The following is a 55,545-nucleotide window of genomic DNA, read 5'->3' as shown; positions in this document are numbered from 1 at the left end:
CACCACCAAGCAGATCCCGGCCGGCGAGGCCAAGGACGTGGCGGCCTGGCGGCAGACCCGCGACGCCGAGATCGCGCCGCTCATGGACAAGGTCAAGCAGAACCTCGCGGCCCTGCGCGCCGCGGAGAACGACGATGCCGCCGGCTCGGCGGAGGAGGCGAGCACCGACCACCGGGAGAACCGGCTGGAGACGATCGTGCTGCTGGTGCTGGGCTCGTCGGCCGCGATGCTGCTCGGGTACTACATCTCCCGGTCGATCGTGCGGTCGCTGCTGCGGGTCAAGGCGGTCTGCGACGGGCTCGCGGCCGGCGACCTCACCCGCACCAGCGGGCTGACCTCCTCGGACGAGCCGGGTCAGATGGGGCAGGCGCTCGACGCTGCGTTGCACCGGCTCCGCACGACGGTGGCGACGATCGACGGGTCGGCCACGTCGCTCGCGGGGGCGGCCGAGGAAATGAGCGGGGCGTCGCGGCAGATCGCCGAGTCGGCGTCGCGGACCTCCGAGCAGGCCGAGGCGGTGTCGGCGGCGGCCGAGGAGGTCTCACGCAGCGTCGACACCGTGTCGGCCGGCAGCGAGCAGATGGGCGCGTCGATCCGGGAGATCTCGCAGAACGCGAGCGAGGCGGCGCAGGTGGCGGCCGAGGCGGTGGGGCTGGCGAGCCGGACGTCGACGACGATGAACCAGCTCGGGGAGTCGTCGTCGCAGATCGGCAACGTGATCAAGACGATCACCTCGATTGCCGAACAGACGAACTTGCTGGCCCTGAACGCGACCATCGAGGCGGCGCGCGCGGGCGAGGCCGGCAAGGGCTTCGCGGTGGTGGCCTCGGAGGTGAAGGACCTCGCGCAGGAGACGGCCCGGGCCACCGAGGACATCTCGCGGCGGGTGTCGGCCATCCAGAGCGACACGGGCGGGGCGGTCATGGCGATCGAGGAGATCACCCGGGTGATCGCGCGGATCAGCGACTTCCAGACGACCATCGCGTCGGCGGTGGAGGAGCAGACGGCCACGACGGCCGAGATGAACCGGAGCGTCGGCGAGGCGGCGGCCGGGTCGGGGGAGATCGCGCAGAACATCACGGGGGTGGCCGAGGGCGCCCGGCTGACCACCGAAGGGGTGCAGCAGTCCCAGCAGGCCACGGCCGATCTCGCGCGGATGTCGACCGAGTTGAGCGGGCTGGTGTCGAGCTTCCGGTATTAGATGAACGGATGAGTGCTCCTCAGCTGCTTTCCGCGTACGCCGGGCACTGGACCGGCGACGGGACCGGGGTGACCGCGATCGTGCCGCCGGCCGGGACCGTGGGGTCGGGGGAGGTGCGCGGGGGAGCGCCGGCGACCCGGGAGTTCGAGCTGCTCGCTCCGACGCGGCTGGTCTCGTCGGTGTCGGCCGTCGTGCTCTCGGGCGGGTCGGCGTTCGGGCTGGCGGCCGGCGACGGGGTGATGCGCGGGCTGCGGGCGCGCGGGGCAGGGTTCGAGACGCCGCTCGGGCCGGTGCCGATCGTGGTGGGGATGTCCATCTTCGACGGGTCGGTCGGAGATCCGCCGCCCTTTGCCGATGCCGGCGTGGCCGCGCTCGACGCGGCCTTGCGGGGCGAGCCGTTCGTTTCCGGGGCGGTGGGGGCCGGGACGGGGGCGACCACGGGGAAGTGGCGGTCGCGGCTCGATCCGGGCGGGCTCGGGGTGGCGTTCGGGTCGGCGGGCTCCGCCTCGGTGGCCGCCGTGGTCGTGGTCAACGCCTGGGGAGACGTGCTCTCCCCGTCCGGCTCGCCGCTCTTCGGCGGTTCCTCCGGCCCGGCGGGCGTGTCGTCGCCGTTCCAGAACACGACCGTCGGGGTGCTGCTGACCGATGCCCGGCTCGGCAAATCGGACTGCTTCCTGCTGGCGCAGAGCGGGCATACCGGATATGCCCGTGCCATTCATCCTGCCCATTCACGCTATGACGGTGACGCGGTGGTCGCCCTGGCCACGGGCGCCGCCGACGCCGACCTCGACCTGCTGCGCGCCTGCGCCACCGAGACGATGGCGTCGGCGATCCGGAACGCCGTATCTCACGCGTGACTTATATAAGCCAAGCCTGATATCGTACGGGTCATGCACGCGTTCGACGTTCTCGGCGACCCGGTGCGCCGTCGCATCCTCGAGCTGCTCGCCGACGGCGAGCGGTCCTCGGGTGAGGTCACCGACGTCATCCGGGCCGAGTTCGGCATCTCCCAGCCGGCCGTCTCCCAGCACCTGAAGGTGTTGCGCGACAACGGCTTCGCCACCGTGCGCCCCGACGGCGCGCGCCGCCTCTACGCGGTCGACGACACCGCGCTGCGCGAGGCGGACGAGTGGCTGGGCCGCTTCCGGCGATTCTGGGCGCCGCGGCTGGCCGCCATGGCCACCGAGGTCGCGCGTGGCAAAAGACAACGCCGTCTGAACGACGAGGGGACTTCCTGATGAAGATCGACGTCAAACAGCAGATCAGCTCGGTGCGCCGCACGCTCGGACGCCGCACCCTCGAGGCGGGCGAGGTCCGCGTCTCGACGATCAGCCAGGTCTACGACACCGACATCGACGACCTGTGGGAGGTCGTCACCAGGCCCGAGCGCATCGAGCGCTGGTTCCTGCCGATCTCCGGCGAGCTCAAGGAGGGCGGCCACTACCAACTCGAGGGCAACGCCGGCGGCACCGTCACCGCCTGCGACAAGCCTCGCGGCTATGCCGCGACCTGGGAGTACGGCGGCGAGGTCAGCTGGATCGAGGTGCGCCTCTCGGCGGCCGGCTCAGGTACTCGTTTCGAGCTGGAGCACTGGGCCCACGTGAAGGACGAGTGGTGGGAGCAGTTCGGCCCGACCGCCACCGGCCTCGGCTGGGACGGGGGCCTGTGGGGGCTGGCGAACTACCTGGCCGACCGCTCGGCGCCGCGCCCGTCGATGGACGAGGTGATGGCGTGGATGACCTCCGACGAGGGCAAGCTCTTCCATCGGCTGGCCGCCGACTCGTGGGCCGAGGCCGCGGTCGCCGACGGCGAGGACGCGACGGTCGCTGCCGGGATGGCCGATCGGGGCTATGCCGCCTACACGGGCGGCTGACCGCCGTCGTCGCCGCCGGGGCGGTTCGCTGCCAATCGCCCCGGCGACTCGCCGACACCCCGTTAAAGTACGAAAAATCGGGTAAAGAGGAAAATAACCGCTAGCTTCTGCGGAACCGATCCAGGTGTCCGGAGGTATTTCTCATGCGATCGTTCGGGCGTTGCCTCATGACGTCGTTGGTGGTGGCATCCACGGTGGTGGGCTCGGCCACCGCGGGCTATGGCGAGCCGAACGCGGATCTCGTCCAGCTGGGGTTTCAGCTGGTCAATCTCAACAGTCGCAAGTGCCTCACCGTGACCGCCGGCGGCCTGGCCGACGACGCCATTCTCATCCAGAAGGAATGCGGCCGCGACGCCTCGTACCGCTGGCGGTTCGTGCGGGCCGAGGGCACCGATCTCTACCAGGTCATCAACGTCAACAGCGGAAAGTGCCTGGCCATCGCGGCCGGCAGCCTGGACGACAACGGGTTCGCGACGCAGTACGGCTGCGACGACGACCCGGCCCGGCAGTGGCGGCTGCGTGCCCCGACCGGGGCCGGCATCCTGCTGTCCGTCGTGCCGGTCGGGGACACGCTGATCGAGAACGGCCGCAGCAGGAAATGCCTCACCATCGCCGGTGGCGCGGGCGCCGAGAACGGCGTGGCCGTGCAGTACGGGTGCGACGCCGAGCAGTCCCGCCGCTGGTCCATGCGCCTGGTCGCGGGGCCCGCGCTGTAACGTGCGCTCGTCCATTCGCCTGGTCGCGGGGCCCGCGCTGTAACGTTCGCCGGCATGAGGATGCTGATCACCGGCGCGAGCGGTCACCTGGGCAGCGCCGCCGCCGCGCGGGCGGCCGCCGCCGGCTGGGACGTCACCGGCACGTACTTCAGCAACGCGATCGCGGGCGGCGAGCCGCTCGATGTGCGTGACCGCGACGCGGTCGACGCCCTGGTCCGCAAGGTCAGGCCGGACGTCGTGGTGCACACCGCCGCGGGCCGCCAGGACTGGCCGACCATCGCCGACGGCTCCGCCCACATCGCGCTCGCCGCGGCGCGGGCCGGCGCTCGCCTCGTACACGTCTCGACGGAGGCCGTGCTCTCCGGCCGCGACATCTACTACGACGAGACCGCCCTGCCCGACCCGGTCTACCGCTACGGCGCCGCGAAGGCGGCGGCCGAGACCGCCGTCAAGGCCATCGACCCGGCGGCGGCGATCGTGCGGACGTCGCTGATTCTCGGGTACGGCCGCGGCGTACACGAAAAGCTCACCCGCGACCTGATCGCGGGCCGGGCGAACGGCATGCTCTTCACCGACCAGGTCCGCAAGCCGATCCATGTCGACGACCTCGCCGGAGCGCTGATCGAGCTGGCCACCAACGGCTACCCGGGCGTGCTCAACGTGGCCGGCGCCGACCCGATCAGCCGCTACGACCTGGGTGTGCTGGTCGCCGAGCGTGACGGCCTCGACCCGTCGCTCATCCCGCACGGCCCGATCCCCGCCGGTGTCACCGCCCCGGTCGACCTCCAGCTGATCATCGACCGGGCCGGTGAGGTGCTGACGACGCGCCTGCGGGGCTGCCGCGAGTTCCTGCAGAGCGCGGCGGGCGGCGAGCGGTAGGCCGGCCACGCCGTCGCGGTGCCGTCTTTGCCGATAGTGGCGGGCTCACCGGTGCGGTAGGCATCGATGGTGGCAACCGGGTCCGCGTCACATCGGTGAACCTGCTTAGATCACCAGACGCCCGCGCCGTCTGGGCCCGCCCACCGGAGGAGACGCCATGCACGAGGGGCCCGATCTCTCGACCACGCCCCAGATCCCGCCCCAGCGCGTCCCCGAGCACGACACCGAGCCGACCCAGCCCGAATCCGTTCAACCTGAGCCCTCGGCCGTCGCAGTGGTGCTGCCGGGACGGTCGCGTCGCCGTACCCGCGCTCTTGTTGCGGTGGGTGGTGCTCTGGCCGTACTCGTCGCTGGCTTTGTGGTCTTGAAGCCCGGCGCCGACCCGGACGGCGCGGCAGTTGCCGCACCCAGCGCCGGGGCCGCGTCGCCAGCGCCGGCCGCGCCCTACGACCAGGCCGTTGCGGTGCTCGACGCGCAGGCTGCCGCCCTGACCCGCGGGGACGAGAACGCCTGGCTGGCCGCGGTCGACGCGAAGCTGCGCGGGAAGTACCGCTCGGTCTTCCGGAACCTGCGCGGGCTCGGCGTCAGTCATGCCGGCTATGAGCCGGGCGTCGCGCAGCCGGTCAAGGGGGATGCGACCGCGGTGTCCGTCCGCACCGATCTGGTCTATTGCTTCAGCGCGGACATGTGCCCGCAGAGCCCGTCGACGGAGTGGGAGAAGGCGCCGCGGATCTCGCAGAAGCTGACGCTCAAACCGGTCGGCGGCAAGTATGTGATCACCGGGATCGCGGCGGCGCCGCAGCCGGACCATCACCAGCCGACGCCGTGGGAGAGCGGCGATCTGGTGTTCGCGCAGGGCAAGCGGGTGACGCTGGCGGCGGACAAGGCGCAGGCGAAATACCTCACGACGGTGCTGCCGGTGGCGGAGAAGGCGGCGGGCGTCGCCGACCGGTACGCGGCGCTCAACGGCACCCCGCAGCAGCGGTACCGGATCTTCCTGGCCGGGGAGAAGCAGTGGAAGGCCTGGTACGGCGGGGAGAACGACCAGTGGGCGATCGGGCTGGCGGTGCCGCTGAACAAGCGGGGCATCGACGTCATCATCCGGATGTCCGAGATGGACGATGCCCTGACGCTCGCGACGACCGTGCAGCACGAACTCGGGCACGTGGTGACGCTGACCGGCGCGTACCAGATGGACGCGGTCGAGGACACGTGGCTGAGCGAGGGCATCGCCGAGTATATTGGGTGGCGGCCGAAGACGGCCGCGCAGAGCCTGCGCCGGTACAGCGTGCGATGGCAGCTCGACCGGGCCGCGCCGAAGTCGATGGTGCCGTCCCGGCCGGGACCGAAAGCCCCGGCGCGGGCCGGCGACGCGTTCTACGGGCTGAGCCACCTCGCGGTCGACTGCATGGCGCACAAGTACGGCGAGACCAAGCTGTTCACGTTCGTGCGGCTGGTGCTGACCGAGGACAACGACCTCGACCAGGCCTCCCACGACGCGTACGGGGCGCCGTTCGCGACCCTCGACAAGGCCTGCCTGCCGTGGGTCAGCAAGCAGGTGTCCTGAGCACCGGGCCGAGCCGCCGCATGCCCTCGGTGATCTCGCCGGGGGTGTGCGTGGTGAACGACAGTCGCAGCGTGGCGTGGTCGGGGCGGCCCGCGTAGAACGGCGCGCCGGGCACGAAAGCGACGTCGCCGGCGAGGGCGGCCGGCAGCAGCGACGCGGTGTCGACCGGGCCGGGCAGGCGCAGCCAGGTGAACATGCCGCCGTCGGGATCGGTCCAGGTGCTTCCCGCGGGCGCGGTCTCGGGCATGGCCGCCATCATGGCGTCGCGCCTTTGCGCGTACGCGTCTCGCAGGTTTGCCAGATGTGCGTCGAGATCGGTGTGGGCGAGCCACGCGGCCGCGGCCGCCTGATCGATCGTGGACGTGTGCAGGTCGGCCGCCTGCTTCGCGACCGTGAGCGCGGGACGCAGGGCGGGCGGCGTCCGCACCCAGCCCAGCCGCAGGCCCGGCGCCGCGATCTTCGAGAAGCTGCCGAGGTGCAGAACATGCTCCTCGGCGCCGGGCTGGGACGCGAGCGCGGGGACCGGCTCGCCGCGGTAGCGCAGCTCACCGTACGGGTCGTCCTCGACCACCCAGACACCGTGCGCGGCGGTCAGCGCCGCGATCCCGGCGCGCCGCCCGGCCGTCAGCGTGCGACCGGTCGGGTTGGCGAAGTTCGGCACCAGGTAGAGGAGCTTCGGCTGGTGTTCGCGCAACGCCCTCTCCAGTCCCGCGTCGTCGGAGGGCACGGTCACGATCCGGCAGCCGGCGAGCTGGAAGCACTGCAGGGCGGCCAGGTAGGTGGGCTCCTCGACGGCGACGACCGAGCCGGGGTCGAGCAGCGCGGCCGCGATCAGCGTGAGGCCCTGCTGCGAGCCGGTGGTGACCAGCAGGTCGGCGGCGGCGGTGGACAGGCCGCGAGCGGTCATCCGGGCCGCGACCAGCGCGCGCAGGGCGGGGTTGCCCTCGGTGGGCGCGTACTGCAGGTGGCGGCGGCCGTCGGCGCTGCCCAGGACGCGATCGAAAGCGGCGCGCAGGCCGTCGAGGTCGAACAGCTCGGGCGCGGGCAGGCCGCCGGCGAAGGAGATCACCTCGGGGCGGTCGACGAGGGCGAGCAGGTCGCGCACGGGCGAGCTGGCGACGCCGGCGAGGCGCTGGGCGGGCAGGGGCGTGCGGACGGCGGACTGAACCATGAGGGGCTCCACAGAAAGGCGCGAACAGGCGAGGGCGCGGGGCGCAGGGTCGGCGCGGGCGCGGAGAGGCTGCCTGATCGAGGAGCCGTGCCCACCTTAGCGCACGTTAAGGAAATAGGGTCCCGCGGGGCCACGGACCACCGATCCGGTGGCCCCGCCCCTCGATCAGCGGGTCAGCAGATCGCGGACCGCCTTCGTCACCTCGGCCGGAGCCTCCTCGGCCATGAAATGCCCGCACGTCACCGGGATGTGCCGCAGATCCGGCGCCCACGCCCGCCACAGCCCCGCCGCGTCGAAGCCCAGCGCCGCGCCCCAGTCCTGCTGCAGCACGGTCACCGGCATCGACAGGGTCCGCCCCGCCACCCGGTCGGCCCGGTCGTGCTCGACGTCGACGCCCGCCGACGCCCGGTAGTCGGCCACGATCGACGGCACCGCCGCCCGGCAGGCTCGGAGATACTCCGCGCGCACGGCCGGCGGGATCGCGGCCGGATCGTTCACCCACAGGTCGAGGAAGTAGCCGAAGAACGCGTCCGCGCTCGCCGCGATCATCTCCTCGGGCAGCCCCGGCGGCTGCGCCATCAGGTACAGATGGAAGCCGACCGCCGCGCTGGTCCCGTGCATCACGTCCCACATGTCGAGGGTCGGCAGCACATCCAGCGACGCCAGGTGCGTCACCACCGACGGGTGGTCCATCGCCGCGCGGAACGCCACCAGCGCGCCCCGGTCGTGCCCCACCAGCGCGAACCGTTCATGGCCCAGTTCGCGGGCGAGCGCCACGATGTCGGCCGCCATGGTCCGCTTCGAGTAGATGTCCGGCGACGACTCGGCCGGCTTGTCGCTCGCGCCGTACCCGCGCAGGTCCGGGCAGATCACCGTGTGGTCGGCCGCGAGATCGGCGGCCACGTGCCGCCACATCAGGTGGGTCTGCGGGAAGCCGTGCAGCAGCACAATGGGGCTGCCGTTGCCGCCCACGCTCGCGTGCAACTCGACACCGTCGGCGACGCGCACCCGGTGGCTGGAGAAGTTTGTCATGTCACCAGGCTGCGGCGCGCCAATGAGCATCCGATGAGCAAGCAGTACCGTGATCGGGTGCGGGTGTCGTTCGGCGTGCTGGGACCGGTCGCCGCCTGGGACGACGCGGGCTCGCCGGTGCCGCTCAAGGGCCCGCGGCATCGCGCCGTGCTGGCGCGGCTGATCGCCGCGAACGGGCGGGTGGTCCCGCTGGCCGATCTGGTCACCGACCTGTGGGTGGCGCCTCCGGCCGGGGCAAACGCCGCCGTACGCACATTCGTCGCGGCCCTGCGCCGAGCCATCGAACCCGGCAAGGCGGCCCGCGCGCCCGCCACCGTCCTGGTCACCGAAGGCCCCGGGTACGCCCTGCGGGCCGCCATCGACCAGGTGGACGCCTGGCGCTTCGAGGCCGTGCTGCGCGCCGTGTCGGCGCAGGGTCTCGGCGCTCCTCGGGCTGCTGGGGCCGCTGGGGCCGCTGGGGCTGCTGGGGCTGGTGGGGCCGCGGCGTTGTCCGAGGCGCTGTCGTGGTGGCGCGGCCCCGCCTACGCCGACTTCCCCGACGACCCGTGGGCTCGCGGCGCCCGCGCCCGGCTGGCCGAGCTTCGCCTGCAGGCCGTCGAGCGCCTGGCCGAGGCACGCCTGGACAGCGGCCGGCCCGCCGAGGCGATCCCCGACCTGGACGCCCACGTCACCGACCACCCCTGGCGCGAGAACGCCTGGCGGCTGCTCGCGCTGGCCCTCTACGGCACCGGCCGCCAGGCGGACGCCCTCGCCGTGGTGCGCCGCGCCCGCACCCAGCTGGCCGACCGCCTCGGCCTCGACCCGTCCCCGGCCCTGGCCCGCCTCGAGTCCGACATCCTCCGCCAGTCCGCGGCGCTGTATCCGGCCTCAGCTGCCCCGGCTCCGGCTGACTCGGCTCCGGCCGCGCAGGTCTGGGCCGAAGCAGCGGCCGACTACGACCGGATCGTCGCCGCGGGCGCCCGGGTACGCCTGGACTCGACCGTCGGCTTGTTGCGCAGCCTCGCCGTGACCGGAGGCGGCGGCCTTGTCGCGGCTCGCCGGCACCGCACCGCCGCGATCACCGCCGCCGAGGAACTGGGCGACCCCGAGCTCACCGCCCGGGTGATCGGCGCCTACGACGTCCCCGCCATCTGGACCCGCTCCGATGACCCCGCCCAGGCCTCCCAGGTCGTGGCGGCCGCCTTCCGCGCCCTCACCGCGACCGATAGCCGCGGCCCGCGCGCCCTCACCGCGAGCGAGAGCCCGGATTTCCGCGCCGGCACTGGCGCCGATCACCCGGCCGCCCGTGCCCGGCTTCTGGCGACCATCGCCGTGGAGTCGCGCGGACTGCGCCCCGGCCGGCTCGAGGAAGCCTGCGAAGCGGTCCGGCTTGCTCGCGCGCAGGACGACCCGGCGCTGCTGGCGTTCGCGCTCAACGGCCTCTTCATGCAGAGCACCCACCGGGTGGGCCTGGCGCGCGAGCGGGACGCGATCGGGGGCGAGCTGATCGAGCTGTCGGCCCGGCACGGACTGGTCACCTCGGAGGTGCTCGGACACCTGATCCGCATGCAGGCCCTCGGCGCCCTCGACGACTTCGCCACCGCCTCCGAACACGCGGAGGCCGCCGATGCCCTCGCGGCCCGCCACGAGCTGCCCCTGGTGGCGGTCTTCACCGAGTGGTTCCGCGCCCTGCGCCTGTCGCTGATCGACCCCGGGGCGGCCGAGCCCGCCTACCGCCGCGCCGCGACCCGCCTCGACGGCGCCGGCATGCCCGGCCTCGAGAACGGCCTGCTCGACCTGGCCCTGCTGACGGTCCGGCTGAGGCGCGGACTTCCGGCCGCCGACGGGGACTACGGCCCGTACGAGCCGTGGGTTCGCCCCATGGTTCTGCTGGGGAAAGGGCTGCCGGACGAGGCGCGTCGCGTCCTGAAGTCCACGGTGGACCCGCCGCCGGACCTGCTCACCGAGGCCATGTGGTGCCTGCTGGAACGGGCCGCCGGCGCCCTGGGTGACGACGACTGCCTGGCCCGCGCCCGGGAGGCGCTGCGCCCGGCCGCGGGTGAGCTGGCCGGCGCCGGGAGCGGGCTGCTCACCCTCGGACGGATCGCGCTCTGACCGGCAGTCTGCGTCGTGCTGTGCGCATCGAGGAGAGCCGGAATCTCATGGCCGATCATCCAGCGACGGTATCCGTCCTGGGTCGATGGACTTGACCTCGCAGCCCTGCCAGCCTGGATTCCAGGTCGGAATTGTCGCGATCATCCTCCTGGTCCGGAGAGGGATCGACGAGACCCTGGCCGACTCGGTAGACCTGGAGGCGTTCATTGTGGCGGCGGTGCAACAGGTACCACCTCCTCCTCCGGCCGGGGTCCGTGGGCCGGTCAGGGGCGGCTGGCAGGAGTCCACCCTGACGCGGGCCAAGGAGCTGGAATCGGTCTCGGCCTGGCTTCAGACTGACAACCCTCGTCCCGAGAGCGCGCCGCTGTTCGCCTCGGCCGCGGAGCACGTCACCGCCGCCCGGGAAGCTGCCACGGGCGCACAGCTGAACCCGAAGCGGCTACTGCGCAGGCCGCGGGGCGGCGGGCTGATCGAGCGCGCTCTGAGCAACCTGGACGCCGCGGAGACCTCGCTTCTCAACGCGGCGAACAACGTCTATCTGCTCGGCATGATGCCGAGCATCCTGAGCAACGTCCAACGTCACCTCGTCCCGTCGGACGCGCGGCGCACAGAATTCGAGCGGATCGCGCAGCAACTCGGCATCAAGGACCCGAACCATCCCAAGGCCCAGGCGCAGCCGCCGATGCCTGTCGACGCCAAAATGGCCCTCGTCGGCGAGGAACGCGGCGCCATTGTGGCCGCGATGCGTGCGGCCAGGTCCGCCGCGCTTCGCGAGCAGGTACGCATCCGGAATTTCCGGAACGTCGTGGCCTGGACGACCATCGCGATGGCGCTGCTGGCCGCTGCCATGGCCGTCACCGGGTTGTTCGCGAAGGCACGGATCCCGTTGTGCTTCACTCCCGAGGAATCCGGGCGGGCTGTAGTTGTCTGCCCGACAAAGCAATCCGCCCCGTTCCGTGCCGATCGGTTCTCCGAGAGCAGCGGTCCGGCGACGCAGCCCTCGGCGAGTTCGCCCGCGCCCGGTGCCACTGGAGCGGGCCCGTCGGCGCCCGCTGCCGCCGCGCCGGCGTCGACGCCCGCCACGACGCCGGATCCGTCGTCCTCCGCCGCCGGCAATGAGCAGCCCGCCGGCGGCGGGAACCTCGATATCGACGACTACGTCAAGGACACGGTCGAACCCTGGGACATTCTGATCGTCGAATTGATGGGCCTGCTGGCCGCGGCCGTCGCGGCGGCCCTGGCCATCCGGACGTTCCGTGGCTCCTCGGAGCGGCACAGCGTGCTGGTCTGGCTGGCGGCATTGAAGCTGCCCACGGGCGCGGTGACCGCGTTCGTGGGATTGATGCTCATGCGGGGCGAGTTCGTGCCGGGGCTCAGCGCCCTCGACACGTCCGCCCAGATTCTCGCGTGGGCGCTCGTCTTCGGCTACGGCCAGCAGCTGTTCACCCGCCTGGTCGACCAGCAAGGCCAGGCCGTTCTCAACAGCGTGCGCGGCGCCGACGCCGCACAACCGGCCGCTACGCCCCCGTAGGAGAGCCTGAGCCCATAGAGTTGCGCCATGAACGAGCAGCGGTCGATCCTCTCGTACAAGTCCGAGGGCTCGATTCTGAGCCTGTGGTCCAAGGGCTCCATCCTGTCGATCGGCTCCACCGGGTCGACGCTGTCGGTCGGCTCCATCGGGTCCTTCGGCTCGGTCGGGTCGGTGGGGTCGTTCCTGTGTGTGGGGTCGATCCTGTCCGCGATGTCGATCGGGTCGGTGCTCGCGTTCCGGGCCCGGCGGGCGATCCTCACCACACGTCGCTGAGCGTCCACACGGCCAAGATCGGGGGAGGTCCGGGTGACGGGGGTCCACACATCCGAACCGGACGGCCACGAGCGATGGCGGGCTACATGGGTGCCGGTCGAGCGGCGGCTTCTCGGGCTCGACCGGCGCACCTTGCCGCCGGCGCTCGTGGTGGTGGCGCTGTTCGCGATCGCGGTCTGGCTGCTGCCGTACGTGAACGAGAAGGTGCACGTCGACGACCCCATCGTGGCGGGCGACGTGATCCAGGTCGGTCCGGCGGTCGAGTTCGTCCCCGCGACGGGGGCCAACCTGGTGCACGGGCTGCGGCAGGGTGACGCCGGCGCCACGGGATACCCGGACCAGGCGATCGTGACGTACGAGGGGATCGGCTTCGAGGTCATCGCCGACGCGTACGACGGGACGCCGGCCCAGCTGCTCGAGCAGATCAGGAAGAACGACGAGGGCCTGCGCGACAACGGCGGGCTACGGGTGACCGGCGACCCGGTGACCATCACCAACGACGCGGGCGACGAGGGGGTGTTCGCCCGGTACGACGGCAACGGCTCGATCGGGGCCATCGCCGCGTTCGTCTTCGAGGGCACGGGCGTGGAGATCGTCGTGCAGGGGCCGTCCACGGTGACGGACGCCGTGCCCCCGGCCGTGGCTGCCATGATCACGTCGGTGCGGAGGATCCCGTGACGATGCCCGAGCTCACCGCGCGCGAGGCCGCCATCGAGGCCAGCGGGTGGGGGAACAAGGTCTACTTCTGGCAGCCGCGCAACGCCTGCCTCTGGGTCTTCGTGCTGATCGTCGGCTACGGGCTGTGGAACGCGTTCGGCATCGTCAACGGCGAGATCCGCGTCTACGGGCCGGCGCTCGCGGCCAGCACCGTCATCTTCGTCGTCTACGGCGCGCTGTTCTGGTGGTTCACCACCCGCATCGACCGCTACTCCCGCCAGCCGCTGTCGCTGATCGTCGCCGCGTTCGTCTGGGGCGGCTTCGGCGCGACCTGGACCTTCGCCCTGTCCGGCAACACCGCCCTGATCAGCCTCTACTCGAAGCTGATCGGCCAGAACTTCTCGCTCGACTGGGGAGCCGGCCTGTCCGCGCCGATCTTCGAGGAGCTGAGCAAGGGCGCCGGCGTGCTGCTGCTCATGTACATCGCGCCGCGCGTCATCCGTACGGCCTACGACGGCTTCATCATCGGCGCGTTCGCCGGCCTCGGCTTCGAGATCCTCGAGGACATCTTCTACGCGCTGAACGCCGCGCCCGAGGAGTTCGGCTCCCATCAGCTCGAGACCAGCCTCAACACCGTGGTGCTGCGCCTGGCCACCGGCTTCTCGGCGCACATCCTCTACTCGGCGATCTTCGGCGCCGGCCTGGTCTACCTGGTCGGCACGGTCGCCCAGCGCCGCCGCCCCGGCCGCGGCCTGATCTTCGTGCTGACCGCGATGGTGCTGCACGGCCTGTGGGACAGCACCACCGCGATCGCCGGCGGCAACGGCATCATCGTCCTCGTCCTGCTGATCGGCATCACCCTGCTCGCCTTCGCCGCGGTCATCACCGTCTTCAACCTCACCGTGGGGCCGGAACGGCAGACGATGCGCGCGGTGATGGCGCCCGAGGTGGAGGCCGGGGTGCTCACCGCCGACGAGCTGGACGCGCTCAGCGGCGGGTGGCGCGCGCGCCGCGCGTACCGGAGAAAGGAACGCGGTCGTGCCGCGCGCCGCCTGCGGCACCACCGCCTGGAGGCCGCGCACGACCTGGCCGACCAGATCGCCGCCTCGGGCGGCCACGAGACCGAGCGGGTCCGGTTCGCCCGCGCCGAGATGGCCCGGCTCAACGCCGCGGGGTCAGCACCGGCTTGACGTCGAGGATCGGTGTCCCGTCGAGCGCTTCGAGCTCGCGGACGTGCACGCGCGCGCCGTCGATCGCCAGGATGTGCACCGCGTGCAGGCCGATCGGGTTGGGGCGGTCGGACGAGCGCGTGGCGAAGACCCCGGTCAGCGGCCGGGCCGGGTCGTCGCGCGGGTGCACGGCCAGCGTCTCGCGGTCGGCCCGGTCGAGCCAGGTCAGCACGAGGACGTCGGCGCCGGGGGTGAGGCCGTCGAGGGCGGGACTGCAGGCCGGATCGAAGACCAGCCAGGCGTCGGGAGCGCCCTCATCGGGCTGCCGCGGCGCCTCGGAGAGAGCGACGAGCGTGGATTCGACGCGCCCCACCGGGCGCAGCGCGAAGTCGGCCATGCGCCATGGTAGGACTTTCCTATGTCGACGTGGGGGGACATCGATGCCGGTGCAGGTCAGTTCTGACGAGTTGCGGGCCGCGGCCTGCATGTTGCGGGATGACGCCGCTGAGAGCCTTCGCCGGGCCGCGGCCCGGCTTCGTATGCCTGGGCAGCATTACGGAGTCGACGCGGCCTTCGACCGGTACACGACCGACGGCGCCTACCGGGAGTACGCCACGGCGGTGGCGGAGGAGCTCAGCCTGCTGGAACGGGCGGCCCAGGAGCTGGCGGCCGACCTGGAGCAGACCGCGCACGACTATGACGCCGCGGACGCGCGCGCCGCCCAGCGGACGGGTCGCGGCAAGTGAGCGACGACGGCATCGCGCGGCTGCGGCACGAGCAGGGCAACATTCGCGGCGCCTTCGGTCTGTGGGGCACCGATGAGCTGGCCGATGGGTGCGCGGCGGGCGCGGCGGTGACCGGCTTCGGCGGTGACCCGGGCACGTTGAACGACATCGCCCGCACCATCACCGCGGCGTGCGAGGCCGCGGACCAGGCGCGGGAAGTGCTGCGTCAGCTCCGGAACAAAGGGCTGGGCGCCGGCTGGGTCGGTGACGCCCATGTCGCCGCGAGCCAGGCCGCCGAGGCGCTGTTCACCGACATCAACGGCCTGGCCGATGCGATGCGCGCCGTGCCGGCACGAATCGAGGCGTACGCGGGGGTGATGCAGCAGTCGGCGCCGGTCGACGCGGCCGCCGTCGACAGCCTGAACGATGTCGCCGGGCGGGCGGCGAGGATGACGGCGCTGGGGCTGCTGCCCGACCTGTCCGACTACGACGGTGAAGAGATGGCCGGCCTGCACCATCGGGCGATGCAGGCCATCGACGACCGTGTCGGAGCGCACGAGGGCGTGCGGGACGCCGGCCGCGACCTGGCCGCGCTCCTTCGGGACCATGCCGCGAACGCGCGCGGGCGGCGGCTGGCCGGGTCACCGCTGGGCGCGCTGGACGAGGTGGTCCTCGCCGAGGCCGGCAACACCTGGTTCTCCCCGGAGGGCGGCATCCTCACCCCGGCGCAGGAGGACCGGGCGGCCGCGGCCCTGTCCGGGCTCTCCGTCGCTGACCGGCAGGCGATGATGCAGCTGCTGGCCTCCGCGGCGTCGCCGGAGCAGCGCGCCTACCTGCTCAAGATGCTCGCGGCCGGCTACCCGGTCGGCGACGTGTCCCGGTTCAACGGCCTGATCGCCGCGCACGGCGGTGACCCGGAGTGGCTGGCCGCGCACCTGAGCCCCTTCACCATGGACGCCGCCGGCACCAGCGTGTACGGCGGCAAACAGTGGAACACCTTCGACGCCAAGGCGTGGACGCAGGGCCAGTACCCGACCTGTGTGGCGTCGTCGACGGTGGCGGCGCGGGCCGCGGTCGACCCGCTGTACGCGCTGGAACTGACCACCGGCGGCCATCCGGGTGACCCGGCGTACGACAACGGTGACGCGTTCGCGCAACGGCTGCGCGCCGAGCAGGCGCAGGTGTACGACGCCGGCCGGGACTGGACTCAGAAGCTGCCGCTCGTCGGCTCCGACGGGATGACCAACGAGCAGTCGGCCACGATCGCCGACGAGCAGATCGCCACGCACACCGGCGCGTCGTACGAGAACGTCGACATGGACGGCGAGGACGGCCGGTACGAGACGCTGCCGCAGATCGAGCAGGCGGTCGACGAGGGCTACCCGGTGCCGATCTCGACCCGGGGCGGCGGTGAGGGCCACCAAATGATGATCATCGGGCATCAGGATGGGCAGCTGCAGATCTACAACCCGTGGGGCTACACGTACTGGGTCAGCGAGGACGCGTTCAGCGGCGGCGACGTCAGCGGCGGCGAACAGGGCCTTCCCGGCACGCCCGTGTCGGTGCGTCTTCCCCGAGGAGTGAGCTGATGCGGATCCGCCCGGACGACCAGGCCGTGCACGATGACGTGGCGGCGCTGCTGCGCGCCGGCCGGTTCAGCGACGCGCTGGTGCCGGCCGCCCTGCAGGCGGACCGGCTCGGCGTGCTCCCGCGGTCGCTGACCTTCCTCGCCGAGATCGTCCGCCGCGGCGGAACCGCGTACGCGGCGGAGCTGCCCGAACCGCTGCCCACCCCAGAGCAGTCCGCTCTGGTCCGGCCCTGGCTGCACCCGGAGGCCGGTGACGAGCGGCTGGCCCGCTGGCTCGACGGTGTCGCCGCGGTGATCGAGGCGCGCCGCGTCAGCCGACGGTGATCGTCCAGGTGATGCTGCGCGACTCGGCCGTGGTGGCCGGGTTGTCGCAGCCCTGGAAGCAGTTCGACAGCGTGACCTTCGTCGTGCCCGCGGCCGTCGCGTCGTAGAGGAAGAACGTGGTGCCCTGCCCGCCCCCGATGAGCGGCGCCCGAACCCGGTCGAGCAGCGATGAGCGCCGCGTCCGACTGCCCTGTGGGCTGAGCAGGTTGCCGGTGTCGGGCTGCGCGCTCCAGAAGTCACCGACCGAGGCGCCGCGGTCGGGAACCGCGAGGGAGAACCGGTCGCCGACCGCGACGGTGACGTTCTGCTGGGAGTCGGTGACCACGGTGCCGTAGACCCGGTGCCGGTACAGGGCTGCACCGCCCCACACCAGTCCGGCCACGACGACCACGACGACGACCAGCCACACAGCGACGCGCACGAATCTGCCCACGGCCCGGCACACTATCCGCCGCGAGCCGGCGGCGCCCGCCCCCACGCTGGACCGGCCCGCATCCGTGCTCGCAGCGGCGGATCCGTCACTCGGCGCTGCTCGGCGTGAGCCGGTGGCCGCAGGTTGCGTTCGGCTTACAAATCCCCAGACATAGGATTTTCTGATGTTGGCTCGCAGCCCGCCGGGCATAACGTTTTGGCTGGTCATGCCCGTCGCGGCCGGCGGCTCTCGCACCTGGTCCGAACTGGTTGGGGCAACCGCGGGCAACCGCCGGATCATGAAAGGGTGCCACGAGCGTCAGTCAGGTCACCGAGTTTGCCATTGATCGACCGGGTAGATCTCCTCCGGTCGTCCGGCGCCAACCGCAGACGAGCCGTAGCCCTTGTGACTTTCAAATGGTCGACGCCCGTGACGGCGCGTGGCTCTCACGCGCGCTTAATCGGTTGGGTCAACCGTGGGAATCGCGTGATCCTGAGCAGAGGCGGAAGGGTCAAGCCGCTCAATTGAGTTGCCGGCGGTCCACCTCGTAGCTACTCACGGCGTCGCCCGGAGCTTCACCGAAGCACCGGACTTCCTCAACGTCTTCGGACTCGACGTGCACTTCGGTGTGCTGGACGGTCGCGCCCACTGGTTGATCCAAGTTTTGCATCTCGCTGCGATTTCGCAGCCGTGTGGCAGGATCGAGATCTTGTCACAGTTCCGGGACCAGCGTCGCAGTCCCGGGGGAACACAGAACGGAACGCCGGGCCGCGGCGCAACGGGTTGGCACAGCAGAAGCTCTGGTTGTGTAGCCCGGACAAGCGAGGTGCAACCTCGCACCCAAAGACGATGCATCCACGCGATGGCGCGCCCGCGACATGCGTACACAATTTCGGTGCATCGCCTGGGCCAATGTGTTGGCCGGGTGTACGGTCCTGCCGGAGGATGCCTGTGGCTGAGGAGTTGCTTTTCACCGTGGACGGTGCCACCGCCGTACCGGCGCGGCCGATCTCGCTGGCGGACGCTGGTCTGCTCGAGCGCCAACACCTGCAACAGTGGGTGGTCGACCATCCGGAGCTCATCGGCGCCGGAGTCAAAGTGGTCACCTTCGAATACGGCAGATGGATCTCGGCGGGAGGAACGGCGGCATCCGACCGGCTGGATGTGCTTGGTCTAGATCGGACCGGAAGGCTGGTGGTTGCCGAACTCAAACGCGACCGGGCCCCGGAAACGGTCACCATGCAGGCCATCAACTACGCCGCCATGGTAAGCCGCTTCAGCCTGGACGTTCTCGCCGACGTGCACGCCGCCCATCTTGGCGGAGCGACCACAGCTGAGCAGGCCCTGGCCGCGCTCACCGAGTGGGCAGAGACAGTCTCGGATGACACGTTGAGCCCGCCGAGGATCGTGCTCATGGCCGCCGACTTCGGCCCGACCGTGACCAACGCCGCGCTCTTCCTGTACGAGGCGGGCCTCGATATCAGGCTCGTGCGTTACCAGCTCTACGAAACCGCCGGTGGGGAGAAGATTCTTTCCGTCGCGCAGCTACTTCCCGTCCCGGACGCGGAGGAGTTCATGGTCAGGCCGCGGTCCAGCGGCCCGACCCAGGCCGCCGCCCGCGTCTCCGGTGAGCGCCGCGCGGCAGCCGTTCAACGCCTCGTCGCCCACGCTGCCATTCCGGATGGCGCCGAACTGACCATCGTCGTTCCCGATCTGGTCGGTCAGGACCGCGAGACCATTCGGAAGTGGCTGGACGCCGAGCCGGCCCGGGCCCGTGCCCGCTGGCACAACGACGTCGCCGGCCCCATCGAATGGGCCCGCGACGGCAACCGGTACCGGATCATCGTGCTTATCCGACACATCATCGAGTCCGCGACCGGACAGCCGCCACGCGCTCAATTGTGGCCGCCGAGCTGGTACCGCACTGCGGACGGACGCACCCTTCACCAGATCGCCGAGCCACTGCCCTGACCCCGTCTCGGCAGTGGTCCGCGCTGTCGGCGGCTGCTGCCGCCCTCCGTGCCACCTCGGCCCTCCTCGAGGAACGGCAAGCCGACGAGGCCACCGCGATCCGCGCCGGACGAGCCGCCGCAGCCGACCCGCTCAAGAGTCCGTCCTTCGGGCGCCGGCACGCCCTCGGCGGCCACGGCGACCCAACCGCCGGCGCCATCGACACGATCAGCTCCCCACCGCGGCCCAACCCCTACGCCCGCCTCGAGACCGAGATCCGGGAGCAGCTGCACAACGTCGCCAAGCACCTGCCCCTGCCTGGCCGTCTCGGCGACGTCTACCGCATCCACCAGGCGTTCCCCGGCACGAGCCCCGCCGCCGACGCCTGCCGGCTGTTCCTCGACCGGCTCGACGGCCGCATCAGCCGAATGCTGGTCGTGCAGGCCGACCGCCAGCTGGTGCCGCGCGTGCCCGGCGACACGGCGGGCCTGTCGATGCGCCGGGCACCGGATCCGGCCGAGCGGGTCGTCGAGTGCGTGACCTGCGGCGCGGCGTGGTTGTGGAGCGAGATGACCAGGAGCGAGGAGGCGGCGTGATCGAGGTCGCGGGGGAGACGTTGGGCACGGCCGCGGAGATCGCCGAGCACATCGGCCAGGGTGTCACCGAGGCCGGTGGACACGCCCTCTACGCTCGGATCATGGCTCAGGAAGTCGTGTTGCCGGGCAGCCCGCGATGGAACATCCTGCTGGGCAACGAGGCCAACGATGCGGCGGCCTTGTTCAGTCACGGGCTACGAGTCACCCGCGACATCCGCACTGACTACAGCGACGCAGCGGCGGCGATGTCTCTGCTGGCCCTCGGGGCCGAGAAGCTGCTCAAACTGACGATCGGGCTTGCCTACCTGGACCGCGGCGAATCTTGGCCGTCTTTGAAACGCATGATGCAGATCGGTCATCGGATCGTGCCCGCCGATGTCGAGGCCAGGTCCATGCTCGACCTGACCCGCGGAACCGCGCCGGGCCACCTCCAGGAGATCTTTGCTCGAATCGATGGCGACGCGGTGCTCGCATCAATCCTGAACACACTGGACCGGTTCGCCGACAAGGGGCGTTTCTACTTCCTTGACTCCCTCGGCGAGAGCCCGCAGGAAGAGACCGCTCCGCATTTCATGTGGATGGGAATGACCAGCGCGACCATCGAATCCGATCCGGAACTGTTGTCCAAGATGAGCACCCCGCAGGGCTGGCAGCAGGGCCGCCCTAGACTCAATCGGGTAATCGTCGCTTCGCTGGAAGACTGGTGGGAGACTTACAGGGCAGCCTGGACGACCGGAGCGAACGGGACGGTGGCCCAAAGCCTATCGGCCGCGGTCCACCTCTTGTCGCGCTAGGTGCGGCCGGTCCGAAACCGCAGGAACGCCACCCATTCCTCCTTCACATCGTCCGAGACGGCAGGATCGTCCAAGAGGCTGACGGCCTCTTCGGCGAGAGCGCTGAGTAAACGTGTCGATGGTGGTGGGGCGTTCACCTCGTCGGCTGTGACGTAGCCCAGCAGGACGGGAATGAGGCGGACGTCCAGCCCGAGCGCACCGAAGATTGCCCGTGCTGGACTGGGCTGCGGAACCTCGCTCTTGGCGTTCTCGTACCGCTGCACTGTGGGGCGGCTTACGCCGGCGCTTTCGGCGAGGTGTTTTTGTGTCCATCCCACTCGTTGCCGATTGTGTCGGATGAACGCGGCGAACCGCTGCAGTGGGTCGTTGTCGGCTTGCTCGTCCGCACGACCACCCATGGCGAACATTGCGGCGGATCCAACGGCCTGCTGTTCGTCGCTGGTCATCGAGCTGGCCTTTCACGGTTTACGTGCGCGCCGAAGATCGGCGGGTCGATGCCGTAATCGGTAACGGTGAACGCCGACGGGAACGGGGGCGGAACCTGCTTGTCGGAGGAATCCTCTCGCCAACCAACCCACGGGCCGACCCCGTCGAGGTCCATCCAGCATTCGCTGCCGCCGTTGTGCCGCCAGCGCCAGATGCTGCCGTCGGGGTTGTCGCACCATCCGCAGGGACCTTCGAGTCGGTCGGCGACGAGACCACCACCGTCACGGACGCAGCGAATGCCGGCGGGTGGCTCGTTACTGATCCAGTCGCCATGCCAATCGGCGGAATCGGAATCAATTGGGTTGCTTATCAGCTTCCTTCCATCCGGCGATGATGCGCTCGCAGCAGCCGTGCGGGCATTGCGGCTGGTGTCCTTCGGCTTGGCATGGCGTCTGGTCCATGCCGGTGTTCCGGCAGTTGATACAGCCAGCGCCGGGCTGGATGCCGTCCGAGCAGGAGACGCAGACGTGCGCGTGGCGCGAGTCGGCGGTCTTCTCCACAAGCAGCTTGGCGAGCCAGCGGACCTCGCCTTGGGCGCGCGCGGCGACCGCCTCGGCCTCGCGCAGCACTGCGGCGACCGCTTCGGGTGAGGCGTGCTGAGCAAACGCAGCCCGGTTCTTGATGACGGTCATCGCCGAGCCTCGGAGGGCCAATCGAGTCGCCAGCCGCCCGGCGCATCCGGGTCGACGCCGGCGAGTAGAGTCGCGCGGCCGTCCTCATGGGCGCGCGCGGCAGCCTGCTCGCGGGTTCGTGCGGGCCGTAGGCGACGACTACGTCTGAGCCACCCTTGAAGCCGAGCCCGGCCAGGCAGGCCCGCAGGGCGGGATCCCGAAAAGGCCTTGGCGAAGTCGAACGAGGCGGCGGTCGACCTGTCGTAGATGCGGGGCGTGGCCTCGCTCACGAAGCCCTCCTGCCTTCGTCGACGAGCTGTTGGTCGTACGAGCACTCCTCGCACACGCCGGGCCCGCCGCATTTCGCCATGTCTCCGTCGGGCCGGCGCCACGCGTACCCGTGGCCGCTGTTCCCGCCGATCCGGGCCAGTTCCCCGGTCAGGCGCACACCGGTCGGCGGATAGTCGCTGGGCACGTTCATGGCGTTCAGGGCGGCTTCGACGGCCCGCCACACGCGGGCGTTCTCGAACACGTTGGACGGCTCGCGGCGGATCACGGCGAAGACGGCGTCGTAAGCGGGCTGGCGGGAATGGGTCACTCTGGGCTCCCACCGACCACGAACATCTCGATCACGTGACGTACCGGGAAGTAGGTGGTGCCGTCGGCGTCGTCGGCGTCGTCGATCCGCAGGACTGCGTCCGGTTGAGAGAGCTGCTCCAGGCACTTGTCGATGGTGTCTTGATCGACAACGTAGGAGTCCTGGCCGGCGATGGTCTGGACGTTGACGGTTGGCATGCTGTTCCTCTCCGAGATCGGGTCAGTGGGAGGCGGTTTTGCCTGCGCCAAGCTCGTTTGCGGCACGTAGTTCGCCTCGCCCGTCCGCGAGCTGAAGGGAGCGCAGGCGCGACAACGCGTTCCGGAAGCCGCCGGAGGTCGCCGAGTAGCCGGTCCGCGCCGCGATCTCGCCGGTCGCGAGCGTGGCCGGCCATGCCGCGACGAGCTCGCCGAGAATCATGCGCTCTGCCCGGCCCAGCTGCCCATACCACCATTCGGTGAGTGCGGCGCCCTGCGGCAGCGGCTCCCACGGGCCGAGCGCCTCGAGTCCCTGCTCGGTGGCCTCGACGGTGCCGCGGCCGGTCAGGTAGCCGGCCGTGCGCAGAGACGACAGGGCGTTGCGGTAGCCACCCGACTTGTGCGAGTAGCCGGTCAGTAGTGCCACCTGCACGGTGGTGCGCGCGCCATGCTGGGCGAGGACGGTGAGGATCGCCCGTTCTGCGCGGGCCAGCTTCCGATCGTTGTTTTCCGCCGGCGCCTCTTGGCTGCGGCTGGTCCGCTCAACCGGCCGAGGCGCTGGGCGAGACCGAGGGACCGGAACGACGGGAGCCTGAGGACTGACCTGGGCGAGCGCGGCCACGATCGGCTCCAACGCCGAGGTGACGGCTGCGACTGCCGACGTAAGCCGGTCGTAGTCGTCAGTTGAAAGCACGGGCACCTCCACCGTGCGAACCTGCACCCGGGCGTCTGCCACCTGCCGCTCCAGGTCGGCGATCCGGCGGCGCAACGACGCGCCGGACGTGGTCGCCGGCTCGTCCGCTTGCACCTCCGCAGCGAGCAGCTCCTGCAGCTCACCCAGGTCGATCTCGGCGAGGCTCACTGGAACACGCCGACGTACCCCGGTGGCCGGGGTGGCGCCGGAATCGAAGGTTCGCCGGCGGCGCCAGCGGATCCGTTCGACTCGGCCCAGGAAGCCGGGGGAGACGATCCACGACTCGCCCGGCTCAAGCTCGGCGAGGGACTGGGCGACCTCCGCGGCCTCGTCGTGGTGTTCGGCCCACGCCACGACTGCTTTGCGGTCGTGGGGGCTGACCGTGCGGAACAGCACCAGGGTGTCGGTCTGCGACAGGGCGTCCTTGTTCAGGGACGCGGACCGCTGGGTGATGAGGGTGACGCCGAGTCCCCAGGTCCGGCCTTGCTTGCTGATTTTGCTGTAGGCGCCGACCATGCGGGCAGTGCGGGCGTCGACCCGCTGAGGCAGGAACTCCTCGGCCTCCTCGAGGAACAGGTGCAGGGGGCGGGGATCGTCGGCGACGGCCCGGAACAAGGTTTCGGCGAAGTCGGTGACGAACTTGATCTGCTCCGTCTTGGAGAACAGCGAAACGTCGAGGATGCAGGTCAGGCCACGCTCGACGATGAGGGTGGCGATGAGCTGACCGGCGGTGGACGACAGCGGAAGGTCGCCATGACGACCGCCGAAGATCGGAACGGGGATGCCGGGTCCGGTGCCGTCGGGTCCGGACCGCATGCCCCACCAGTCACCCTTGGGGTCGATCGCGACCCACTGCTGGCCGGCGTCCCACATCTCCTCGGCCATGACGACCGCTGCGTTACTTTTCCCGGTGCCCCTCTTGGCTAAGATCGCGATGGTCTCCGTGACGGCCTCAAGCGGCAGGGCGACGTCGGTGGAGATGGTCAGCGTTTGCTCGGTCATGCGCACCTCCCTCAGGTGCCGGTTGACATGGGGACACGTTGGTGAGCAGGAGCAGGCCCTCAAACCGGGTACTCTGCTGCACGGACTTGGCTACTTCCGAGTCAAGGGCCGGAACAACGGAGGCGCCAACCTCCGCCGGCCCGCTCCAATGACGGATCGTCTGGATTGCAGCGGTCAGCTCATCGACCGGCCGAGATGCCGGTAGACGGTCTTCCGTTCCACGCCGAGGCGCTCGGCGAGGTGCGCGATCGGTACCGCGTCACCATCCGGGTCGGCGAGCTCCGCGAGCGCCTTCTTGTACTGGGCCTCGATCTCCTGCTGCTGCTGATGCAGCTCGACCGCGGCCTGAATCCGCTGATCCTGCTCGGGAGTCGGGATCCACTTCTGGCGCGCCACGCGGCGAGCGTATCGGTTTTGTGTGTCCATGTGTCACACCCTTGCCGTGTCCGCGATTAGTGAGTCGATCGTATACATGTTCCCGTTTGACACGCAATGGGTCTCCTGAAATAGTGTTCCCAAGCGACACGGAAAACCTGGATCCGGAACGGTGTTGGCGCACCGCCCGGATCTCCGATCGGGAGGTAGCCCGACTTGAACACCACCGTGAACAAGGCCAGCGACATCGTGACCGGCACCTACGGCAGACTCACCATCACCTACCGGCGGCTCTTCCACACCTGGACGGTCACGGTGTACTCCGGCACCCTGCGTATCGACGAGCTCTGCCAGGCCTTCGACAACAAGGTCAGCGCGTGGCGTGAGGCCCAGCGGGTCGCCACCGCCGCGTTCGCCGGCACCCCGGTCGCGGACATCATCGCCGCGAAGCCGGGCGAGCTGGTCCTGGCCGAGGTGAGGGAGATCGTCGACGCGGCGCCGGCCAGTCTGGACGTCTACCGGCAGGCGCGGCAGACGTTTCCGACCCGCACGAACGTCCACTGCCAGCCGCTCACCCCGGCCGAGCTCGACCTGGTCCGCAACCACAACGGCGGCGCCGTCAGTACGAAGGTCGGCCAGTCGTGGCTGGTGCTGCGTGGCATCGTCCGCCGCGGCTACGGCACCCCGGTGTACGGGTGCGGCACGAAGATCGTGGCGGTCGAGCTCAACCAGCGCGGGCTCGCGGCTGCAGGGGAGCAGGTGGCGAAGTGAGCAGCCCTGAGGACGAGCAGGTCACCATCGTGGTTGAGCGCTTCAAGCTCTACCCCCAGGTCAGTCGGCCCGGCCCTGCATGGCAGTGGTCCTACAACTACACGGTCGACAGCGGCCCGCTCTGCCAGTACGGCCCAGGGCTGGCGTCCCTGCGCGGCAGGCTCAAGCTCAAGTTCCCCGGCGCCCGGATCATCGAGACCTGGAAGGAGCGGCCGTGAGCACCACCATTCTCGACGACAAGGGCGACGTGGTTCTGTTCGTTGACGGCGAAGGGACCCGTTGGGTCTTCCGTGACGACGTCTGCCACGGCCTGATCCTGTCCGGTGTCTCCAACTACATGACCTTGTCTCGGCCGGGACAGCAGTTCGTCGCCGCGGCGACCATCAAGATTGAGGGTGGCGCTTACGTTGCCCTTTGGCAGCCTTCCGGGGCGGTGGCTGCCCGGCACGACACGGCCTATGGGCTGGTCGCCAAAATGGCCCGGCGGCTGCTGGTGCCGGCTGCCTGTTGCAGGGGAGAGGTGCTGTGACCCGCAGCCTGGGCGGCCCTCGCGAGGGCACCTGCCGTGTCGTTCTTGGTTGGCGTACGCGGACGGCACCCCGTTCTCCGAGTCCGCCCGCGACGAGATCGACCATGGGGTCATGGCGTGGGCCGACTTCATCGACTCGATCATCACGGCGGGTGGCTCCCGCCCCGCCTACGACCTGTTCGACGTGCCCCAGCCGGACGGCTCGGTCCGCCACTACCGGGCCGTCGACGAAGGGACCAATCCGTGACCACCGACGTAAACCTGGGCGGCGACACGCCTGCCCGGATCCATCAGGCCTGCGGTAACCCGATGATCGCTTCGCGGTTTGCGCACGACAACACGACTCCGCAGTACAGGTCCCAGCCGATCTGGGTCTGCTCGCCCTGTCAGGCGTGGGAGCCCCGCGAAGGATGGAACGGTCCGCTACCGGCCGAATGGGTCGACGGGGCCTGGCGGTCCTGACCCACCGACCGGCCGCCGCCTCGGACAGTAGGGCGTCGGGTCCACCGTTCAGACGATGGGGCACTCCGAACACCCGACCCTACGAGTGGGTAACCCGTGTTGAGGTGCCGTTCCGGCTGATCCAACCGCACCCCGACCATCGCTAGCGTCGACGTCCAAAGTGATCCTCCAGCCGCCAGGAGTGAACATGGATCGCCTCGTCGCACTCCAAGACGCCATCGACCACACCGCCAAAGTCGCCGGCTTATACCGGCCGCCGGAGGTGTGGCTCGAAATGCATGCCGTCGACCTCGCCATCGGCGGCGACCGCAATAAGACCAGTTGGACCACCGGAGCGCTGCAGCGTGGCCTCGTCACGGTCGCGGAGCGGCACGCCGCCGAGTGCCGGGACATCGATACCTGTTACACCTGCGCCGCGATCCGCGATGCCCTGGCGACGTGCCTTTCCGCGCTGGCATGGATGCAGGACGACGAGCTGGAGCAGCGCTACTCCCAGGGGTGACAAGCGACTAGAGTGGTGGCGTGGCCTCACCTCTCGATGACGCCCTCCGCCGCACCGCCGATGCGGTCACCCGCTACCAGGCGCCCGAAGCAATGGTCGCGGTTGCCGCCCGCAGCCTCACCAAGCTGCCGTGCCAGCGGCGCGCCAGGATCGAGGTCGACGCCCTGCACGACGCGATACGACGACTGCGACACCTGCCACGCCATCCGTAACGGGCTCGCCGTGGCCATGGGGATCGTGCGGGCCGAAGTCGACGTGGAGCTCGAACGGAGAATGGGCGACTGGCCGGCTATCCGAGGTATTCGATCAGCATTGTGACGAATCATTTGACTGTAAGTGCCTCGACGAGTCGAACTGGCACACACTCAGCTGCGGCGTCGATCAACCGCTGAAATGGGTCAGCCAGAACAGATGCATCGCTGTTGATAGCGCCGGTCCACACACCCGGGTGATAGCGAACGAGAGTGGAAAGTCCGAGTAGCAATGCCCACCACAGCATCAAGGGGTGAGGTGCGGGCTGGCCACAGAGGTCAGGCAACGCATGCCCAATCCAGTGGGCCTGAAATGGCTCCGAACGCACGTGGTCGATCTCGACGATTGAGTAGAGCGCATTCTCGGCAGCCCAGAATTCTTCAAAAGTCAGCGAGAATTGGGCCGTCTTTGCGGCTGTGAGTATCGGCCGCCCGTCACGGGCGTATCCACGCTCGACCAGCGCGCTGTCGGCACCGAGCACTCCGCCGGTCGGACCCTGAACAATCACGCCGGCATCGGCAAGCGATGCGTAGCGGCCCAGGATCTGCTTCACATCGGCAACAGTCTCGCCCGGCATGTGGATAGGTAGGGCAACGAAGCCGCCGGTCGCGGTGCGTGCCTTGCTGGGATCTGCGGGGCGTCCGTCCATTCCGTCATACGCTCGTCGTGGGCCGACCCCGAAACTGATCGCTGGCTGCCATTCGCCGAACTGTGCTGGAATTTTGATTTCCCGCAAGTCGGGGTTGGCGGTCCAAAGCGCCCCGAGTTCCACGGGTCCAGCGAGTCGGGGCGAGCCGACCGCATCGCAGACAGCCTGAAAGCTTCCGTCCTTGCCTCGGGCGGGAATTACACGCCCTCGAAGAATGTTGCGGTCAGGTTTGCTGGGATCGGCCGTGTCTTGTGCGAGGCGATAGCTCAGCCCGTGTCCGCTCAGATCTGCGATGTTGCCACGCCAATGTGCTTCCAGGACCGCGCGACCGCACTGCTCGGCTGCGTAGAACAGTGGCAAGGCGTTCGATGCGTATCCGGCGGCATCGGCGGCATCGGCGAGCTCCTCGGCTTGCGCCAACGCACCACGAAAGTCATCGACACGGGAGGGGTCAGATGCGTTGCCGATCGGTTCGGCTCGAAGAGCGCGGATCCGTCGCCAGGCATCAAGTCGCATCTGGAAGTTCTATCGCAGCTAGGAGGTATGTGTCAGTCCTATATTCCGATCAAGCTGCGCCAGGGGTCTTTGCCTCGATCGAGCGGGCGGTCACGTCGACCAGGTCAGCCATGTCAATGCTGGCCTCACCGAGTAGCCGCTCGACGGTGGCGATGAACAGCCCGTCGATCACGTTGTCGCCGTGGATGAGCTGGTAGAACTGGTCCCGGCCGCGGCGGATCGCTTCCACCCGCCACCTGCCGTCGGGCGTCTCGAGCGCCCCGATCAGCTCACCCTGCGGCGGGTAGGGGATCGGCTCCGGAGCTCGACGCACGCTGGCGACGCTTCGGTCGGTGCGAAGACCCCGCCACGATGGATGTCTGAGCCGGCCTTCGGGGGTCCAGTTCCTGAATTGCACTTCACCAATGAGCACCGGCTCGACCCAGTTGGCGTGGCGGGCGTACTCCCGCGGCACTTCGGCGACGGGCGGGGTGGCGCGGGCGAGCGGCCCGAGGTCGTGCTGGAGCTGGCGGAGCATGGCGTCGGTGAAGCCGGTGCCGACGTGCCCGGCGAAGGTCAGCTGGTCGTTTTGGTCGTAGATGGCGAGCAGCAGGGAGCCGGGCAGGCCGACCCGGCGGCCTTCGCCGGCCTTCCATCCGATGACGAGGACTTCCTGCGTCTTGACCAGCGGGATCTTCGTCCAGTCGGCGGATCGTTTCCCCGGCCGGTACGGGGAGGCGAGCTTCTTCGCCACGATGCCCTCGAGCCCGCCGAGTTCGGCCGCTTTCAGCACTGTGGCGCCGTCCAGGCCGTGGAAGTTGACGGGCACCTTCATGTGGTCGCCGTGCAGGTTGAGGCCGGTGAGGACGTCCCGCCGGGTCGAGTAGGGGAGCGGGGTCAGGTCCTGGCCGTCGAGGTGCAGGATGTCGAACACGAAGTACATGACGGGCACGGACTCGACCAGGGCTTGGCTCGGGCGGGCGACGTGCATGCGCTGCTGCAGGCGGGCGAAGTCCGGCCGGTCGCCGGGCAGGAGGGCGACGACCTCGCCGTCGAGGATTGCGCGGCGCCCGCCGAGGACGTCGCTGAGATCGAGCAGCTCCGGGTAGGAGCCGGTTATGTCGTTGCCGTTGCGGCTGAGCGCCCGAACCTCGCCATCCGAGACGTACGTCGTGGCTCTGACGCCGTCGTTCTCCAGACTCGCGCTGTCTCATGAGACAGCAGCCACGTCCAACTCCATGGCCTGCTTCCGGCCTTTGGTGCTCTGAACCACACTCACTCCCGGTTACCGGCAGGCAGCTGGCCGAGGTACGGATCGCGGCAGATCCGGAATCAGGTGGCGCTTCGTCGCCCTGGCGCGTCAGGGTGAGTCGCGATCACCATCCAACGGGTACGGGTGCGATGGAGCGCGGCAGCCCGCGCTGCGCCGCAGGCGAATGCCCGCCGCGGACTGTGCCGTCCGGCGATGCTTCCACCGTCATGGCCGGCCGGTGACGTGGTCATCCACGAGGTACTCGCCGATGAAGCAACCGGATACGTGCGTGTGGACGCTCACGCAATTGCTCCGGTCGTCGCTCGTCGTGCCCCGGGACGTCGCACGACCGCGCCGTGCACCATGCCGACCATCAACCGTGAGTCGGCGAGCCAGCCGGTGCACCCACTCACCCCGTCCTCGGTGCGGTTTTCCGGGTTTGCGCTCGCCGCGCGCAGGGCGGGTACGACGAGCGGACAACCAGGATCGTCGATCTATTCGGATGGGGGACGACGAGCGGGCCGTGGGCCAATTACGTGAGCGCTGACATGCGCCAGGATGAGGTGACCAGTGGTGGCGTGCAGCGAGTTCGCGACCTTGACCTGTGGCTGTCCACGGAAACCTCGACGCTGGTCGTTGACCGGCTACCCGGCCGGGCCGCCTACCCCCGCCAGAGCGGTCCGGCCCGCCTCGTCACGCTCCTGCCCGGGCAGATCGGCCGCTACCGGGCGAACTTCCGGTTCACTGTCACCACCTGCGCCTGCAATCCGAGCTGGTACTACGAGGACTGGCTGATACATATCGCCAACTGCGGAACACGAACCGACGGATTCATCGGCCGCAGGCTCGACCACGACATCGACCACCGCGTCCACCTTTACGGCGGACCGAGACGGCCACACCATCGCTAAACCCGTCACCAGCGACGTTCGACGGTCCGCCAACGACGCAGCATGATCGGCGGCAGATGTGAGCATCAGTTCCAAGCGTGATCGCGCTGGTCATCCGCGTTCAAAGCCTCTCGCGTCTGCCTTTACGATGCCGCTGTTCCCCTGGCCGCAACATTGAAGGTGAGAAGGCACATGGCTTTCCGAGAACTCCAGGCGATGCAGGCCGCCTACGAACTGCTGTCCCCGCTCGACCCGAGTGCGCAACAGCGCGTCATGGCCTGGTTGTCGGCGGCGCTCGCGGACACCAACGGCGCTCCCACCGCCGTGAACGAGCCGGCCACACCGGTGAAGCCGGTCGCAGAGGCGTCGGCGAAGACCGCACCCGCGGACAGCGTCGCAGAGGTTGTGACCGAACACGCAGCAGCCGTGCCAGAAGCGGAGACCACGGTCCCGGCGGCACCCGCCGTCAAGCCTGCAGCCGCGACTGAACCTGACGTCGCCGTCGAGCCGGTAGCCGAGCCGGCGCCGGACCCGCGGCCCAAGCGAGGCCGGCCCGCGAAGCTGACCGGCCGGCGCGCCGCCAAGGCGCCCAGTTCCGCTGCTGCCGTGACGCCGGCGCAGGCAGCCCCGGGTCGCCGGGGCGACCGGCCGAGCGGTGAGCAGTTCCTCGCCGATCTCGCCGCCGGCGGTTCGTTCAAAGCACTCGCCGAGAAGTACGGCAAGTCGATCGGCACGATCGGCAACTGGGCGCACCAGTTGCGCGAGCAGGGGTTCGACATCCCGGTCGGCCGGCAGAAGAAGGCCTGAAGTACAAGCCGTAGGTGGTGGGGGACGATGCCCAGTTGGACTCGTCCCCACCCACGCCTGCCTCTTCCATGGTTACCGCAGGTGACCGACCGTACGGGCCAGCGCGCGGATCGCGGCAGAAGAGTGCGCCCTCGCCGGACTTTTTGGTCGGGGTCTTGCGGCATGCTGACTCGGTGCTTACCAGCGCGAGTCGAAGGCATTGGTGCCACTGCCGGGATTAGGGGGTGTTACGTCTCTTCATGGTCGGTGGTGCGCGAACCAGGCTTCACCTGAGGTGATGGCGACGGCCAGCTCCCATTGATGGATGTCGACATTTGGTGATAGCGCGAGCAGTTGACGAGCCGCTGTGAACGCGTCTTCGCCGGGGGTCGGTGGCCGGTGTACCTCGAACTGCAGCATCGTGCCCCAACAGGCGACCGGCCGCACGTCCCACCGTTGGTGCCACTGCCAGAGCACCGCGGCGAGTTCCTGCTCCTGCTCGAGAGCACCCCAGAAGCCCATCCAGTGGGCCGCTAGCCAGGGTGACACGGAGGGGAGCAGCAGAAGCGACACGTCATCCGGGACGTACCAATAGTCAGTGCTTACGACATCACGTGTACCGTCCAGCACCCGCGCGGTGAGGCCGGGATCAGACAGAACATGGTCGTACGCCGCACGCAGCAACTGCTGGATGCTGACGACCGGCCCGACTTTCGGCAGCACACCGGCAGTGACATCGATGCCATGAAAGCCCTGGGTATAGAACGGCAGCTCAATATCAGGGGCCTCATCATCCGACCGCTGGAAGAACGGCCACGGGTCGACCGTGCGAGCCGCCCGGTCAACGCCGGCCAGCGCAGCCTTTGTCTCCGCGTCGAACGGCGAAGGCTCCACCTCTTTTGAATCTATGTCTGCGTCGACCAGGAGAGGCCATCTGCCGGTCACCGTGAGCAGGGCGTAGGCCACCCGCCATACCCGGAGCAGAGCATCGGAATCCTCAGAACTGAATCCGGAGACCACCAGGGCACCCGCAGGACCAGCCTGGACCGGAAGACCCGCCAGCGCCGTCTCCCGCAGCGCGGCAGCCGTATCCGACAACCCCAACATGAACCGATCATCCCCGCTACCGAAGCGCCGTCGACGACAAACCTCGAACCTCCCGGCTCAAGCGTCGGTAAGGCCGGGTCCGGACAGCGGCATTTGAGTCCGTCAGACAAGGTCCTCGAACGAGTTTTCTCCAGGACGCCAGCACATCCAATGTCCATCGATGAAGCCGGTCAACAATGCGATCTCTGGTCCGAGCACATCGCCGACTTCAGGGTGCAGACAGACCACCCCCTGGTCGAATTCGATCCGGAGGCCAAGACCGGCCCCCTCTGCCGTCGCGACAACCCGGCCGGGTATCAGGGCCACCAACGCGTCGGCGTAACCCACCTGCCCGGGAGCCACCGGACCTGCTGGCGTCTCCACCACGGGCAGGACATCGCAGTTGAGGACCGGCATGTCCTCCGTCGGTCCGTCGAAGCGCAACTGCAGGTAGTCCATGACGAACTCGACTGAGTAAAGACGGAAGCCGACGAGACGACCCAACAACTCGTTGGGAACATACGCGGTGCGCTCGGACGACACATCGCCAGAGTGCCGGAGCATCCGCTGGAGAGCATCCTCAATTCGGCAAAGCCGTGCGTTCGGCTTCATGTTCCGAAGCCATGTAGGCGGCGAGGACGTAGTTGGGGTGCCGATCGAGGTTTCGGCGGGCGCGGTCGTAACGCATGGTCGTGCGCGGGTCGGCGAGCCGGGCGGCTATCTGGACATCGCGGAGGCTGACGCCGGCGTCGAGCATGGTGGTCACTAAGGTGTGCCGCAGCATGTGCGGGTGCATCCGCAGCATCCGGATCCCCGCCGCGACGGCCAGCTGCTGCAGGCGGCGGGTGGGCGTGCCGGTCCATCCGCCGACCCAGAGTGTTGCGCAGGATCGGGCCATTCTCGCGGCCCTCGATCGCCCGGTCGATGGCGCGAGCGACCGCCGGCGGCAGCGGCACGAGCACGACCTTGCCGCCCTTGCCGCGCACGCGCAGCACACGGTGGCCATGTTCCTCGCCGAGGTCGCTGACGCTGACACCGCAGGCCTCGAAGATCCGCAGCCCGAGCAGGCCGAGCAGGGCCACGAGCGCGAAGTCGTTGATGTTGTCCGAGAGCCGAGCCGTCGTGATCAAGGCTTCGAACTGCAGATGCCCCAGACCCAACGTGGGTGACTCGGCCGGCACCGTGGGCCGACGAACATAGTCAGCTGGCGAGTGGGTGAGGATCTGGTCGATGACGCAGACCCGGTAGAACACCACCACGATCGACAGTCGGCGCGAGACCGTAGACGGTTGGTAGCAGCCCTCGTCCTGCAGCCAGCGCACGTACCGTTCGACGTCCGCCCGCACGGCGGTCAACGGATCGATCGACTCGCGGGCGCACCAGCGCAGGAAGACCCGCAAATCCGACTCGGCATGCATCCGCGTCTGACCGCGGTAACGGCCCAGGTAGGCGGCCACCGCAGCCCGCAAGACCAGAGACTCAGGAACAAGGTTCGACAGCTGAGAGGTACGCATATCTGACGGTGTGTCACGCACCTCCGTGAACGCCAGCACACCCGGAGCGGCAGATGTGCGCGCTCTGGGCGGGCGCCATCCAGCAGCCGCGGTTGTCTTCAGTGGTATGCGTCGAAGACACTGGCGTTATGGCGGTGCCGTACGAGGAACTCTCGAACCCGGCACGCACGGTCTTCCTCGTCAGTGTCGGCGCCTTCTCGGCAGGCGAACTCGCCCAGGCGTTCAGGTCACGTCGCGGCGCGCTGCGCGCCGATATGCGCGCCGAAATCGTGTTCAGGGTGATGTTCTTCGGCGGAATCCTGCTGTTGCCCCTCGGCCGCGCGGTCGCGCCCAGCGCCGTGATCGGCGGCGGTGCGTCGCTGTTCTGCCTCGGCATGCTGCTCGGGTGGCTCGGCGCGTTGCTGCGCTGGTGGTCATTCGTGAGCCTCGGGCGGTACTTCACCATCGTTCTGAAGACCAGTGAGGATCAGCCCATCGTGGAACGCGGCCCATATCGTTTCCTGCGACATCCGAGCTACACCGGCCTGCTCCTCGTGTTCGCCGGTACGGGCTTGATGGTGGGTAACTGGGTCAGCGCCGCTAGCGCGGTCATCCTGGTCCTGGCCGCTCTGATCTACCGTCTGCGGATCGAGGAGCGAGCCCTGACCGCCGCTTTGGGCGACCGCTACCGCCAGTTCGCAGCGAGCCGCGCCCGGCTCATTCCTTACATCTGGTAGCCCACTTCCGGGATCCGCCGGTTCCCGGAACCGGCACACGGAGCGTGACGACTGCGAGTCCGCCGCGCTTCGGTCGCGGAAGAGGAAGCCGGTGTTGGGGGCGCTTCTCCGCGCCTGGATTCTTCCACATGACGGATGAGGATCCCGGTCCACGTGAGCGGATTCGCCCTGCTCGACGGCCACTGCCGGTGATTCGTGGGAGCACCGCCACGGTGAAATCTGGCTGTTCGGCGGGGTCGATGTCGTACTGCTCCCCAAACCGGTCGTCTGTGGGGAACAGATGGGGTTGCCCCTTGCGGCGCCGGGCTGGTTGTCGAACAGCGTCGGACAGCGCTTAGGAGAGCGTCCTTTCATCCGCAAATAGTTGTGTTTATGCTGGTCGGCGGCTTGTGTCCACTACTTCACACCGGAGAGGTCACTGGTTCCGGGTAGCGCGTGCTTTCCGTGACGCCTGTCAGCGTGACAGTCGCTCGCGGGCGGTGGCCGCGGCGAGCCGATTTTCGGTCTGGATCGCCGCCATTAGGGATTCTGCCCAGGCGGCATGTGCTCCGGCCATGTCACCGAGCGCGTGCAGGGCATCGCCGAGGCCGCATGCGGCTTCGGCCTCCTCGGGGCAGTTTCCGAGGCGGCGGAAGAATGTCAGGGCGTGTCGTTGGAGGGTTGCGGCCTGTTCCGGACGGCCCTGGTCGACCAATATCCGCCCCATTTCGATGCCTGCCAGGGCAACGCCGATTTCGTCGTGGGCGTGGTGCGCCATGTCAAGGGCTGCACGGACGCTGCCGGCTGCCTCGGTGGGGCGGCCCTGAGCGCGGTAGGTAGCGCCAAGCGCGGTCCGGGCGCGAAATTCGCCACCGTGGTTTCCGATGTGGTGGCTCAGCTCGACGGCTTGCTGGAGCCGATCGTTGGCACCGGTGAGTCGGCCCTGACGTCGGTCCAGGTCTCCCAGTCCGATCAGAGCGTCGGCCTCTCCGCTGCGCGCCCCGGTCCCTCGGAACAGGTCGAGGGCACGCGTGAACTTCGTGGCGGCGGTGTCCCACTGTCCCTGTTGGGTCAGCGCCCAGCCGAGTCCGAGCAGCGCATCGCCGACGTCGTCGGGAGCCGCGACCCGCGATGCCCGTTCGAAGTCATCGGCAGCCCGGCTCGGCCGGCCCTGATGTCCGTTGAGGTAGCCGGACTGCAGAAGCGCGCCGGCCAGCTTGGCGCGGTCTTCCTCATGGCTCAGCAGTTCGAGCGCGTGATCGAGGAACCGGAACGCTGCGGGGAATCGTCCGTTGAGCGCGGCGGCAGTGCTTAACCTGAGCAGCGCCTCGGCCTGCTCGCCGCGGTGGCCGATGCGTCGGGCAAGCGTGTAGGCCTCCCGCGCTCGCCGCTCGAAGTCGGCCCATTGGCCGGTGCTGAGGTGGGCCTCGGCGAGGGCTGTCGCGGCGCGGATCTGTGCGCCGAGGTCGCCCACCCGTTGGGCGGCCTCGTGCGCGTGGCGGTGCACAGCGAGCGCCGTGACGTAGTCGCCTTCGGTTTGAAGCCGGTCGCCGAGTGCCGCCGCGATGCCGATAGCGTGCTGTTCCCAACCGTGGCCGGCGGCGAAGGCGCAGGCTCGCGCCAGGTTGTCCCGCTCGGCGGGAGCGGCGGTGGGGGCGATCTCGAGGTAGTGGTCGAGAAGCCGGATGCGGGCCGCGCGCAGATCGTCGGGCGGGTCCACGGCAGCGAGCTCACCGGCGTAGGCCCTGAGCAGGTCATGCAGGCGGTACCGGCCCGGGGCCGCGTGCTCGATCAGGTTGGCGCGTGCCAGGGTGGTCAGCCGTCGCTTAGCCTGGTCGCTCGTCGTCCCGTCGAGGGCGGCGACCGCCATCAGATCCAAATCTTCACCGGGGTGCAGACTCAGGAGGCGGAAGACACGGGCCGAGTCCGGCCGGAGGTGGCGGTAGGACCAGAAAGAACACCGCGGCGACGTTCGCCTCGTCGTCCCCGCCCCCGTCGAGCGTGGCGAGCGACAGTTCGTCGGCCAGCGCCGACAGCGGTTCCCCAGGCCGCGACGTTGCGAGCTCGGCCGCGACCCTCAGGGCCAGAGGCAGCCGTCCGCAGCGGTCGGCGAGTCTGTCGGCGGCGGCCGGCTCGGCGTTCACCCGCATCCCGATGAGCTGCCGCAGCAGCGTAACCGCCTGCGGCCGGGTCGGCAGCGGAAGATCGAGACGGCGCGCACCGTCCCGCGCCACCAGCCCGGCCAATGCGTCTCGGCTGGTCACGACGGCCAGGCAGGCCGGTGTGCCGGGCAGCAGCGGTCGGACCTGATCGGGGTCACATGCGTTGTCGACGACCACCAGAATCCGTCGGCCGGCCAGCTCACTGCGGAACCGGGCAGCGCGGGCATCCACGGCAGACGGCAGGTCCGGCCCGGGAACCCCCAAGGCGGACAGGAACCCAGCGAGCGCCTCGGCCGCGGACCGTGGCGACCCGGCGGCGTACCCCTGCATGTCGATGTGAAGCTGCCCGTCAGGGAACCTGTCCCGTACCCGGTGTGCCCAGTGCACCGCCAGGCTGGTCTTGCCCACGCCGGCCATCCCGGAGATCACCACCGGCCCAGCGCTGATCCCGTCGAGCCACGCCAACTCCTCCTCCCGGCCCACGAAGACGGCGACATCGGCGGGCAGCTGCATGGGAACGCGCGGCGGGCTCGTGGCCGCCCGACCGGGCGCCTCGATGGTCGGGTCCGCCGTCAGGATCCGGTGATGCAGCCGGCGGAGGGTGGCGCCAGGGTCGACGCCCAGTTCGTCGGCGAGACGCCGACGGATGTCATCGAAGCAGCGGAGCGCGTCGACTTGGCGTCCGCCGCGGTACAGGGCAAGCATCAGTTGGGCGGCAAGGCGCTCATCGAAGGGGTAGCTGGTGGCAGTCGCGGCCAGGTCAACGGCGACCTCGGCGTGCCGGCCGCGGCGGAGCAGCAGATCAGCACGGTCCAACTCGGCGCCATGCCGCTCAATTTCCAGCCCAGCGCGTATCGCCTCCAGCCAGTCACCCTCGAGCCGGGCGAACGGGACACCTCGCCACAGCCCAAGTGCCTGATCCAGCGCATCCAAGGCGTCCCGATCGTCATCGGCGTCGCGTGCCTCGGCGACCAACAGACGAAACCGATGCAGGTCGATCACGAGTGGCTCGGCCACGATCGCGTATCCGGCCGTCCGCCGGACAATAGCGACGCCCGAGCCGGCAAGCACACCGCGAAGACGGGACAGGTAGCTGTGCAGGCTCGCCGTGGCACGCTGCGGCGGGTGCTCGCCCCACACCCGGTTGAGCAACGAATCGACCGCAACGGCGTGGTCAGCGTCCATCAGCAGCGCCGCCAGCACGCACTGCTGCCGTGCGTGACCGAGGTCCAGGCAACGAGTGTCGGGGCGGACCTCAAGTTCGCCCAACACCCGAATCTCGGTCGCCATAGACCCTGCGTACACGGCGCTGCCTGCGGATTCAAGAAACAGCCAACGATCGGCCAGATCCGGGCTGCCAGTCTCCGGCCAACAGCAAACGCACATGGAGAGGCTGGAAATGAAGATTTTGCGCTCCGCCACCGTCAGGCGTCACCGAACCGCCCACGCCGTCCCGAGCCAGACCGTACGCGCCCGGCGAGACGCTGAAGTCATCAAGATCTTCCTGATGACCGGAGTCTGGCCGGTCCTGTGGCCCTGACCGGGAGGGACTGGCAGGCCGGGGCCGCCGGCCCCGGCCTGCCTCCAGGTTGGTCGCTAGGCGGGTCGCTGAACATGAGGTACTCCACCGCGTCCGGCGCGATCCTCACCTGGTCCGCCCACACGCCGACCATTTGCAGCTAGCTAACGACGGACGGTAACGGCCTTCAGTGCGAGCAGCGCACACCACGCGGCCGATCCGGATGGTGGATACCGGCTGCCGGGGCGGCAGAATCGAGTCATGGGACACAGGGCTGGTGCATGGACGTGGTCCAAGGTGAGCACCATCCACGGAATTCGTACCGCACACGGCAGTGCGTGCGACGGCGAGACTCGCTCCTACAGGTTCCGCTACTACGCGCCGTCCGATAGCTCCTACGAACGCTGCATCGGCTTGACCTGGTGTTCCAGCTGTCGCGAGTATTCGGGTGCCATGGTGCACGTGCCGAGTGACGAATACCTTCCGGATGTACTTGCCGACCTTCCGAGACCCGAGCGGGAGCGGCTGGCTCGAAGCGAGGTGAAGCTTCTCGACTATCTGGATCGCCTCGCCCGTCGCGGCGCCTGGCCGCCGCGCTGATGGCAGTGCGTAATCGCCATGGGCGGCCCATTCGTGATGACAGCGGCAGATCCGGTCACGTGATCTTGACCCTAGTTCAGTTGACCGGGGCTTCGCCCGGCGTCTGGGGTCTCCAGCAGCGCACGTCGTGCGGGCTGGTCTATGGCGACAGGCGGCGCTGAACAGGCTCGTATCACGGCCGGCCCCGGCCGGGAGGTCCAGCGAATGGAGCTGCCGGCTCAGTAGCCGATCCACTCGTAGACCTCGGGAATGGCCTTGATCGCGCCGGTCGGCGCCTTCGGGACGGTCGCCGTCGCGTACTGGTCGTAGACGAACTTGTAGGTGAAGGCCGGGAACTTCGCGGCGGCGGGCATCACGACGGACATGGTGGTGAGCCGTCCTTTGGCGTCGAGTGCTGCGGTGAACGGCAGCTTGGTGGCCGCGTTGCCGAGTGCCTCGAGCCGGGCGTCGCCCAGGATTTCGCTGCCTGAGTCGGTCAGATCGGTGATCCCCTTGAAGTGTCCCGGGCTGGTCTGGCTGACATCGCTGGGGTTCGCGAGGATGTCGCGGGCGTACGCCGGGTCGCTGTCCTTCTGGAATCCGTTCGGCAGCCCGCCCGCGATCTTGCTCGGGGCGAGCACCATCCACCGCCGAGGGATGTATGCGAAACCGGAGAGGTTCTTGGGCGCCAGGACCACCTTGGCCCACGCCTTCTTGCCGATCGTGAGCACCTTCAGCGTCATCGTGTACTTCGGGTCGTCCGGGACGTGGGTATCGGACACAACGTCGTACTCGGTGGTCTTCGTCGCGGGGTCGATCACGCCGTAGGTCGGACCGCCGACATCGTTGATCGAAAAGTGGTAGGCGACCGACGTGTTCGTCGGGATTCCTGCCGTGAGGATCTGCAGCGGCGTGCGCGAATCGGCCGGGCTGGCGGACGTCGCCGGCCTCGAGGAGGGCGGCGGCGTGGCGGTGGGGGAAGCGGTGGACGCGCACCCGGCGAGGGCGGCGAGCAGGACACCGAGGCAGGCCGTAGCGCCCGATCGAGCAATCATGAAGTTCCACTCCGCGGAAGACGACCGGCCATAGGTGATCGTGATCATGCGCTACGGCGGGGTGCTACAGATCGTCTGTTCGGCCGCGGCCGGTTCACCTGAACGGCCGGGCAGGGGTGCTTCCAGGGCAGCAAGGGCACGGGGGCGATTCAGGCGGATCAGCCAGGACGCCGGTCCGATTCACCGCTCGGGGGGCTACCCGCTGTGGCACCGCCGGCCTTGTCAGCGGCAAATCCGGGTGGTTGGGATGTTCCGTCAATAATCGGCGCTTCGCCATTTGTTGGTCCCCGATGGTGCTAACGCGTTCTGGCGCACGCGGGGGGCCGCCGAGCTACCGCGCATGTGGGCGGACCGGGCGCCGACCGCGGTCCTGCAGCCACTGCCGCAGCATCTTCTTGGCACCGCACTGACCTCCCGATCGAGGTCGGCCGGCTCGCCGCCTTCGGACCCGGCACCGCCAACCGCGCTATGAGACTCGGGGCCGGCCACCACACTCCCGAGCTTGTCCTTCGGCGAACTGGCTGGACCGGGCCTCCGCCCGAAGACGCAGAATCGGGTGAATGTGCCGGCATTCGAGATCTAGCCGGCTCGGCTAACGCCCCAGTCACTCCGGCGGGTGACTACTGCCGTGCTCGTCACGGGCTCACCGTGAAACAAAGCCTATTGACCAGCGAGGCGGTTCGTGATGACCGGTCCAGGAGTGATCTTCAAACGGTGCGGATGCCGCGACAACAATAGGAAGCGCCTCGAACTGCACTGCCCGCGGTTGCCCGAACGCGGACACGGGTCCTGGTACTTCCACTGCTCCGCGCCGAACCTGCTCGGCCGGCCCGAACGGATCCGCCGCGGCGGCTTCCCCTCCCAGACCGCAGCCCGGCAAGCCAAGGACGACTGCCTGGCCGACAGCGCCGCCCGGCGCACCGGCGACGGCTGGATCATCGAACGGTGGCTACGCCACTGGCTCGACACCCGCACGCGGATCCGGCCGATCACCCGGCTGCACTACACCCCCGACGTCGAACTCGTCCTCATCCCGTACCTCGGCTCCTACCGGCTCTCCGAACTCGACGGCTCACTACTGCGCGCGACCTTCGCCACCATCGCGGGCACGCCCAACGCCAAAGGCCAGCCGCAGTCCGCGTCGGCGCTCAACCATCTGCGCACCACCCTGCGCGCCGCCCTCAACCTCGCCGTCCGCGACGGGCTGATTGACTGCAACCCGGCCCGGCACATCGAGATCACCGGCTACCGCAGACCCCACGCCCAGGTCTGGACCGACGGCCGCGTCGAGCAGTGGAAACTGACCGGCGAACACCCCTCCGTGGCGGTCTGGACCGCCAAACAACTCAGCGCCTTCCTGCTCAGGGTCGTGGACGACTCCCTGTTCGCGTTCTGGTGGCTCGCCGCCCTCCGCGGCCTGCGCCGCGGCGAACTCTGCGGGCTACGCTGGGCCGCGGTCGACCTCGACCGCGGCCTGCTGATCGTCGAACGCAACCGCACCACCGCCGGCTACCAGATCGTCGAAGGCGACCCCAAGACCGCCGCCGGCCGCCGCGCCGTCGCCCTCGACAAACACTCCGTCGCGATCCTGCGGGAACACCGCCGCCGGCAACTCGAACACCGCGACCGCCGCCACGCCGCCGGCAAAACCTGGACCGACTCCGGATACGTGTTCACCGGCAAGACCGGCACCCCGATCAACCCGAACTACGCCACCACCCGATTCCGGATCCTCACCAGCCGCGCCGGACTCCCACCAGTCCGGCTGCACGACCTACGCCACGGCGCCGCGTCCCTCGCACATGAGGCCGGCGCCGACCTGAAGACCCTCCAAGACCTACTCGGGCACTCCAGCATCGTGGTCACCGCCGACACCTACACCAGCGTGTTACCCGCCTCCCAGCGCCGCTGCGCCGACGCCACCGCCCGCCCTGGTCCTGGCCGCCGACCGGCACACCCGCCGACGGATCAAGGCCAAGGCCGCGAAGAACCGGCCCACCGCCCCCGGCGAAAAACAAGTGACTCCGCCGGCCCGCCTCCGCAAACCAGCACGCAAGCGCAGGTCACGACCCCACCACCGAACCCACCGTCACACCCGGTGACGACACCCACATCGCACCCACCGTCCACACCAGGCAGTCAAAGCAAAGGACCCGAACCGCGTTTCCGCAGTTCAGACCCCTGATGATGTTGCGCGCCCGAAGGGACTCGAACCCCTAACCTTCTGATCCGTAGGTTCCACGCGGCACCCGCCGCAGCGCGCGTTCTACGCGGCATAGAAAGACGTTCTGCGTGTCGGTGCGGGACGTTGGAACGTCCTCCTGGTGCGCTTGCGGGCTTGGTGTCCCATCGCAGGAGGAGGACGTTCGTGGGTAACGGTAGCGGTGTGTCCCGGGGTGATCGCAACCGCAACGCGCGGCTGGCCAGGTTGCGGGCTCTGGTGCCGGTCTCGAACGCGATCGTCGGCATCGATCTGGCCGAACAGAAGCAGATGGTCGTGGTCACCGACCACGACTCGAAAGTGCTGGCCCGCAAGACGTTCAAGACACACGCGTGGAGCCTCGGGCCGGCGCTGGACTGGGCAGGCAAGCAGGCCACGGCGAACGGGTTCACCGGCGCGACGGTGGCGTGTGAGCCGACGGGTCACCGGTGGCGGGTGCTGGGCCAACTGGCCGCCGATCGGCGGATGCCGTTCGTCTGCGTGCAGCCGATGCTGACCTCGTGGGCGCGCCGCAGTGAGGATCTGACCTTCGACAAGACCGACGAGAAAGACGCCGTTCTGATCGCCCGGCTGACCGCGCAGCTGCGCTGTTACGTGCCCGAGCCGGTCGACGAAACGTGGGGCCGGCTACGGCATCTCGGCGCCCGCCGGGCGCAGCTGTTGGTGGACTCGGGCCGACAGGTGCAGCAAATCCGGGCGTTGCTGGAGTGTGTCTGGCCGGCGGCGTTGCAGGCCGCTCGGCACCCGTTCCGGTCGGCGACCTGGACCGCGGCGCTGTCCGTCGTGGTCGAGCGCGACGGCGGTGACCTGTCCCGCGCCCGCCGGCGTGGTCTGCTCCGATGGGAGAACGCGGTCCGGCGGGAGGTCATCCGCCGTGGCGGGATCAGGCCGTGCCTGCGGATCGTCCGGGCGATGTTCGCGGCGCTGTCCGATCCGGCCGGGGTGACCGCCCACCGTCGCGGCGGTCTGGAACGGGTCGGGTTGATCCTGGCCGACTGGCTCCAGACCCACCACCGGCTGACCGACACCGAGACCCGCATGACCGCGGTCCTCGACGAACTCGCCCTGACCGGCCTGGTCACCTCGATCCCCGGCGTCTCGGCGACCGGCGCCGCCGCGTTCCTGGCCGAGACCGGTGACCTGAACAGGTTCGCCACCGCCCGGGCCCTGGTCAAACACGCCGGTCTGGCGCCCCGGGAGAAACTGTCCGGCACGTTCATCGGCCGCACCAGACTCACCGGGCAGGGCCGGCCCGGCCTGCGGCTGGCCGCCTGGCGCACGGTCTGGGGAGCGCAACGCGCCAACCCGGTCTACGCCGCCCGGTTCACCCACCTGACCACCCGGGACCAGAACAAACTCACCGTCACCCAGGCTCAAGCCGTGATCGCCGCGGCGATCCTGCGGCAACTGCACGCCGTCATCACCACCGGCCGACGCTGGGACCCCGCCATCGCCACACACGGCACCCGGACCACAGTGATGCCCCTGGCCGCCTGAACCCAGCTAGCGGCCCGTCAAGCAGGGCCGGGGCGAGCCCCACGCGGCATTGAGGAACCCTGCGGTTACCTCGTCTGTCATCATGGGCAGCCCCGCCCGTCGTCACCACAACCCGGTTACGCGCTGCAGGGACCAACCCGATTACCACTATGCAGGGACCGACGACGGACACGGCACCCCGGCCAACGCTTGACACAAACGTCTTACGCTGATGACAGTGTGCCTGATCACGGCGGGCTGGTGTGCTTTGATCTGTCCCTCGGCCGCCGGGTCGGGCGTCATCTTCCGGCGCTCATCGTTTCGCCCGGGGCGCGCGGTCGGAGCTGACTACCTTCGGATAACCGCAGTCCCCGACAGGCGGTCGTAGGGTGTTCGTCCCGTGCCGATGAGCAGGGCGGCGAGGTACACGATCGGAAGGACGTAGGACAGGCCCGTGAGCGACCAGACCCCGATGGGTACCGCACCCGGGTCGCCCGTCTCAACGATCGCGTACACGGCCGCGTGGCCGATGAGCCACGGAGCAGCGATCTTGAGTGTGTTACGCAGCAGCGCCCGGCCGAGGGTAGACCGGGAACCGTCGGCGGCCGTGATGACCACCAATCTGCGCAGTCGCTTGCCCGGCGTTGCCTGGCGGGCCCCGGACTCCAGCCGGGCGAGCCAGAAGGTGACCGGGACGACCACGACCACAGCCGCGACGAGGTTCAGCGTCACCGTGTCGAGCGCACCGGTCACGCCGGCGAGGAAGAGCGGAACACCGACGGCCGCGGTGATCGCGACCCAGACGACGATGCAGCCCCAATCGACCACCCATGCCACAATCCTGTTCAGCGGCTCACGAACGACCGACACGACGTCGAGTTCACCGCCCGGAACGGTATCGTCGCTGGTCATCCGCCGGCCACTCCGCTTTCATCCATAGCGAGAGTCTGGCGTACCCATCAACTAAGCGAGCGCCCACGGCTCAGGGCTTCTGGTGCCAGGGCGCGCGACCGTCAGCCGTCGGCAGGTCGCTGCAATCTCGCTGCTCATCTCGTCAGGGCGCTCCGCGCCTGCAACGGCGACCAGACAAGCGCTACAACGACTGACGGTAGGCCTGCGTGCGATCATGTGTTGAACCCTGGCACGGCGAACTGAACCGGGCGGCGTGGCCGCCATGATCGGATTCACTGACAACGGCACGAGTGCAACGGCCTGCAGGCGGGTCACCAAGAGCGCGTACGAACGTGACGTTCGCAGCCGGCTCCGGCGCACGGTCGGCGGCAAATCCGGACGCCGTTGAATGAGAGCTCATGCAGCCGGAGCCGACCCCGGCTTCACCGCCTGGGCGACCAAACTGTACGCGGCGCGATCCGACTACCAGTCGGCGATCGGCACTCACGACGGGCTGCGCAGTTTCGGCGATAGCTGACCGCGGCTCGTCGGCAGATTCACCCGCTAATCGGCCATGTGCGGATGCCGTTGGTCAAGCCTGAACTTCTAACTCGTTCTGTTGGACAGAATAGGTTTCAGTGCGACGAGCGATCAGTTTCGTTCGGGTGGGCGTACGGACTGCTTCGCTGGTGAGGAACCGGCTCCGGCTCGGCCTTCACGGTCGTGGCGGCCAGTGCGGCGGTGAGGAAGAGGGCGGCTAGCAGGGCCCAGGTCCAGGGGCCGATCGTGGCCAGGGCGGCGGTCACGAGGATGGGGCCGAGGATGTAGCGGGAGACGGCACGGCCCATGGCGAACGCGGAGAGAAATTCGGCCCGGCGATCGCGGGGTGCGAGGGCGTACGACAGGGTCCAGGCGGCAGCTACCGCGAGGAGTTCACCAAGAGTGAGGAGGGTGACGGCGACGGCGAACGTCAACGGCGTCAGATGCCCGCGGGTGTGGGCCGCGGCCGCGAACAGTGCGCAGGCCGCGGCGAGCGCGACTCCGGCGCCGGCCTGACCGGCCCGGGCTCGGCTGACCGTGGCCGTGAGCCGGGCGATCGGCCACTGCAGCAGCACACACAGCACGGTGGCCAGCCCGTAGAGCGGACCCGTCCAGCCGGTCCCGGCGTCGGTATGACCGGCCAGCCAGAGCGGGAAGCCGAGGTTGAGCATCGGCGTCCACAACTGCAGGACCGTGTCGACCGCGGCCAGGCGCACCAGCCGGCGATCCCGGAACGCCGCGAGACGGCGACGACGGCGTTCCGGCGGCCGGACGGGCGCGAGCCGCGCCGAGGCAAGCAAGGCGGCCACCAGCACATACGCGAAAGCCGCGACCACCAGCAGCCACCGCAACGCGGACGGCGACCGCAGGCCCACGGCCAGCCCGCCGAGCGGACTCGCCACGCTGATCGCCACGTTGACCGCGGTCCGGTACTTGGCCATCACCCGTACGCGCTCGGCGCCCGAGGTGAGCTCGGCCACCAGAGCCTGTGTCCACGCCGCCACGCTCTGATCGGCAACCGTCACCACGATCATCGCCGGCAGCGCCGACCACCAGCCGACGGCTGTCGCATAGCCGAGCGTCGCCGCCGCCCGGACCAGGTGCGCGACAACCAGGGCCCGCCGCACGCCGACCCGGTCGGCAAGCCGCCCGAGCGGTACGGCCACCACCAGCGCGACCAGACCGGACAGTCCGAGGCCGAGCCCGACCTGCGGCGCGGTGAGCCCGACGACCCCGGTGAAGTAGATCGCCGAGAAGGCGAGGAAAAGCCCGCCGCCGAGGTAGTCGATGAACCCGGCGCCGATCAAACGACGTACACTGTCTTGTGCCACAAACCCATTATGTTGGTTCAGGTGTTGCCGCCACGCTGGCCGCCAATCTGCGGGCCGCCCGGCTTGCGCGCGGCTGGACGCTGGAAGAGCTCGCCGAGCGCAGCAGCGTCAGCCGCAACATGCTTCAGCAGATCGAGACCGCCCGGACCAACCCCAGCGTCGGCACGCTGGCCCGGATCGCCGCCACGCTGGCCGTGCCTATCGGCGATCTCGTCTCGCCGCCACCCGGGCTGGTCGACGTGGTTCGCCGCGGCGAAGCCACCGTGCGGCGTACCACCGGCGGCAGCGAGGCCCGGCTGCTCATCAACGACGGTCACGCGCCCTTCGTCGAACTGTGGGACTTCGCCGTCGCGGCCGGCGACGAGATCCGGTCAGACGGGCACCCGACCGGAGCACGGGAGTTGTTACTGCTGCACAGCGGCGAGCTGACGGTCGAGGTCGGCGGCACCCAGGTCGCCCTCGGCCCCGGGGACGGATTGCGCATGCGCGGGGACCGCTCCCACACGTACGCGAATCCCGGCTCCGAAACCGCCCACCTGAGCATCACCGTCGTCTACCCCGGCGACCGCGACCGGAAATATCTGCCACCCGATTGAATCGGCGGACCCGAGTGGACATCCCGGCCCGCCACTACAGACATTTATCGGATTACGACCGGCGAGATTTCAACGAGTCATCAGTTCCGCGTGAAGATGTCAAAACCGGGTCACAGCACCACCGTTCCGAACGCACTACTTTCGGCAAATCCGGATATCGTCTTGATCTTCTGTCGTCACCTTCCGTGGTCACTGAAGAGCGGGACAATGCGGGCGGAGGAGTTCGCGGCCTGTCGTCGTAGTGCGGCGTTCTCGGTGGTCAGGGCTGTGATCACGGTGGCGGCTGCGTCGAGCTGATCTTGCAGTTGGCGGCCTTCGTGCCGGGCGGCTCGCAGGCTGCTGCGCAGGTTCTCGATCTCGTCGTCGCGTTGCCTGGCGGCGGCGCCGGCGGGGCTGTCGCCGATGCGGGCGTCCCATTCGGCGAGGATGTCGGTGGCGCGGTTCATGGTGGCGCGGCTGAGGCGTGCTTCGCGCCAGAGGTTGTTCTTGGTCAGGTTGCCGTCGGTGTGCTGTGGCTCGGCGTTGAAGAGTCGCTCCATCGCTTCGCGTAGCCGCTGGTGGGTGGCGGGCGATACGGGCCTGGTCATCGTGGGCTCCGGTCGAGGACGCGGTCGACTTCCTTGAGTTCGGACTCGATGCTGTGCCGGTGGTTCGGGGCGAGGGTGTCGGAGTCGAGGAGCCGGTGAAGTGAGGACTGTTCTGCGGTCCAGACCGGGAGGTGTTCGGGAGCGATGATGCTGTTGGGGCAGCGGGCGGGTTGGCAGCGGTCCAGCAGGGGGCCGCGGTGTCCGTCCGGGATGATCGCGTCTTCCAGACACTTGGCCCCGACCGGGTCGTTGTCGTCCATGGTGCAGTGATTGAGCTTGCCGAAGCGGATGGAGATTCGGGTGCGGCGTAGCAGGTCGTGTTGGACGCGGATGTCGCCGCGCCTGGCCTGCCCGGTGGCGCGTAGTCGCTGCGCGTTGGCGCGGACCGCGTTGAACGCGTCTCGCATGCGGTCGGCTCCGGGACCGAATCCGATGTGGTGGCCGTTGGTGTCGGCGTCGAACAGCTCGGTAAGGCGGTCGAAACGGCGGTCAGCGATCGCGCTGTCCAGCTGACGGGCCCAGGAGGGATCGTTGTCCATGTAGCTGCTGGTGACCCGGTTCGCCAGGGCTCGGGTGGTGACGTGTTTGAGCTGCATGCCGACGGCGATCTCGGAGCCGGGGACGTCACGGGTCAGCATGGCCATGGTTCGGCGGAACATGTGCGGCGTGACGTTACCTGCGGGGATGGTTTCCAGGCCGCTGACGTGTCGCCACCGGTTGATGTGGTTGACGAAGTCCACGATCGCGGCGATGCTCATGAATCCTTCGCCGGGCCGTTTGGTGGTGACGGCGGCGAACGTCAGGCTCTCGTGGTGAGACAGCCGTCCGGCCAGTTCGAGCGCGCGGGCGACCGGTGGAGTGATCCACCAGTGCTTGACCGGTAGATCAGGGTCCAGTTTCTGCTTGGTGGACTTCACCGCGGGGCTGCCGTAGTGCTCGACGACGGCGTCCTTGGTGATGAGGCGCAATTCGGAGTCGCGCATCATCGATAAAGCGGCGGTGAACACGTAGCAGGCGTTGCGTAGCGTGACCTGTTCCAGCCAGAGTTCGGTTGGGCCCAGGTTGTCGTGCCAGGGGCCGCGGCTGCCGTCGGGACGGGTTACTTCTGCGAGGTTCGGCAGCATGCCGGGGTGGGTACGGCCGGCGGAGACGAGGCCGGCGACGGCGTCGATGCGCCGTTGGCCGTGTCGTTTGCTGCGCTGGAAGAATGTTTTCCCGACGCCGATGATGCTGGCTACCAGCGCGAGGTTGGGAAGATTGTCGGGGCTCTCGCCGGGCCGGGCTTGGCGCATCGGCACGGTGGTCGCGGGATCGGCGAGCCACGCCTGGAGCCGGTCGTCGCAGCCGGTGTCGGAGACCGGTCGCGCTTGCAGGTCTTTGCTGTAGGCGTCCGCGCGCAGAATGTCGGGGGCGAACACGTCGATGTAGGTCCAGCAGTTACGCACCAGCGGAAACCAGGTCTCCGGTGGGATCGCCGGGGTGCGCAGCGGCGCGATGTTGGGCTGATCGGCCACGGCTTTGGCCGACATGCCGGGCCACGGGTCGTAGGGCAGACCACCGAAACTCAGCGCCGCCCGGACCCGATGCAGGGCCTTGATCACGTGGACGTGGTTGCAGACGGTGCCCGGCTCGTAGGTCGTCGCAAGGTGCCGGATGTAGGTCTTGAACGCCTCCTCGGACCAGCCGTGCAGGTCACCTGGAAGTCCTTGTTCGCCGGCGAACACCGCGAGGGGCCGCAGATGGGCGATGCGCTGTGTGACAGTCATCGGGGACAGGGGGTCGCTTCGCAGGTGGACCCCGGCGGCCAGGATCGCGGGATGGTGCGGGTTGAGCCAGAGCATTGCCAGCTCTCGCGCCGTCAGGTTCCAGACCGGATCCAGGTCGTGGAACAGCACCCGGACGGCGGCCGGCGGGTGGCTGGGTGCCCTGTGAACCACGCCATTGAGGTCCCAACGGCCGGTGTCGCCGAACCTGGGCGGGACCGCCCCGTGCAGTAGCGGATGAGATTGGATGACCGGCTCGTCATCGCGGTAGAACGCAGACGATCGGGCTGTGGGTGAGGCTGCGCTGGTCACGCGTCGAACTCCACTCTGCTGGCCAGGGGCAGGTGAACGACGATGCCGTCCTCGGCGATCTGCCGGCGCGCCTGGGCGATCTCGGCAGGGGTGCGAGCCTCCAGCACCTCGACCAAGTTCGCCCGGCTCTGCCCCCACAACGCGTGAAAGTGTTTGGGTTCCAGACGCAAGGCGAGCTGGTCCAGGTGGTCGGCGAACAACAGCAGCTGCGGCAAGTTCGACGGCAGGACGAACGCGTTGCGGCACTCCAGACAACGCAGCGGTGCGACCGGACAGAGCTGCCCCGGCCGACCGAACGGAGACGCGAACGGGTCGCAGCAGTCCGTGACCCCCATGTCGAGCTGCCCCGTCCGTAAGGCCTCGACCTCGGCCGGGCTCAGGCCCAGCACCACGGCGGCCCGCGGATCGGTCAAGGACTGGGCCGCCTGCTCATCCAGGACGGTCGGCCCGGTGAGCGCCTTGTCCAGCCATCGCTGCTGCGCGGTGGTGATGACCTCTCCCGCGATCACCCGCAACGTCGTTCCATGCGCATAGTGGCTGCGGAAGGTCTGCTCGGAGTGGTCATCGGCGACGTCGCTGACCCGGCCGCCGAACGCGATGGCTTTCTCGACCTTGACCGACTTCCGCAGCCGGCGAATGTCGGCAGCGCCGGTCACCGTCACGTCGTTGACACGCAGCCAGTCGGTGAAGGTCTGGCCGCGGACACGCGTCATCACTCCCACGTCCAGCGACGATCGGGAAACCAACGCCCGCAGGAACAGCGGGACCGGCCCGATTCCCGTCCGCTCTGCCAGTGGCCGGTTCAGCTCCAGCAGGGCTCGGATAATCTCAGCGGCGTCCAGCCGACGACGGGACGGATGCAACGTCCCCGCAGGGGCCGGGCTGGAAGTGAACGCCTGCCGCATCCGCGCGTGCGCCCGGCCTTTGTTGAACGTGATCGTCACGCCATGCGGGGTGAACTCGATGTCGTCCTCGGTCAGACCGGTGATCTCCTCCGATGCCCGGCCGGTCGCAGCCATCAGCAGGATCCGGTAGGCGTGCAGGTCCATCGTCGTCACGAACAGCTGAGCCACCAGAAACTGCGCCAGCTTGCGTGGAGACGGCCAGGTCGATCCGCCGGACGCCAGCTTCTGTAGCGACAGTGGTACCACATTCACGTCCGGCCAGCGGGTGAAGACCTCCTCGCAGGCTCGGGGGTCGCGGGAGATGACTGCAAGCAGGTTCTCCAGTTCCCACCAGCCGTCCACCGGCTCCAGCCCGGCAGCCAGCTCACGGCCGGCTCGAATCCGTGCCTCGGTGGCCCGTAGAGCCACCGTAGCCGCCTGCACCAGCGTCCTCTTGTCGGCGCGGGTGAACTCGTCCAGTTCGGTGGTGCCGCCGCGGCGGACACCAACGGCGCCTTCAACCCACCCGTTCAGGTGCCCGACGACCGGACGATCAGGGTGCTCGGCTCGCCGCGCGACCAACGTCTGGAGGTGGCCGGCATTGGTGGCCGGGGTCCGCGACCCTGCCGTATACCGCGACGGCAGGATCCGCACCCACTCGGTGACCACAACTTGCAGATCCGGCTCGCGACGACCCAGCGATGCCGTAACCGCGTCCGGGACGTGGGCGTCGACGTAGGTCAGGAACGCCCGCATAGCGCCGAGATAGCGGCGGCCGGCGCCCTCGCGTAGCCGTCGGGCCTGCACGAGTTCAACCCATTCGTCGGCCAGTTCGGCGGCCAGTCCGACGCAGCGGAACGCGTCCGGGCGAAACGACAGCACCGCAATGGCCGACGTCATGGCCGAACTGCCAGTGGCCGGCACCGTCACCTGTCTGACGCCGATCCTGGCCACGTCCGGCTCGGCGCCGCGCACGGTCGGGAACCCGGACCTGTGCTCACCTCTGCGCGGCATCGCCATCCCCGAACACCATCAGCTGTCTGGCGATGTCGGCGTAGGTGGCCCCACCGGCGGCCGTCCAGCACCGGAACGCCTCGTCAACCTCCCGCATCGGGTCCTTCAGGTAGCGGATGTAACGGTAGGTCGTCGCCGGGCTCGCGTGCCCGAGCCGCCGCTGCACCTGCAGCAGCGGGTTCCCGCTCATGTGGCCCAACAGCGTCGACATCGGCGCCCGCTGCCGTTGAGCATCATCCAGCGCCAGCCGGGTCAGGTAGATCAGCAACCTGAGCGCGAACGTATGACGAAGATCGTGGTAAACCCAACACCGGCGCGGCAACACATGCGCCGCGCCGGCCGCCCGGGCCTTCATCCGCTCCCAGGCCGCCCAGCGCACCCGGTCCCACCCCGAAGCCGTGAGCATCCGGCCGCCCGCCCCGATGAACAACGCCAGCGGGTCGAGCCCGTCCCCGGTCTCGCGAACCGCGATACGCCGCAGATCCGCGGCCATGCCGCGGATCGACCTAGTGACCGAGCTTCCGTCGAGGACACCCCGGGCCTTCGCGCCGTCTGCCTCCAGCCTCGTGACAACGAACAGGTCACGGTGAGCGCGCCGCAGCGCGCTCTGGGCCTTCTCGACGATCTCGGGACGTTCCAGCAACAGATACGGGTCCAGCAGGTCTATCGCGTCCGCCGGGACATACACCGACCGGTGATGCCCGAACTTCGCGCACGCACCCAACTCCACGTCAGCAGTACCCGCCCGCCTCCCATCGAGCAACCCCAGTTCGGGCAACAGCAGCGTCGACCACTCCTGGACCCGCATCCCAGTCAGCAGCGCAAGCTCGCAGGCCGCGCGGTTGCGATGCGGCCGCCAACCCCGGAACCGATCGTCGAGATCACCGTCCGAGGCAAGACCACCAAAGCCGACATCGCGGAAGTAGAGGTACTGCTCCAATTCCATGTGCCGCACCCGTAAGTCGCGGCGGGTTCCGCTGGACAACGACCGCGGCTGCCGCGTCGTACTGCGCCACGGCCGCCGCTCGACGACTCCCTGCCGTACCAGGAAGTCGTACAAACAACCGATCGCCGCCGCGTCCCGGTCCCAGGCCGCCTCCCCGACGATTTCGTCCCCGTCGTCGAGCCGCCACCGACGAAACTCCAGCACATCGAGCTCCGTTGCGGATACCAGATCCAAGCCGCGCGCGTTCAGAAACCGCAGCAGCATCAACGTTGTGTACGCGTACGCGTGCATCGTCTTGGCGCTGCGCCGATTCAAACTCAACTCGCGAAACCAACCGCACAACGGCTCCACCGGCCACATCGAGTCCGACAGCAGAACCGGCGTCCCCAGGGCCGGCGCGAACCGGTCGAGCACGCCAGACAACTCGGCAGCGCTCAGCCCTGGGACAGCACTCACATTGCGGACCTTCTGCACATCGGTGAAGAACAGGTGCATCAGCGACCTCGCAAGCTACCGACGAACACGATCGCTCAACTGCATCGATCTCTCGCCGGATACGCGAAGTCACCTGAGACAGATCAGAGTCTCTGGAGAACCGTCGTACTTGAACTCGAACGCCCAGCCCGGGCCCGCAGGGACGGCGCCGCCGGCGGCAAGCATGGGCGGCACGCTTTCGAGGCCGGGAAGGACGGGCATCACTCGCACCCGTCGTCGATCGTGTCGGCCGCGGTCAGGTCGGCGGGGTTGATGCCGTGCTCGCGTAGTACCACGTCACGCTCGGCCACGGTCGCCGCGTATGCGATCTCGTTGTCGTGCCGGATCTCGATCCATTCGCGCAGGCCGTTGCCCAGGTCGATCAATATCGTCTCGACCTGCCAGTCAGCGTGCGTGAGGACGGGCAGCACCTGTCCAGTCACTCGCACAGATGAGCGATCCGCAAGCCCATACGGAGCGGATCACGAAACTACAACCATGTGATTACCTGCGGTTTCAGTGGTACGGCCGCTTCCGCTCGATGCGCGGCAGGTGGTGCAGCAGGTCTGCCCACGGGTCAGGTAGGCCCGGCTCGGGCTGCGGGGTAGCCGGCACGGCGGGCGCCATCAGTTCGTCCCGGAGCGGAGGGAGTGCTGCCACGACCGCGGCAACGTTGACGACTGGCTCCCCGAAGGTCACCGTTGTTCTTCTGGGGCGCGCCGCGGCGCCCCGCCCGGATGTGGTCACCTCGAGAGTCTGCCGTTTCAGCCGGCCCCTGCCGTGGCCGAGGCCCTCCCAGCGGCGGCCGGTCACCTCGAGCGTGGTGTTCGCCGCCGGCCACCGGGATGTCGGGACGAGAACGCAGCCCTTCTCCCGCGCGCGGGCTTGCAGCGACCTGACGGTGCCGTCGGCGACCGGGCCCGGTACTCCGACTGCGACGAGGTCCACGCCGTCGATGAGGGCGGCCACGACCTGCGGCCAGTCCGGGCCAGGGTTGGGGACGAGCGCAAGCCGTTCGGCGGGGATCCTGTGCTCCTGGATCGCGGCGAGCAGGCCGAGGTGGGGAAGTCCGACGCAGGCCGCCCAGCCGCCGCCCTTCGTTGCGCCGGCGATCAGGGCGAGGAGCAGGTTGGTGGAGCCGACCACGCCGACGGTGGCGCCACGGGGGAGTCCGGGCCACGGGAGCAGGGGCGCGATCTGGTCGTCGACGGGCAGGAAGCGGGTGGCGTCGGGGCGGAGTTCGACCTCGTCGGCCTGCTGCACCGCGGTGGCGAGCGCGGTCATGTTTGCCTTGTCGACGCTGGCGGCGTTGACCTGGTCGAGGAGGCGGCGGGCGTCGCCGGGGGAGCGGATGGCGCCCTGCCAGGTGCGGCGGTCGGCCACGGCTTCCTCCTCACGATGGTGCTGGCCGTGAGGGGAAGGCCACGGCGGCGCCCGGCCGGCGTCTTCGCGGGAACGTCAGTCGAACATATGTTCTAAAGCGCACTGTAGCAGCAGGCTGGGCAGCCGGCATTGCGGCGCCCCGAGGTAACTACCCCGGGGCGCCGTTAATGCACTACTCAGTGACTCATACTTGTGGCATAGTGGAGTAATCTCCTAGGTATCTGTAGGGTCCTCGGTGATCAGGCGAATGCTAGATACCACGTGGCTGCCACCACGAGTATCAGCAGAATCAATCGGAGGGTCCGGTCGTCATCCTTCAGGGCGAACCGGACCAGTCCGATCAATTCGCGGATGAGCGCAATCAATAGCATCGCCTCCTCTGGTGAGATTGCTGCTGAACACTCTCCCAGACGTGGCCCCCAATTCCCGGACCCACCCAATCCATTTGATCCGTAATTGGGCGGGAATGTTCCCGACGAAGGGTTGCTCGCGTCGCCATTTGCGTCAAATAAGAAATCGCCCACGGCTAAAACGGCCGTGGGCGATTTTGTTGCGTTCGGTTTGGCCTCAGCGAACAGCCGCCGCCAGCCCCTCCGGAACCACGTAGTCCGGGAACGGCTCCACGTCCGGCTCCCGCCCCACCGACGCGCCCGTTGACGACGCCTGCAGCAGCACCCTCGACCCGTCCGCGCAGGTGATGCCCACGGCGAACGGCAGGCCCTCGCCCGCGCCGGCGAGCTCGGCGACGCTGAACAGCTGCCACCCGCTGAACTGCGGCGGCCGGGCCACGTCCAGCAGCCGGACAGTGAGGATCGCCAGGCGGGGGCCGCGCAGTCCCGGTGCCGGCATCTCTGGCGCTTCGACCGGCGTCAGATCCGAGCGGTTCGAGCCCCACAGACTCGCGGACGAGGTCGACTGGTGGTGCACCTTCACCCCGGTGACCGTCTTCACCTGCGACTTCTCGACCGTCGGACCCCACGCCTCCGCGCCGGTGCCGTACCGCTCCACCCGGACAATGTCCGGGTGCTCGGCGGCGTTGAGCAAGCGCTCGATCACGTCGAGGACTTCAGGCAAGGTCACGGAAGGCTCCAGCGGGTCGGGGAGCGGTCAGTCTAAAGATTGTCGGGCACGGGGCGGCAGGACATGCGAACGTTGACTTCCTCCTCCACGCCCGACGGAGGGGATTCCGGCGGCTTCGACGAGTTTCACGCCGCGAGCCGATCAGGTGGTTGGCGCTTCGCAGACCGCCGAACGGCAGGGTCTCCACGCCCGGTAACCGCCAGCCCGGCGGCCAGAATGTTTTTGGCTGCGTTCACGTCAGCGTTGTCCCTGTAGCCGCAGCCGGTGCACGCGAACTCCGCTTGGCTCTTGCGGGAGTTCGCGTCGATCAGGCTGCAACGGGAGCACCGTTGAGAGG

Annotated in this window: 59 protein-coding genes and 1 pseudogene (2 of these 60 running past the window's edge); 31 read left to right on the top strand and 29 right to left on the bottom strand. The window is 69.1% G+C overall.

What is annotated here, in order from left to right; genetic code table 11:
* From ACIA5D_RS37075 to ACIA5D_RS37045, 7 genes are all read left to right on the top strand, one after another.
* Positions 1–1,201, top strand: partial view of a methyl-accepting chemotaxis protein gene (locus tag ACIA5D_RS37075; RefSeq protein ID WP_396035134.1) — the 3' portion only. Its footprint begins 386 nt before the window's first position; only the last 1,201 of its 1,587 coding nucleotides appear in the window; the start codon falls outside the window, past its left edge; its stop codon occupies positions 1,199–1,201.
* An 8-nt stretch (positions 1,202–1,209) separates the two neighbouring features.
* The gene (locus ACIA5D_RS37070; RefSeq protein ID WP_396035133.1) at positions 1,210–2,058 is read left to right on the top strand and encodes a P1 family peptidase; all 849 of its coding nucleotides are present in this window, start codon (positions 1,210–1,212) and stop codon (positions 2,056–2,058) included.
* Between the two features lie 33 nt (positions 2,059–2,091).
* Positions 2,092–2,439: an ArsR/SmtB family transcription factor gene (locus tag ACIA5D_RS37065; protein WP_396035132.1), complete on the top strand. Its 348-nt coding sequence runs from the start codon at positions 2,092–2,094 to the stop codon at positions 2,437–2,439.
* Positions 2,439–3,074 (top strand): SRPBCC domain-containing protein, encoded by a 636-nt coding sequence (locus ACIA5D_RS37060; RefSeq protein WP_396035131.1) that lies wholly within the window; start codon positions 2,439–2,441, stop codon positions 3,072–3,074. The genes ACIA5D_RS37065 and ACIA5D_RS37060 overlap by 1 nt, the downstream gene beginning before the upstream one ends.
* A 167-nt stretch (positions 3,075–3,241) precedes the next feature.
* The gene (locus ACIA5D_RS37055) at positions 3,242–3,790 is read left to right on the top strand and encodes an RICIN domain-containing protein (protein WP_396035130.1); all 549 of its coding nucleotides are present in this window, start codon (positions 3,242–3,244) and stop codon (positions 3,788–3,790) included.
* Between the two features lie 54 nt (positions 3,791–3,844).
* Complete coding sequence (locus ACIA5D_RS37050; RefSeq protein ID WP_396035129.1) at positions 3,845–4,669, top strand: sugar nucleotide-binding protein; 825 nt, start codon at positions 3,845–3,847, stop codon at positions 4,667–4,669.
* Positions 4,670–4,826: 157 nt separating this feature from the next.
* Positions 4,827–6,236: a hypothetical protein gene (locus ACIA5D_RS37045; RefSeq protein WP_396035128.1), complete on the top strand. Its 1,410-nt coding sequence runs from the start codon at positions 4,827–4,829 to the stop codon at positions 6,234–6,236.
* Here the strand turns inward: ACIA5D_RS37045 and ACIA5D_RS37040 are convergent.
* A complete protein-coding gene (locus ACIA5D_RS37040) occupies positions 6,217–7,407 on the bottom strand; it encodes a PLP-dependent aminotransferase family protein (protein ID WP_396035127.1) in 1,191 nt (396 codons plus the stop codon). The two genes, ACIA5D_RS37045 and ACIA5D_RS37040, sit on opposite strands and share 20 nt — an antisense overlap.
* A gap of 165 nt (positions 7,408–7,572) precedes the next feature.
* Complete coding sequence (locus ACIA5D_RS37035; RefSeq protein WP_396035126.1) at positions 7,573–8,439, bottom strand: alpha/beta fold hydrolase; 867 nt, start codon at positions 8,437–8,439, stop codon at positions 7,573–7,575.
* Between the two features lie 33 nt (positions 8,440–8,472).
* Here ACIA5D_RS37035 and ACIA5D_RS37030 point away from each other — a divergent pair, with 33 nt between their 5' ends.
* From ACIA5D_RS37030 to ACIA5D_RS37010, 5 genes are all read left to right on the top strand, one after another.
* The gene (locus tag ACIA5D_RS37030) at positions 8,473–10,533 is read left to right on the top strand and encodes a BTAD domain-containing putative transcriptional regulator (protein WP_396035125.1); all 2,061 of its coding nucleotides are present in this window, start codon (positions 8,473–8,475) and stop codon (positions 10,531–10,533) included.
* 85 nt (positions 10,534–10,618) lie between these two features.
* On the top strand, positions 10,619–12,064 hold the full coding sequence (locus ACIA5D_RS37025; RefSeq protein WP_396035124.1) for a hypothetical protein: 1,446 nt from the start codon (positions 10,619–10,621) through the stop codon (positions 12,062–12,064).
* 27 nt (positions 12,065–12,091) lie between these two features.
* Entirely contained in the window at positions 12,092–12,337 is a 246-nt protein-coding gene (locus ACIA5D_RS37020; RefSeq protein ID WP_396035123.1) for a hypothetical protein, read from the top strand.
* Positions 12,338–12,370: 33 nt separating this feature from the next.
* Entirely contained in the window at positions 12,371–13,015 is a 645-nt protein-coding gene (locus tag ACIA5D_RS37015) for a hypothetical protein (protein ID WP_396035121.1), read from the top strand.
* A gap of 2 nt (positions 13,016–13,017) precedes the next feature.
* Complete coding sequence (locus ACIA5D_RS37010) at positions 13,018–14,184, top strand: PrsW family intramembrane metalloprotease (RefSeq protein ID WP_396035194.1); 1,167 nt, start codon at positions 13,018–13,020, stop codon at positions 14,182–14,184.
* Here ACIA5D_RS37010 and tsaA read toward each other — a convergent pair.
* A complete protein-coding gene (gene tsaA / locus ACIA5D_RS37005; RefSeq protein ID WP_396035120.1) occupies positions 14,156–14,560 on the bottom strand; it encodes a tRNA (N6-threonylcarbamoyladenosine(37)-N6)-methyltransferase TrmO in 405 nt (134 codons plus the stop codon). The two genes, ACIA5D_RS37010 and tsaA, sit on opposite strands and share 29 nt — an antisense overlap.
* 43 nt (positions 14,561–14,603) lie before the next feature.
* On the opposite strand from tsaA, the gene ACIA5D_RS37000 reads away from it, so the two are divergent.
* Genes ACIA5D_RS37000 through ACIA5D_RS36990 form a run of 3 tightly spaced genes read left to right on the top strand, consistent with a single transcriptional unit; the run spans position 14,604 to position 16,800 of the window.
* The gene (locus tag ACIA5D_RS37000) at positions 14,604–14,909 is read left to right on the top strand and encodes a hypothetical protein (protein WP_396035118.1); all 306 of its coding nucleotides are present in this window, start codon (positions 14,604–14,606) and stop codon (positions 14,907–14,909) included.
* Positions 14,906–16,477: a hypothetical protein gene (locus ACIA5D_RS36995; RefSeq protein WP_396035117.1), complete on the top strand. Its 1,572-nt coding sequence runs from the start codon at positions 14,906–14,908 to the stop codon at positions 16,475–16,477. Before ACIA5D_RS37000 ends, ACIA5D_RS36995 begins: the two co-directional genes overlap by 4 nt.
* Positions 16,477–16,800, top strand: a complete 324-nt coding sequence (locus ACIA5D_RS36990) for a hypothetical protein (protein WP_396035116.1) — start codon at positions 16,477–16,479, stop codon at positions 16,798–16,800. The genes ACIA5D_RS36995 and ACIA5D_RS36990 overlap by 1 nt, the downstream gene beginning before the upstream one ends.
* On the opposite strand, the gene ACIA5D_RS36985 is transcribed toward ACIA5D_RS36990, so the two are convergent.
* Positions 16,787–17,233, bottom strand: coding sequence for a hypothetical protein (locus ACIA5D_RS36985; RefSeq protein WP_396035115.1), 447 nt, complete (start codon positions 17,231–17,233; stop codon positions 16,787–16,789). The genes ACIA5D_RS36990 and ACIA5D_RS36985 overlap by 14 nt on opposite strands.
* 930 nt (positions 17,234–18,163) lie before the next feature.
* On the opposite strand from ACIA5D_RS36985, the gene ACIA5D_RS36980 reads away from it, so the two are divergent.
* The 3 genes from ACIA5D_RS36980 to ACIA5D_RS36970 are packed head-to-tail and all read left to right on the top strand — an operon-like array spanning position 18,164 to position 20,552.
* Positions 18,164–19,183: an endonuclease NucS domain-containing protein gene (locus ACIA5D_RS36980; protein ID WP_396035113.1), complete on the top strand. Its 1,020-nt coding sequence runs from the start codon at positions 18,164–18,166 to the stop codon at positions 19,181–19,183.
* Positions 19,114–19,758 (top strand): hypothetical protein, encoded by a 645-nt coding sequence (locus tag ACIA5D_RS36975; protein ID WP_396035111.1) that lies wholly within the window; start codon positions 19,114–19,116, stop codon positions 19,756–19,758. The genes ACIA5D_RS36980 and ACIA5D_RS36975 overlap by 70 nt, the downstream gene beginning before the upstream one ends.
* Positions 19,755–20,552 (top strand): hypothetical protein, encoded by a 798-nt coding sequence (locus ACIA5D_RS36970; RefSeq protein ID WP_396035110.1) that lies wholly within the window; start codon positions 19,755–19,757, stop codon positions 20,550–20,552. Before ACIA5D_RS36975 ends, ACIA5D_RS36970 begins: the two co-directional genes overlap by 4 nt.
* On the opposite strand, the gene ACIA5D_RS36965 is transcribed toward ACIA5D_RS36970, so the two are convergent.
* The 6 genes from ACIA5D_RS36965 to ACIA5D_RS36940 form a co-directional block, all read right to left on the bottom strand.
* Positions 20,549–20,998 (bottom strand): helix-turn-helix domain-containing protein, encoded by a 450-nt coding sequence (locus tag ACIA5D_RS36965; RefSeq protein WP_396035108.1) that lies wholly within the window; start codon positions 20,996–20,998, stop codon positions 20,549–20,551. The genes ACIA5D_RS36970 and ACIA5D_RS36965 overlap by 4 nt on opposite strands.
* 333 nt (positions 20,999–21,331) lie before the next feature.
* Positions 21,332–21,670, bottom strand: coding sequence for a hypothetical protein (locus tag ACIA5D_RS36960; protein ID WP_396035107.1), 339 nt, complete (start codon positions 21,668–21,670; stop codon positions 21,332–21,334).
* Positions 21,671–21,935: 265 nt separating this feature from the next.
* Positions 21,936–22,247 carry a hypothetical protein gene (locus ACIA5D_RS36955; protein WP_396035106.1) on the bottom strand — a complete coding sequence of 104 codons (312 nt, stop codon included), beginning with the start codon at positions 22,245–22,247 and terminating at the stop codon, positions 21,936–21,938.
* A complete protein-coding gene (locus ACIA5D_RS36950) occupies positions 22,244–22,444 on the bottom strand; it encodes a hypothetical protein (protein WP_396035105.1) in 201 nt (66 codons plus the stop codon). The genes ACIA5D_RS36955 and ACIA5D_RS36950 overlap by 4 nt, the downstream gene beginning before the upstream one ends.
* 22 nt (positions 22,445–22,466) lie before the next feature.
* Positions 22,467–24,137, bottom strand: coding sequence for an ATP-binding protein (locus tag ACIA5D_RS36945; protein ID WP_396035104.1), 1,671 nt, complete (start codon positions 24,135–24,137; stop codon positions 22,467–22,469).
* Positions 24,138–24,311: 174 nt separating this feature from the next.
* A complete protein-coding gene (locus tag ACIA5D_RS36940; RefSeq protein WP_396035103.1) occupies positions 24,312–24,533 on the bottom strand; it encodes a hypothetical protein in 222 nt (73 codons plus the stop codon).
* Between the two features lie 195 nt (positions 24,534–24,728).
* On the opposite strand from ACIA5D_RS36940, the gene ACIA5D_RS36935 reads away from it, so the two are divergent.
* The 6 genes from ACIA5D_RS36935 (at position 24,729) to ACIA5D_RS36910 (ending at position 26,988) form a co-directional block, all read left to right on the top strand.
* Positions 24,729–25,283 (top strand): hypothetical protein, encoded by a 555-nt coding sequence (locus ACIA5D_RS36935; RefSeq protein ID WP_396035101.1) that lies wholly within the window; start codon positions 24,729–24,731, stop codon positions 25,281–25,283.
* Positions 25,280–25,501 (top strand): hypothetical protein, encoded by a 222-nt coding sequence (locus tag ACIA5D_RS36930; protein WP_396035100.1) that lies wholly within the window; start codon positions 25,280–25,282, stop codon positions 25,499–25,501. Before ACIA5D_RS36935 ends, ACIA5D_RS36930 begins: the two co-directional genes overlap by 4 nt.
* A complete protein-coding gene (locus tag ACIA5D_RS36925; RefSeq protein ID WP_396035099.1) occupies positions 25,498–25,812 on the top strand; it encodes a hypothetical protein in 315 nt (104 codons plus the stop codon). The genes ACIA5D_RS36930 and ACIA5D_RS36925 overlap by 4 nt, the downstream gene beginning before the upstream one ends.
* A gap of 49 nt (positions 25,813–25,861) precedes the next feature.
* On the top strand, positions 25,862–26,059 hold the full coding sequence (locus ACIA5D_RS36920) for a hypothetical protein (protein ID WP_396035098.1): 198 nt from the start codon (positions 25,862–25,864) through the stop codon (positions 26,057–26,059).
* A gap of 402 nt (positions 26,060–26,461) precedes the next feature.
* Positions 26,462–26,776 (top strand): hypothetical protein, encoded by a 315-nt coding sequence (locus ACIA5D_RS36915; protein ID WP_396035096.1) that lies wholly within the window; start codon positions 26,462–26,464, stop codon positions 26,774–26,776.
* A gap of 20 nt (positions 26,777–26,796) precedes the next feature.
* Complete coding sequence (locus ACIA5D_RS36910; RefSeq protein WP_396035095.1) at positions 26,797–26,988, top strand: hypothetical protein; 192 nt, start codon at positions 26,797–26,799, stop codon at positions 26,986–26,988.
* A 110-nt stretch (positions 26,989–27,098) separates the two neighbouring features.
* Here the strand turns inward: ACIA5D_RS36910 and ACIA5D_RS36905 are convergent, their stop codons facing one another.
* Both ACIA5D_RS36905 and ligD read right to left on the bottom strand, forming a co-directional pair.
* Positions 27,099–28,193, bottom strand: coding sequence for a hypothetical protein (locus ACIA5D_RS36905; RefSeq protein WP_396035094.1), 1,095 nt, complete (start codon positions 28,191–28,193; stop codon positions 27,099–27,101).
* Between the two features lie 49 nt (positions 28,194–28,242).
* Positions 28,243–29,370, bottom strand: coding sequence for a non-homologous end-joining DNA ligase (gene ligD, locus ACIA5D_RS36900; RefSeq protein WP_396035193.1), 1,128 nt, complete (start codon positions 29,368–29,370; stop codon positions 28,243–28,245).
* Positions 29,371–29,972: 602 nt separating this feature from the next.
* Here ligD and ACIA5D_RS36895 point away from each other — a divergent pair.
* Both ACIA5D_RS36895 and ACIA5D_RS36890 read left to right on the top strand, forming a co-directional pair.
* Entirely contained in the window at positions 29,973–30,335 is a 363-nt protein-coding gene (locus ACIA5D_RS36895) for a hypothetical protein (protein WP_396035093.1), read from the top strand.
* Positions 30,336–30,506: 171 nt separating this feature from the next.
* Positions 30,507–31,121: a hypothetical protein gene (locus tag ACIA5D_RS36890; RefSeq protein ID WP_396035092.1), complete on the top strand. Its 615-nt coding sequence runs from the start codon at positions 30,507–30,509 to the stop codon at positions 31,119–31,121.
* Between the two features lie 237 nt (positions 31,122–31,358).
* On the opposite strand, the gene ACIA5D_RS36885 is transcribed toward ACIA5D_RS36890, so the two are convergent.
* The 4 genes and pseudogenes from ACIA5D_RS36885 to ACIA5D_RS36870 form a co-directional block, all read right to left on the bottom strand.
* Positions 31,359–32,207, bottom strand: coding sequence for a DUF4253 domain-containing protein (locus ACIA5D_RS36885; protein ID WP_396035090.1), 849 nt, complete (start codon positions 32,205–32,207; stop codon positions 31,359–31,361).
* Positions 32,208–32,309: 102 nt separating this feature from the next.
* Positions 32,310–32,798 (bottom strand): hypothetical protein, encoded by a 489-nt coding sequence (locus tag ACIA5D_RS36880; protein WP_396035201.1) that lies wholly within the window; start codon positions 32,796–32,798, stop codon positions 32,310–32,312.
* Complete coding sequence (locus tag ACIA5D_RS36875) at positions 32,767–32,982, bottom strand: tyrosine-type recombinase/integrase (protein ID WP_396035089.1); 216 nt, start codon at positions 32,980–32,982, stop codon at positions 32,767–32,769. The genes ACIA5D_RS36880 and ACIA5D_RS36875 overlap by 32 nt, the downstream gene beginning before the upstream one ends.
* A gap of 103 nt (positions 32,983–33,085) precedes the next feature.
* Positions 33,086–33,604, bottom strand: a pseudogene (locus ACIA5D_RS36870) (tyrosine-type recombinase/integrase); the annotation flags it as partial.
* Positions 33,605–33,828: 224 nt separating this feature from the next.
* Between ACIA5D_RS36870 and ACIA5D_RS36865 the strand changes: the two are divergent.
* Positions 33,829–34,416: a methyltransferase family protein gene (locus tag ACIA5D_RS36865; RefSeq protein ID WP_396035088.1), complete on the top strand. Its 588-nt coding sequence runs from the start codon at positions 33,829–33,831 to the stop codon at positions 34,414–34,416.
* A gap of 454 nt (positions 34,417–34,870) precedes the next feature.
* Here the strand turns inward: ACIA5D_RS36865 and ACIA5D_RS36860 are convergent, their stop codons facing one another.
* Both ACIA5D_RS36860 and ACIA5D_RS36855 read right to left on the bottom strand, forming a co-directional pair.
* The gene (locus ACIA5D_RS36860) at positions 34,871–36,265 is read right to left on the bottom strand and encodes a tetratricopeptide repeat protein (RefSeq protein WP_396035087.1); all 1,395 of its coding nucleotides are present in this window, start codon (positions 36,263–36,265) and stop codon (positions 34,871–34,873) included.
* Positions 36,266–36,278: 13 nt separating this feature from the next.
* Positions 36,279–37,847 (bottom strand): BTAD domain-containing putative transcriptional regulator, encoded by a 1,569-nt coding sequence (locus ACIA5D_RS36855; protein WP_396035086.1) that lies wholly within the window; start codon positions 37,845–37,847, stop codon positions 36,279–36,281.
* Between the two features lie 526 nt (positions 37,848–38,373).
* Here ACIA5D_RS36855 and ACIA5D_RS36850 point away from each other — a divergent pair.
* A complete protein-coding gene (locus tag ACIA5D_RS36850; protein WP_396035085.1) occupies positions 38,374–38,676 on the top strand; it encodes a hypothetical protein in 303 nt (100 codons plus the stop codon).
* A gap of 218 nt (positions 38,677–38,894) precedes the next feature.
* Here ACIA5D_RS36850 and ACIA5D_RS36845 read toward each other — a convergent pair whose 3' ends face one another.
* Positions 38,895–39,710: a hypothetical protein gene (locus ACIA5D_RS36845; RefSeq protein WP_396035084.1), complete on the bottom strand. Its 816-nt coding sequence runs from the start codon at positions 39,708–39,710 to the stop codon at positions 38,895–38,897.
* A gap of 766 nt (positions 39,711–40,476) precedes the next feature.
* On the opposite strand from ACIA5D_RS36845, the gene ACIA5D_RS36840 reads away from it, so the two are divergent.
* Entirely contained in the window at positions 40,477–41,895 is a 1,419-nt protein-coding gene (locus ACIA5D_RS36840) for a tyrosine-type recombinase/integrase (protein ID WP_396035083.1), read from the top strand.
* A gap of 183 nt (positions 41,896–42,078) precedes the next feature.
* Complete coding sequence (locus ACIA5D_RS36835; protein ID WP_396035082.1) at positions 42,079–43,428, top strand: IS110 family transposase; 1,350 nt, start codon at positions 42,079–42,081, stop codon at positions 43,426–43,428.
* Positions 43,429–43,755: 327 nt separating this feature from the next.
* On the opposite strand, the gene ACIA5D_RS36830 is transcribed toward ACIA5D_RS36835, so the two are convergent.
* Positions 43,756–44,319, bottom strand: a complete 564-nt coding sequence (locus ACIA5D_RS36830; protein ID WP_396035081.1) for an RDD family protein — start codon at positions 44,317–44,319, stop codon at positions 43,756–43,758.
* A gap of 614 nt (positions 44,320–44,933) precedes the next feature.
* Positions 44,934–46,169 (bottom strand): MFS transporter, encoded by a 1,236-nt coding sequence (locus ACIA5D_RS36825; protein ID WP_396035080.1) that lies wholly within the window; start codon positions 46,167–46,169, stop codon positions 44,934–44,936.
* Between ACIA5D_RS36825 and ACIA5D_RS36820 the strand changes: the two genes are divergently transcribed.
* Entirely contained in the window at positions 46,163–46,765 is a 603-nt protein-coding gene (locus tag ACIA5D_RS36820; protein ID WP_396035078.1) for a helix-turn-helix domain-containing protein, read from the top strand. The genes ACIA5D_RS36825 and ACIA5D_RS36820 overlap by 7 nt on opposite strands.
* A gap of 176 nt (positions 46,766–46,941) precedes the next feature.
* On the opposite strand, the gene ACIA5D_RS36815 is transcribed toward ACIA5D_RS36820, so the two are convergent.
* From ACIA5D_RS36815 to ACIA5D_RS36780, 8 genes are all read right to left on the bottom strand, one after another.
* On the bottom strand, positions 46,942–47,352 hold the full coding sequence (locus tag ACIA5D_RS36815) for a hypothetical protein (protein ID WP_396035077.1): 411 nt from the start codon (positions 47,350–47,352) through the stop codon (positions 46,942–46,944).
* Entirely contained in the window at positions 47,349–49,289 is a 1,941-nt protein-coding gene (locus ACIA5D_RS36810) for a hypothetical protein (protein WP_396035075.1), read from the bottom strand. The genes ACIA5D_RS36815 and ACIA5D_RS36810 overlap by 4 nt, the downstream gene beginning before the upstream one ends.
* A 134-nt stretch (positions 49,290–49,423) precedes the next feature.
* Complete coding sequence (locus tag ACIA5D_RS36805) at positions 49,424–51,331, bottom strand: hypothetical protein (RefSeq protein ID WP_396035074.1); 1,908 nt, start codon at positions 51,329–51,331, stop codon at positions 49,424–49,426.
* Positions 51,309–52,766: a tyrosine-type recombinase/integrase gene (locus ACIA5D_RS36800; protein WP_396035073.1), complete on the bottom strand. Its 1,458-nt coding sequence runs from the start codon at positions 52,764–52,766 to the stop codon at positions 51,309–51,311. Before ACIA5D_RS36800 ends, ACIA5D_RS36805 begins: the two co-directional genes overlap by 23 nt.
* A 200-nt stretch (positions 52,767–52,966) precedes the next feature.
* On the bottom strand, positions 52,967–53,188 hold the full coding sequence (locus ACIA5D_RS36795) for a hypothetical protein (protein WP_396035072.1): 222 nt from the start codon (positions 53,186–53,188) through the stop codon (positions 52,967–52,969).
* A gap of 73 nt (positions 53,189–53,261) precedes the next feature.
* Positions 53,262–54,128, bottom strand: coding sequence for a hypothetical protein (locus ACIA5D_RS36790; RefSeq protein ID WP_396035071.1), 867 nt, complete (start codon positions 54,126–54,128; stop codon positions 53,262–53,264).
* A 567-nt stretch (positions 54,129–54,695) separates the two neighbouring features.
* Positions 54,696–55,208, bottom strand: a complete 513-nt coding sequence (locus tag ACIA5D_RS36785; protein WP_396035070.1) for a hypothetical protein — start codon at positions 55,206–55,208, stop codon at positions 54,696–54,698.
* Positions 55,209–55,333: 125 nt separating this feature from the next.
* Positions 55,334–55,545, bottom strand: partial view of an RNA-guided endonuclease InsQ/TnpB family protein gene (locus tag ACIA5D_RS36780; protein WP_396035069.1) — the end only. The gene runs 295 nt beyond the window's last position; only the last 212 of its 507 coding nucleotides appear in the window; its start codon lies beyond the right edge, outside the window — the gene reads right to left on this strand; the stop codon is at positions 55,334–55,336.

The sequence above is a fragment of the Actinoplanes sp. NPDC051513 genome (assembly GCF_044454685.1).
Taxonomy (GTDB): Bacteria; Actinomycetota; Actinomycetes; order Mycobacteriales; family Micromonosporaceae; genus Actinoplanes.
Note: the sequence above shows the minus strand (reverse complement) of the source record. Positions and strands in the feature narration are given on the sequence as shown.

Bases quoted from the DNA above. Each gene is read 5' to 3' on its own strand.
- ACIA5D_RS37070 (WP_396035133.1), top strand. From the start codon at position 1,210: ATGAGTGCTCCTCAGCTGCTTTCCGCGTACGCCGGGCACTGGACCGGC.
- ACIA5D_RS37065 (WP_396035132.1), top strand. From the start codon at position 2,092: ATGCACGCGTTCGACGTTCTCGGCGACCCGGTGCGCCGTCGCATCCTC.
- ACIA5D_RS37060 (WP_396035131.1), top strand. From the start codon at position 2,439: ATGAAGATCGACGTCAAACAGCAGATCAGCTCGGTGCGCCGCACGCTC.
- ACIA5D_RS37055 (WP_396035130.1), top strand. From the start codon at position 3,242: ATGACGTCGTTGGTGGTGGCATCCACGGTGGTGGGCTCGGCCACCGCG.
- ACIA5D_RS37050 (WP_396035129.1), top strand. From the start codon at position 3,845: ATGAGGATGCTGATCACCGGCGCGAGCGGTCACCTGGGCAGCGCCGCC.
- ACIA5D_RS37045 (WP_396035128.1), top strand. From the start codon at position 4,827: ATGCACGAGGGGCCCGATCTCTCGACCACGCCCCAGATCCCGCCCCAG.
- ACIA5D_RS37040 (WP_396035127.1), bottom strand. From the start codon at position 7,407: ATGGTTCAGTCCGCCGTCCGCACGCCCCTGCCCGCCCAGCGCCTCGCC.
- ACIA5D_RS37035 (WP_396035126.1), bottom strand. From the start codon at position 8,439: ATGACAAACTTCTCCAGCCACCGGGTGCGCGTCGCCGACGGTGTCGAG.
- ACIA5D_RS37030 (WP_396035125.1), top strand. From the start codon at position 8,473: ATGAGCAAGCAGTACCGTGATCGGGTGCGGGTGTCGTTCGGCGTGCTG.
- ACIA5D_RS37025 (WP_396035124.1), top strand. From the start codon at position 10,619: ATGGACTTGACCTCGCAGCCCTGCCAGCCTGGATTCCAGGTCGGAATT.
- ACIA5D_RS37020 (WP_396035123.1), top strand. From the start codon at position 12,092: ATGAACGAGCAGCGGTCGATCCTCTCGTACAAGTCCGAGGGCTCGATT.
- ACIA5D_RS37010 (WP_396035194.1), top strand. From the start codon at position 13,018: ATGCCCGAGCTCACCGCGCGCGAGGCCGCCATCGAGGCCAGCGGGTGG.
- tsaA (WP_396035120.1), bottom strand. From the start codon at position 14,560: ATGGCCGACTTCGCGCTGCGCCCGGTGGGGCGCGTCGAATCCACGCTC.
- ACIA5D_RS37000 (WP_396035118.1), top strand. From the start codon at position 14,604: ATGCCGGTGCAGGTCAGTTCTGACGAGTTGCGGGCCGCGGCCTGCATG.
- ACIA5D_RS36990 (WP_396035116.1), top strand. From the start codon at position 16,477: ATGCGGATCCGCCCGGACGACCAGGCCGTGCACGATGACGTGGCGGCG.
- ACIA5D_RS36965 (WP_396035108.1), bottom strand. From the start codon at position 20,998: ATGACCAGCGACGAACAGCAGGCCGTTGGATCCGCCGCAATGTTCGCC.
- ACIA5D_RS36960 (WP_396035107.1), bottom strand. From the start codon at position 21,670: ATGACCGTCATCAAGAACCGGGCTGCGTTTGCTCAGCACGCCTCACCC.
- ACIA5D_RS36950 (WP_396035105.1), bottom strand. From the start codon at position 22,444: ATGCCAACCGTCAACGTCCAGACCATCGCCGGCCAGGACTCCTACGTT.
- ACIA5D_RS36945 (WP_396035104.1), bottom strand. From the start codon at position 24,137: ATGACCGAGCAAACGCTGACCATCTCCACCGACGTCGCCCTGCCGCTT.
- ACIA5D_RS36915 (WP_396035096.1), top strand. From the start codon at position 26,462: ATGGATCGCCTCGTCGCACTCCAAGACGCCATCGACCACACCGCCAAA.
- ACIA5D_RS36905 (WP_396035094.1), bottom strand. From the start codon at position 28,193: ATGCGACTTGATGCCTGGCGACGGATCCGCGCTCTTCGAGCCGAACCG.
- ACIA5D_RS36895 (WP_396035093.1), top strand. From the start codon at position 29,973: ATGCGCCAGGATGAGGTGACCAGTGGTGGCGTGCAGCGAGTTCGCGAC.
- ACIA5D_RS36890 (WP_396035092.1), top strand. From the start codon at position 30,507: ATGGCTTTCCGAGAACTCCAGGCGATGCAGGCCGCCTACGAACTGCTG.
- ACIA5D_RS36885 (WP_396035090.1), bottom strand. From the start codon at position 32,207: ATGTTGGGGTTGTCGGATACGGCTGCCGCGCTGCGGGAGACGGCGCTG.
- ACIA5D_RS36880 (WP_396035201.1), bottom strand. From the start codon at position 32,798: ATGAAGCCGAACGCACGGCTTTGCCGAATTGAGGATGCTCTCCAGCGG.
- ACIA5D_RS36875 (WP_396035089.1), bottom strand. From the start codon at position 32,982: ATGCACCCGCACATGCTGCGGCACACCTTAGTGACCACCATGCTCGAC.
- ACIA5D_RS36865 (WP_396035088.1), top strand. From the start codon at position 33,829: ATGGCGGTGCCGTACGAGGAACTCTCGAACCCGGCACGCACGGTCTTC.
- ACIA5D_RS36860 (WP_396035087.1), bottom strand. From the start codon at position 36,265: ATGGCGGTCGCCGCCCTCGACGGGACGACGAGCGACCAGGCTAAGCGA.
- ACIA5D_RS36855 (WP_396035086.1), bottom strand. From the start codon at position 37,847: ATGGCGACCGAGATTCGGGTGTTGGGCGAACTTGAGGTCCGCCCCGAC.
- ACIA5D_RS36845 (WP_396035084.1), bottom strand. From the start codon at position 39,710: ATGATTGCTCGATCGGGCGCTACGGCCTGCCTCGGTGTCCTGCTCGCC.
- ACIA5D_RS36830 (WP_396035081.1), bottom strand. From the start codon at position 44,319: ATGACCAGCGACGATACCGTTCCGGGCGGTGAACTCGACGTCGTGTCG.
- ACIA5D_RS36815 (WP_396035077.1), bottom strand. From the start codon at position 47,352: ATGACCAGGCCCGTATCGCCCGCCACCCACCAGCGGCTACGCGAAGCG.
- ACIA5D_RS36805 (WP_396035074.1), bottom strand. From the start codon at position 51,331: ATGGCGATGCCGCGCAGAGGTGAGCACAGGTCCGGGTTCCCGACCGTG.
- ACIA5D_RS36800 (WP_396035073.1), bottom strand. From the start codon at position 52,766: ATGCACCTGTTCTTCACCGATGTGCAGAAGGTCCGCAATGTGAGTGCT.